A 56,133-nucleotide genomic window follows, 5' to 3' on the forward strand; every position below is an offset into this window, starting at 1 on the left:
ACGTCATCACCGCCCTCGCCGACGGCAGCTTGCACATCAGCCCCGTCATCACCCACGAATACCCCCTCAGCCAAGGCCTCGAGGCCTTCAAAACCGCCAAAAACTCCGCCGAATCAGGCAAAGTCCTACTCAACTTCCAACCCGAATAAACGGCGTTCGGCCCGCCGTCCCCGTCGGGCCGCCGGACCGGGAATGAAGTCAGGTCCGGCGGACCGGAATAAACACGCGGGGCTGGTCAGTCCAGGTTCCGGAAAGCCTGGACGTGGTGCGGCGCATGATCTGTTCGGAGGCACTGCGGGCCGCCGCAGCATCACCCGCTGCCACGGCCTCGGCCAGGTCAACATGCCACTGCAGCGCGCCCTCATGGGGGTGCTCCGGCATCAGGCCGTGGACCGTGCGGCCGGTGAGGGTCTCGGCCACCTGGCCCATCAGGTTGGCGAACATTTCGTTGCCCGAGCCGGAAAGCAGTACCGAATGAAAGGCGATGTCCAGCTCCAGGAACTTCTGCGCCTCCCCGTTGTGGCCGGCGTCGCGCATAGCGCGGGCAATGTCCACAAGTTCAGTCCGCAGCTCCGGCGGCGCGTTGTTCGCGGCAAGCTCTGCGGCTGCGGGCTCGACGGCGGACCGCAGCTCGATCAGTGACCGCAGCTGGGCACCCCGGCCCTCACTGGATAGCCGCCAACGGATCACCTGCGGATCAAAGGGATTCCAGCGGCTGGGCGGCAGGACGCGGATGCCCACGCGCTTGATGGTCTCCACGAGGCCCAGCGACTGAAGAACACGCACAGCTTCACGGACCACGGAACGGGAAACTTTCAGCTCTTCCTCCAACTGCTCGGCCAGCATAACGTGGCCAGTGGGGAGGTCTCCCGTGATGATGCGGGTGCCAACATTCTCAATGGCACGGTGGTGGAGGCTGGTCGACATGGTGTCAAGCCTAGACGCGGATTGCCCGGCCGGGTTCCACTAAGCGGTCGCCACTTCCCCTCAGCGCCTCGAATATATATGCTTTAATCGGATCCATCGGTTCGTGAGCGTGTGCTTCGCAGCTAACGCGGAGCCGTCTGCACGCCCCTTGCACACAATGAATTGGAGTTTTAGATGTCTGCACACATCGGTGTCACCGGCCTTGCCGTGATGGGAGCCAACCTGGCCCGCAACCTGGCCCGCAACGGTTTCACGGTTGCCCTGCACAACAGGTCCGTCGAAAAGACCGACGCACTGCTCGAAAAGCACGGCACGGAAGGCGACTTCATCCGTACCGAAACGCTGCAGGAGCTGGTCGACTCCCTGGAGAAGCCCCGCCGCGTCCTGATCATGGTCAAGGCCGGCAAGCCGGTGGACTCCGTCATCGAGCAGCTTGAACCGCTGCTGGAAGCCGGCGACATCATTATCGACGCCGGCAACTCGCACTTCGAGGACACCCGCCGCCGCGAAGCCGCACTGGCCAAAAAGGACCTCCACTTTGTGGGCGTCGGCGTTTCCGGTGGCGAAGAAGGCGCGCTGAACGGCCCTTCCATCATGCCCGGTGGTTCGAAGGAGTCCTACAAGGCCCTCGGCCCGCTGCTCGAGAAGATCTCCGCCAAGGTGGACGGCCAGCCCTGCTGCGCCTGGATTGGAACCGACGGCGCGGGCCACTTCGTGAAGATGGTCCACAACGGCATCGAATACGCCGACATGCAGGTCATCGGCGAGGCCTTCGATCTCCTCCGTTCCGGTGCCGGCATCGAGCCTGCCGAACAGGCCAAGATTTTCACCGAGTGGAACAAGGGCGATCTTTCCTCGTTCCTGATCGAAATCTCCGCCGAAGTCCTGGCTCATGTTGACGCCAAGACGGGCAAGCCGTTCGTTGACATYGTGGTTGACGCCGCAGGCCAGAAGGGSACSGGCCGCTGGACGGTCATCTCCGCCCTTGAACTCGGTTCCCCGGTCTCTGGCATCGCCGAGTCCGTYTTCGCCCGCGGGCTTTCTTCCCAGGCAGAGCAGCGCAAGCTCGGCCAGGAGCTGCTGGCCGGCGGGGAAGCCGCCGTGGAAATCCCGGAAACCTTCGTTGAGGACGTCCGCCAGGCGCTGTACGCCTCCAAGCTGGTTTCCTACGCGCAGGGCCTGGACATGCTGACGTCCTCCGCCAAGGAATACGGCTGGGACCTCAAGCTGGACGAGATCGCTTCCCTGTGGCGTGCAGGCTGCATCATCCGTGCCGAGCTGCTCAAGGACATCACCAAGGCCTACGCCGCGGAAGAGAAGCCCGCAAACCTGCTCTTCGCGCCGGCCTTCACCCAGGCCATTGCCGAGGCACTGCCGGCTTGGCGCCGCGTGGTTGCCACCGCCGTCCAGCTGGGCATCCCGGTACCGGTGTTCTCCTCCTCCCTCGCGTACTACGATGGCCTGCGCCGCAAGCGCGTGGCTGCCGCCCTGATCCAGGGCCAGCGCGACCTCTTCGGCGCCCACACCTACGGCCGCGTCGACTCAGAGGGCACGTTCCACACCCTCTGGGGCGAGGACAAGTCTGAAATCGAAGCAGTGGACACGCACTAACACTGCACTTGCTGCATCACCCTGCGGCCGGCACTTCCGGGGATACTCTGGGAGCTGCCGGCCGTTGGTGTTTCCGGCAAGCGCGGTGTCCGTCCAGTCAAGGAGTCCAAGGTGCCCAAGCCAGTCGCATTCATCACGGGAGCGTCCACCGGAATTGGGTTCGAGGCGGCCAAAGCACTCAGCGCGCACGGCTTCCTGGTGTATGCGGGAGCCCGCCGGGTGGACAGGATGGAGCCGCTGACGGCGCTCGGCGTCCAGGTCCTGGCACTGGACGTGACGGACGACGATTCGATGCGCGCCGCCGTCGGACGCGTCCTCGAGGAGCGCGGACGGATTGACGTGCTGGTCAATAACGCCGGCTATGGGTCGTTCGGGGCGCTGGAAGAGGTGGATTTGGCCGAAGGCCGGCGCCAGTTCGACGTCAATGTTTTCGGGCTGGCCAGGATGACGCAGCTGGTCCTGCCCGTCATGCGGCAGGCCGGCAGGGGGCGGATCATCAATATCTCATCCATCGGCGGAAAATTCTATGAGCCGCTTGGGGCCTGGTACCACGCCTCGAAGTTCGCCGTGGAGGGCCTCAGTGATTCATTGCGGCTCGAGCTGAAGCCGCACGGGATCAGTGTGTCGATCATCGAGCCCGCCGGCACCATCTCCGAATGGGGTCGTGTCGCCGCTCAGGGGCTGCGTGAAGCCAGCGGCACGGGACCGTACGCGTCCCAGGCGGAGCTAATGGCGGGCGCGCTGGGGTCTACGGACCGGGCCGAAACGTCGACGCAGCCCGGGGTTATCGCCGCTGCGGTGCTGCACGCGGCCTCCTCTGCACGGCCCCGGACCCGTTACCCTGTGGGCAACGGGGCGCGGGCCATACTGGCCCTGAGGCGGACACTTCCCGACCGGCTTTTCGACCCCCTGGTGATGCTGGTGCTCAAGCGGGTGGCCGGCAGGCAGGTGGCCGAAGGCCGGAAGTAAGCTTTAGATCCGGTATTCGATGTCGTACTCGGCGGGGTCCACCGCGGGTTTGGTTTCGCGCTGCGCGTCCCGGTGACGCCACTTGGCGGGCACCCCGGTGACGATCGATTCGGGCGGCGCGTCCTTGACCACCACGGCGTTGGCCCCCACGGCGCTGTCCCGGCCGATGGTGATGGGCCCCAGGATTTTGGCGCCGGCGCCGATGGTCACCCGATCTTCAATAGTGGGGTGACGCTTGACCTTGGCCAGTGACCTTCCACCGAGTGTCACACCGTGGTAGATCATGACGTCCTCGCCGATCTCGGCAGTCTCGCCGATGACCACGCCCATGCCGTGGTCGATGAAGAAACGGCGGCCGATTGTGGCGCCCGGGTGGATTTCGATGCCCGTCGCGAAACGTCCCAGCTGGGACAGCAGGCGTGCGGGAAAGCGCAGGGCAGGATTTTGCCACAGGCGGTGCGTCAGCCGGTGGATCCAGATGGCATGCAGCCCTGAATAAGCGAAAAAGTTCTCAAAAGAACCTCGAGCCGCCGGGTCGTGGGACCGGGCGGCGTCGAGGTCTTCCTTCAGTCTTGCGAAAAAGCCCACAAAGTTCTTTCTACAGGAAACGGGGCGACAATGGCTGGATCAGCCGCGGATGTCGTCATAGAGCACGGTGGAGATGTAACGCTCGCCGAAGTCGCACACAACAGCGACAATCAGCTTGCCGGCGTTCTCCGGGCGCTTGGCAAGTTCCAGTGCACCCCAGACGATGGCGCCCGAGGAGATGCCGCCGAGGATGCCCTCCTTGACGCCGAGCTCACGTGCCACCCGCACGGAATCCTCAAGGGTGGCGTCCAGGACCTCATCGTAGACGCTGGTGTCCAGCAGTTCCGGGATGAAGTTGGCGCCCAGGCCCTGGATTTTGTGCGGGCCCGGGGCGCCGCCGTTCAGGATGGCTGAATCCTTCGGTTCCACCGCCACGATCTGGACCCCGGGCTTGCGCTCCTTCAGGACCTGCCCGACGCCGGTGATGGTTCCGCCGGTGCCGATGCCAGAGACAAAGATGTCCACCTTGCCGTCGGTGTCGGACCAGATTTCCTCAGCCGTGGTTTCGCGGTGGATCTGGGGGTTTGCCTCATTGGCGAACTGCTGGGCCCAGATGGCGTTCTCGGTGTTGGCCACGATTTCCTGGGCCTTCTCCACGGCGCCGCGCATGCCCTCGGAACCGGGGGTCAGCACAATCTCSGCACCRAASGCRCGSAGCATCACGCGGCGCTCGGTGGACATGGTTTCGGGCATGGTCAGGATGACCTTGTAGCCGCGGGCTGCGCCCACCATGGCGAGGGCAATACCTGTGTTGCCTGACGTGCCTTCAACAATGGTGCCGCCGGGCTTGAGTGCGCCTGACTTCTCAGCGGCGTCCACGATAGCTACACCGATGCGGTCCTTGACGCTGTTGGCCGGGTTGTAGAACTCGAGCTTGACCGCCACAGTGGCGTCCAGTCCTTCGCTCAACCGGTTCAGTCGAACCAGCGGGGTGCCGCCGACCAGCTGCGTTACATCGTCATAGATCCGTGCCATGTACATACGCCTATCTCAAGATGGATGAATACTGAGGTCAGCCTAACGACGGCCTGCGGCCGCTGCTAAGCATTAAGCCATGCAGAGTAATATTTGCGGGCCTTCGCAAGCTTAGGGTTGATGATCACCTGGCAGTAGCCCTGCTCGGGGTACTTTGCGTAGTAATCCTGGTGGAAGTCCTCAGCCACATGGAACCGCGGGAGCCGGCTGACTTCGGTGACGATCTGGTGGGACCACAGCGCCTGGTTACGGTCAATGGCTTCCTCGAAGAGAATCTTTTCCTCGGTGGTTTCATAGAACATCGACGACCGGTATTGGGTACCTACGTCATAGCCCTGGCGGTTGAGCGTGGTGGGATCGTGCAGCGCGAAGAACATGTCCAGGATGATTTCCGCCGGAATGACGGCCTCGTCAAATGTCACTGCCACAACCTCGGCATGCCCTGTCGTTCCACTGCAGACCGAGTAGTAGTCAGGCTGCGGATCGTGGCCGCCCGTATAGCCGGAGATCACTGAAGTGACGCCCTTGGTTTTTTGGTAGACAGCGTCCAGGCACCAGAAGCAGCCTCCGCCGAGAACAAAAGTTTTCATGACCTCTTCAATGGTTGAGAGCCCCGGATGATTCCCTGACCACCCTACGAGACTGTGGCACGTGCAGGCCAAACGGCGTGATGGGGTAAAACTGAGTCTATGGAATCTGCAGACACTGGCGTTACAGATGCGGACACGGCCGGCACCGGCTCCGGGCCCGGCACGGAGGCGGAAGCCTCGGCTGCCCCCACCTTGGGGCAGGTCCTGCTCGCCGTTGAGGAGCTCTGGCCCGAGTCCCTGGCCGAAAACTGGGATGAAGTGGGTCTGGTGGCCGGCCACCCCTCCGCATCCGTAACCCGGGTGATGCTCGCGGTGGACCCCACACTGGCGGTAATAGACGAGGCCGTGGAATGGGGTGCAGAGCTGTTGATTACGCACCATCCCTTGCTGCTCAAGGGGGTCACGTCAGTGGCTGCCACCACTGCCAAGGGTCAGGCCATCCACCGGCTCATCGAGTCTGGTACTGCGTTACTGACTGTCCACACCAACGGCGATTCCGCCGTCGGTGGCGTTTCTGACGTCCTGGCGGATGCTCTGGGACTGGAGGACGTTGCGCCGCTGACCGTGGCGGCGAACGGGCTCCCTGAAGAGGGCATTGGCCGTGTGGGTGATCTCGCCGAGGTCATGAGCCTGGGCGATTTCGCCGCGCGCGTCTTCGGCATCCTGCCGTCCGTAGCCGGGGGAGTCCGCGTTGCCGGCGACAAGGACGGCCTGGTGCGGCGCATTGCGGTTTGCGGCGGCGCTGGGGACTCGCTGTTCGACGAGGTGCGGGCCAGCAATGCCGACGTTTACGTCACCGCAGACCTCCGGCACCATCCCGCGTCCGAAGCGCGGGAGTCCGCGGCAAACGGCAGGCCATACCTTATTGACGTGTCACACTTCGCCAGCGAATGGCTCTGGTTGCCGGCCGCCGCCTCGGCTCTGGGCAACGTGCTCGCTGACCAGGGCCACAACGTGGAGATCCGCGTCAGCAACACCAACAGCGACCCGTGGGACTTCATTCTGACTCCCGGCGGGGGCTAGAGTCTAGGGAGCGCCGATCGGGTGCCCGGTTCTTGCCGGCAGGAATTAAGCGGAGGTAGCAGTTGGCTAAGGCAGCACCGGCGGAACAGTTGAAGTTGCTCGAACTGCAGGGGCTGGACGCAAAGCTCAAGTCCCTGTCGAACCGCCGCCGCACCCTCAACGCAGATCCGCGCATCACCGATCTCCAGGCAGCACTCTCTGTCGCCAACGGTGAACTGGGCGGCGCCAAGGTGGCTGTCCATGACGCCGAGGCTGAGCTGAAGCGGGCGGAGGCCGACGTCGAGCAGGTCGCCAACCGGATAGAACGGGACGAGGCCCGGCTCAACAGCGGAACGGGACTGTCGAAGGACCTCGTGGCGCTGCAGAAGGACATCGCGTCGCTCAATAAGCGCCGCTCAGACCTTGAGGACGTGGAGCTCGAAGTGTTGGAACGCCTCGACTCCCTTCGGGCCCGGCAGGCCGCCCAGCAGCAGATTGTTGACGACATCCAGGGCTCTTTCAGCGGCATCCGCTCGGAACTCGATGCAGCCCTGGCTGAGGTGGACGCTGAAGAGAGAGTTGTTCGGGGCCAGCGGGACGAATTCGCTGCCGGCCTCGATGGCGGGATGCTGGCAGTTTATGAAAAGACCCTCGCAAAGCGCGGCGTGGGCGCAGCGCGGCTTTTCCATGGCACGTCCGAGGCGTCAGGGATGAAGCTGAGCCCAGGCGACCTCGCCGAGATCAAAGCCGCAGCCGAGGACGACATCGTGTTCTGCCCGGACTCCGGCGCCATTCTGGTGCGTTCTGCCGAGTGGAACACGGCCGCCCCGACTGCCTAGCAACCCAAGTAGGTCGCAGCACATGTCGGTATGGGCGCTTATTACGACATCTGCTGTTACTTAGTTGGGGAGGATGATGTTCAGGGCGTGTGGCTTCCGCTCTGAACCGTCCACCAGTTCCGCATCCCACTTTTCGCGCGTGGCTTTGAGTAACTGAGCCGGGGTCTGCGGCGCCTTGCCCCGGCGGGACAACAGGTGCCGGGCCAGTTCCCCGCGGGTGTGTTTCGCGAAGTGACTGACCACTTTGCGCACACCGTTCACCTCCGTGAAAACACTGACGGACACGGTTTGCGCCGGCGCGGGCGCCCACGCGGCGGCGTAGGTGCTGGAGCGGCAGTCCACCAGCAGGTGCCCGGCCGCCGCCTCAGCGAGGGCCTCCGAAAGCTGCGGCTTCCAGAAAGAGGCGAGGCGGCCGACGTCGGGCAGTGCAGTTCCCATCGACAGCCGGTACGCGGGCACCCGGTCGGCGAAGCGGATGGCGCCCCACAGCGCGGAAACCACCAGCACCGATTCATCCGCTTTGCGGCGCTGCGTCGACGTGAGCGTTTTGTAACCGAGGGCGTCGTATAGAACGCCGGAATATATCTGGTGGGCAGGCGCCGCCGGTTCCATGTGGAGCCGGGTGTTGCGTTCGACGTCGTCCTTGAGTGAGGCGCCGACGCCCAGGAGGGCGAGGGCGTCCTCGTGCGCGCTGACCGTTCCCAGGGCGTCGAGGACTTTCGCCCGGTACGTGTTGAGTGCCGGAAAGCTCAGGGCGGGCCAGTCCACGGCGGATCCGCGCACTGCGGGGGTCTTGCCTTCGGAGGGGGGAAGCAGAATCAGCACCGTACGATCCTACCGGCGACGGCGACGGCGACGGCGACTGCGATACGGCCGCCTGCCTGGTCGCGCCGGTCTCGAAGGGTCCGGTCCCTACGCGGCCTTGATGGAGGTGGCGGACGCTGGCCCGGCATTGTGGGCCTGGGCCGCCTGGTTCTCGCGTGCAAGGAATGCCGAAAGCTCTCCGATGGTGCTCATTAAGGGGGCGGGGAACACCACCGTGGTGTTTTTGTCCACGCCGATCTCCACGAGCGACTGCAGGTTCCGCAGCTGTAGGGCCAACGGGTGGGCCATCATGGTGTCCGAGGCGTCCCCTAGCGCGGTGGCAGCGATGGACTCGCCTTCAGCGGCGATGATCTTGGCCCGCTTCTCACGCTCGGCCTCGGCCTGGCGCGCCATCGCCCGTTTCATCCCTTCGGGGAGCTGGATATCCTTCAGTTCGACGAGGGTCACCTCCACACCCCAGGCGAGCGTGAGCGCATCCAGGATCTCCCGGATGTCGCTGTTGATGCGCTCGGTTTCGGACAGCGTCTGGTCCAGGCTGTGCCTGCCCACCACCTTCCGGAGCGTGGTCTGGGCGATTTGGTTGATCGCCGCCGCGACGTTTTCGATGGCGATTACTGACTTCACGGCGTCCACAACGCGGTAGTAGGCCACCGCAGAGATGTCCACGCTGACGTTGTCCTGGGTGATGATTCCCTGTGACTGGATCGGCATGGTCACGATCCGCAGGCTGACCAGCGGAAGCCTGTCAACCACAGGAATGATGAAGCGCAGGCCCGGCATCCGGACCCCGGCCACCCGGCCCAGCCGGAACAGGACACCCTGCTCGTACTGGCGCACAATCCTGACGGACATCCTGGCGAGGATGACCAGCACTAGGAGGACGAGGAGGAGTACAACAGCTGCGGTGACGTCCATAGGATCACTTCCCGGTCTCGACGGTTCCCGGCCGTCACCAGCGGCCGGTTCCTACGTCTATTGTCCCATCCAGGCCCCCGAAAGGATCCGGCGACGGCGGCGCCTACTTCCCCGGTAGACTGGGTTCCGGATGGGTTGACCAGGCGGCCGCGCGTCACGCAAGTGGCTCGAGGAACGTCCGGGCTCCGCAGGGCAGGGTGGTGGGTAACGCCCACTCGGGGTAACCCGCAGGCCAGTGCCACAGAGAACAGACCGCCTGCGTTTTTCCGTTTTCGGAAAGGCTGCAGGTAAGGGTGAAACGGTGGTGTAAGAGACCACCAGCTTCCCGGGTGACCGGGAAGGCTAGGTAAACCCCACCCGGAGCAAGGCCAGACAGGGCACGTTTGAGGGCAGCCCGCCCGAGTGTCCGGGTAGGCCGCTGGAGGGCGTCGGCAACGGCGTTCGTAGATGGATGGCCGCTACTCCCGCGCTGGTAACGGCACGGGAGCACAGAACCCGGCGTATCGGTCAACCCATCCCACTGCATCTGCAAAGCGTCGCATGTGAGTGACTTCACGTCACGCGCGGCTGCCGGGGCCGCGCCCCCAGCCTAGAATAGAGAGCGAACGTAGAAGTTCTGCCACCGGGTCTGCGTTCGCAGCCGGTGGTTTTTCTTTGCGCTTCTCCACGGCACCCGGGGTGTACAGAATCCCGCCGGTGCCAGAGCCCCTGGACAACGTCAGGTGGCCGACAACCGTATACGAGGACGTATGCGGCTGAACCGAGGAAGGTAGTTCTGTGAGCCAGACGTCAGATTCTTGTCTTGATACGTGGATGGGCCGGGAGGCTCTCGCTGAGGCCATGATTCCGGTGATTGGCCGGCTGTACCGCGAAAACAACGTGGTGACCAGCATCCACGGCCGCAGCCTGATCAACAAGTCCACCATGAACATCCTCAAGGCGCACCGGTTTGCCCGCCGCATGAGTAACACCGAGCTCCTGCTCGAAGAGACCGCTCCTCTCCTGAACGCACTTTCGCAGCTGGAGCTCGGCGCAGCAGCCATCGACGTGGCCCGCCTGACCGAGAAGTTCAAGCTTGAAGGCAACGGCGCGACGCTCGAAGAGTTCCTCCGCGCCGAGCTCGCCGAGGTGGTGGGCAAGCGCGGTGCGGATGACCGCACCAGCACCGACGTCGTGCTCTACGGCTTTGGCCGGATTGGCCGCCTGCTGGCGCGCCTGCTCATCGAAAAGGCCGGTGGCGGCCACGGCCTGCGCCTCCGCGCCATCGTGGTTCGCCGCGGCTCGGACAAGGACCTCACCAAGCGTGCCAGCCTGTTGCGCCGCGACTCGGTCCATGGCTCGTTCGAGGGCACCATCCGCGTTGACGAGGACGCCAACACCATCACCGCCAACGGCGTGCAGGTCCAGGTCATCTACTCGGACAACCCCGCCACCATCGACTACACCGCCTACGGCATCAACAACGCCCTCGTGGTGGACAACACCGGGCGCTGGCGTGACGCCGAGGGCCTGTCCCAGCACCTGCAGAGCAAGGGCGTGGCCCGCGTGCTCCTGACCGCCCCGGGCAAGGGCGCGCTGAAGAACATCGTGCACGGCATTAATCACGGCAGCATCGAGGATACTGACCGGATCGTCTCGGCGGCCTCCTGCACCACCAACGCCATCACCCCGGTCCTGAAGGCCATCAACGACAAGTTCGGTGTGATCCACGGCCACGTGGAAACCGTCCACTCTTTCACTAACGACCAAAACCTGATCGACAACTTCCACAAGGGTGACCGGCGCGGCCGTTCCGCCGCGCTGAACATGGTCATCACCGAAACCGGTGCCGCCACCGCCGTCGCGAAGGCGTTGCCCGAACTTGAGGGCAAGCTCTCGGGCAGCTCCATCCGGGTCCCCACGCCGGACGTTTCCCTGGCCATCCTGAACCTGAGCCTGGAAAACGGCACCACCAAGGATGAGGTGAACGACTACCTGCGCCAGATGTCGCTGCATTCGGATCTGCGCAAGCAAATCGACTACATCGATTCGCCCGAGGTTGTCTCCACCGACTTCGTTGGTTCCCGCCGTGCGGGCATCGTGGATGGCCTCGCCACCATCTCCAATGACAAGAACGTCATCCTCTACGTCTGGTACGACAACGAGTTCGGCTACAGCTGCCAGGTAGTCCGCGTCATGGAAGAGATGGCCGGAGTCAACCCGCCGTCCTTCCCGGCGAAGGAACCTGCCGCTGCGTTGGCCGCAATCGCTGTCTAACTGAGGGCCGCAGAAGGGCAACATTCCGACTTCCCGGCTGATTCGCTGGAATCAGCCGGGAATCGGTACCACACTGGTGCCATGGATAACGAGACTTTCCACGAGACCACCCTTGAACACGCCCTTGACGTCGCCAAAGCCAACCACAAAGAGGCCGTTAGGCTTTTTGAACAGGCCCGTGCTGCCCACACTACGGGCGACGTCGGAGAAGACCGCGTTCGACAGTTGCAAAGCCTCCTCCACTTGGCCGACGAAGATCTTCGGCGTGTAGCCCGGGAGCAGTAGCTCCGGCCACTCTTCCTCCCCGCTGTGGATAACCGTCCACGTGTCAGTGGGGTGGCCTAGGCTCTTCTGGTGCATGACATTTGCGGAAGAGTTCCTTGCCCATGACGGTCAGTTGGGGTGCCTACCGCCGTGCCCGGCGGCGCTCGAAGCAGGCCTGGGCCTTGCTGACAGCGCTAGCGTTCTCTGTGCTGGCTTCCGTGGTGTGGTTTTTCACGGCTGGCCAGTTCGTAGCCGCAGAACCCGCTGTTGTGGGACCAAGCCAGGCGCCCGTGTTCGACGGGACCTGGATGAAGCCGGTTGTACCCGTTTATCCGGTACCGCAGGGAAGTGCCCGCGCTGCCTTGGAGGGGCTGGCAGTCAAGGGGCGTGCGCCGAAGGACACGTACCAGCGCGAGGCGTTCGGCCAGGCGTGGCAGGACGTTGACCGGAACGGCTGCGACACCCGCAACGACATCCTCCGCCGGGACCTCACGGCTGTGGACTTTACAGAGGGGTCCAAGTGCACTGTGGCTTCGGGTGGCATCGTGGAGCCGTACACAGGGAAAGCCGTGGAATTCCGGCGCGGACCGGAGAGCAGCAAGGAAATCCAGATTGACCATGTTGTGGCGCTCGGTGACGCGTGGCAGAAAGGCGCCCAGGTGCTCACTCCGCAGCAGCGTCAAAGCCTTGCCAACGATCCGCTGAACCTGATCGCCGCGGACGGCCCCGCCAATCAGCAAAAGAGCGCCGGCGACGCCGCTACCTGGCTGCCAAAGAATAAGAACATCCGCTGCCACTACGTGGCCCGCCAGATTTCAGTCAAGGCCTCCTACGGTCTGTGGGTCACCCAGCCGGAAAAGGATGCGATGAAGCGTGTCCTGGACTCCTGCCCGGACCAGTCCACCATTGCCGCGAAATGACACGGCCCCGGCGGGTGCCTTAGTGGCCGAAGGGGTCCGGGTCCACGCCCGGCATCCAGGTCAGCCCGGGAACTCCCCACCCGCTCTTTTTGGCCAGCTTCATGGCCTTCCGTGAATAACGGTCCAGCAGCCGGTTGACATACAACTTGCCGTCAAGGTGGTCATATTCGTGCTGGATCACGCGGGCAAACCAGCCAGTCGCTTCGAAATCGACCGGCCGTCCGTGGCCGTCGAAGCCCTGGACCCGGGCCCACTCCGCACGCTTGAGCGGGAACTGGCCCCCTGGGAACGAGAGGCAGCCTTCTTCCTCTTCATCGGGGTCGGGCAGTGCGCCGGAAATCTTGGACAGCGTCAGCACTGGGTTCACCACAACGCCGACGGGGGGAGCGTCGTCGTCGTTGTCGAACTTATAGATGAAGATCCTTTTGCCCACACCAACCTGAGGGGCTGCCAGGCCCACGCCGTTGGCCGCATCATTGGTTTCGAACATGTCGGCAATCAGCGTGCGCAGTTCGTCGTCGAACACGTCCACCTCGGCGGCGCGGCGGTGGAGCACCGGTTCTCCCCAGATCGTGATCGGCAGAACTGTCATGGCAGGTGACCCTTCGTGCGTGCGGCGTGGCGCCGGCATTTGTGCAAAAAAGAAGGCCGTACCGGATATCCGGTACGGCCTCCAAACTGACGGCTCGTGCTGCCGTCCGGTGAGGGTGAGCTACGGGGGTTGAACCCGCGACCTCCTGGACCACAACCAGGCGCTCTGCCAACTGAGCTAAGCCCACCATGTGCCCTGCAGCTGATCGGGTGACCCGGTCCTCTGGAAAGGCAACTCAAATAGCTTACCTGCTGTTCGGCGATGGTTGTGCCACTTTTGCCGTTTTCGCGGAAAATTCCGCGAAACGTGGCGCAGATTACTCTTCCGGGGCGCCTGTAACCCGCTGGGCGATTCCGCGGGCTGTGGCACTGTCAGGTCCGGGAGCCGGCACAAAGACCGCCTCGCGGTAGTAACGCAGCTCGTCGATGGAATCCTTGATGTCGCCGAGGGCCCGGTGGCCACCCTTCTTGGCGGGGGACTGGAAGTACGCCCGGGCGAACCAGCGGCGGGACAGCTCCTTGATGGTACTGACGTCGATCACCCGGTAGTGCAGGTGTTCAACCACGGCCGGCATGTCCCGCGAGAGGAAGACGCGGTCTGTTCCCACTGAGTTGCCGCCCAGCGGGGCCTTGCGGGGATCCGGAACCCACTTTTCGATGTACTCCATGACCGCGGCCTCGGCCTCGGCCATGGTCTTGCCGTGCGGCAGTTCCTCGAGCAGCCCGGACCGGGTGTGCATGTCCCGGACGAAATCGTTCATCTGGGCGAGGGCGGCGTCCTCGGGCTTGATCACTACGTCCACTCCGTCGCCCAATATGTTCAGCTCGGAGTCCGTCACCAGCGCCGCCACCTCGATCAGGGCGTCGTTCTTGATGTCCAGGCCAGTCATTTCGCAGTCGATCCAGACGATGCGTTCGTTAGTTATAGGCACCGGACCAGCCTACCGTTTAGCTCCGCTACAACCGTCCGATGCTAGGATTTCGAGTACAGAGAGGCCGGGATTGCGGCCGCTGTGCTGTGCCTGCGCGGCCCGGGCGGCTACCGCGGCCCGCTGGGCCGGAGCGCTGAAAGCAAAGAGATTGGACGATCCTGAGATGACGGCGCCTGTGCCTGCAATGGGGGAGATGGCCGCCACTGTGATCCCGAGGACCGGTGCGGACGAAGTGGACAACCCACGGTCCCCGATCCTGGCCGGGTTTATCGGCTCCGTCTTTATGGCCATCGGGTCCATAGGCGTCGGTTGGCTGGCACCGGTGTCCGAACTTCGCCGGGTGCCGATCTTTATCTGGATGCGCACCGAGGCCATCGGGGTGGCGCTGGCCATCGTGCTGGTCGCGATCGGCGGGATGCTTCTGGTGCGCTCCTGGCTGCGGCTGGGCCAGCGCGTCCGGGTCTGGGGGCCTGAAGCGCGCAAGGCCACCCTGCAGGCCGTCGCGGCGTGGGGCCTGCCGATGGTGATCAGTGTTCCTCTGTTCAGCCGTGACGTGTACGCCTACATCGGCCAGGGCCGCCTCATGGTGGAGGGGTTCAACCCCTACGAGAACGGGATCTCGGCGCTGTCCAACTACTTCCAGCTCGGTGCCGACAGGCTGTGGACCGAAGCTCCCGTGCCTTACGGCCAACTGTTCCTGTGGATCGAGCAGTTTGTGGTTTGGTCCACCAACGTCCATCCAGAAGCCAGCGTGATGCTCTTTAGGCTGGTGGCACTGTTCGGCGTAGTGCTTTGCATTATTTACGTGCCTAAACTGGCAGAACTTCATGGCGTCAACCCTCACCGCGCCCTCTGGCTCACCGCGGCCAACCCCTTGTTCCTGACGAACTTCATCGCCAGCGTCCATAACGATGCCCTCATGATCGGGCTGGCGCTGGCCGGGCTCTATTACGCGGCCAGCAGGCGGGTGGTCCTCGGAATCGTTCTGGTGACCCTGTCCATCGCGGTTAAGCCCATCACGGTGGTCTTCCTGCCGTTTATCGGCCTGATGTGGGCCGGCAAAAACGCCGGCTGGCCCCGGAAGTTCCTTTTCTGGGCCCTCACCGGCGGGCTGAGCCTGGCCATGCTGTACGCCTTGAGCTTGGTCAATGGATTCGGCTTCGGCTGGATCAACGGCCTCTCCGCTCCCGGCAGCATCTTCATTTGGTACGCCCCGGTGGGGCTCGTGGGCCTGGTGGTTGCCTCTATTTCCAACGCTTTCGGGCTGGACGGGTGGACCTTGGCAGGTTGGGTGTTCGACGCCGGGAAGGTACTTGCCGTGGGCATCGTCGCCTTCCAGATCTTCAAGGGTGAGCACGAGCGCCTGGTCCGGCGCCTCACCCTGGCGTTCGCGGCAGTGGTGGTGCTGGCGCCGATGATCCAGTCCTGGTACGTAGTGTGGCTCATCCCGCTGTTTGCGGTGACTGGCATCCGCAACGACTGGCAGGTCAAGGCACTTTATTTCATCGTGCCGTTCTTTATGATCTACGCGATTTCGGACCAGCTTGAAGTGTTCCCGTATCTCCAGACCGGAGATCTGGGGCTGGCACTGGTCCTGGCCCGGTTCGCCGCTGCGATTACCGGCCTGCTTTTTGGCCTGTACCTGATTTTCATGGATCCCCGGACCAAACGGCTCTTCCGCAAAACAGGGGAACCGGTTACCCACCGCCCGGTCATTTAGGGGTTCAGGTGCCGCAGTGCTTCCTTGCGCGACAGAGGACTCAGCTGCGCGGCATGTTCTGCCACGAAGTCCCGGACCCATGCGGGGTTGGTCTTGGCGAACTCGCGGAGGGCCCAGCCGATGGCCTTCCGGATGAAGAACTCCGGGTCCGCCAGGTTGGCCTCTACCACCGTGCGCAGCAACCCGGTATCGGTCTCGGACTTCGCCTTCAGCTGGGACGTGATGGCGGCGCGCCGGATCCAAAAGTCGTCATCAGTACTCCACTGAAGCAGCACCGGTGTCATCACCGCCCGGTGTGCCAGCAGCAGACCGCAGATCCGTTGACTTAGTCCGTCCACGAAGTCCCACCAGGCACCGGTTCGAATGATTTCCTCATACACCGGCAACATCAGGGGGTCCTGGGCAACCAGCCGAAGCCCGGTGAGGTCGATCGCCGCGTACTGTTCTTCCCGCCATTGTGCCTCCCGCCACAGCAGTAGGACGGTCGCGCGCAGCTGTTCCGGCGACGTGAACGGAAAGGCGGCAGCCACGGCCAGCACGCAACGGCGAACCTCCGGAACCCTGACGCCGAGGGAAAGGGTGGATGATTTCATATAAGCCTGCGCCGCGGCAGCACGCACCGGGTCGGCCCGCTCCATCAGCATCGTTCGGATCGCTGCCACAAGTTCGTGGTTCACCATTCAGCAACAATAGCCACACGCGCACCATCCTGCGGCGGACATGGCCTGGCCGTCACGCCAGGCGAGGGACGCCGCGTACTGATGAACCGCCGTCGAACTCTTGCGGAGGCGGCTGATCCTCCATAGTTTTATGGAAGATCGTTGGACATGACGGTGTTCGCTGCGGGAGAAGCTGAGAATGGCCGAAAGGGATGTCGAGAACAGCGCCGGTTCTGCGGGGCCGGGGGCACTCACCTTGGTCCAAGGAACGTCGTTCTGCATATCGGCCCCCAACGGGGATATGACCGCATGCCTCCCGCACGGATTGTTCTTCCAGGACACACGGTTCATCAGTGAATGGACGCTAAAGGTTCAAGGCCTGCCGGTTGAGACGCTCTCGGCCACCACCCCCGAAGCGTTTCATGGCGTTTTCATTGGGAGACCCCAGAGGGACGATCACGCTGACACGTCATTGCTCATTGACCGGGAACGCAAGCTCGGGGAAGGCCTCACCGAGACGGTCACGGTACATAACTACTCCCAACGGCCGCTGCGATGCCGGGTGGAGCTCTTCCCCGACGCCGACTTTGCCAGCTTGTTTGAAGTAAAGGAAGGCAGGCAGGCCCCACGCGGGCGTTGTTCCCGCCGGTTGACCCCGGAAGGGCTGACGCTGGAGTCAGAGCGGGAAGGCCACACCCAGAGCATTACAGTCGCATTCGACGGATCGCGGCTTGAGGGGGAGAAGCTGGTCCTGGACACAACCATCCCCGCCCACGGAGACTGGTCAGGCACCATCTCGGCAACACCGCTGTTGGCGGGCACAGCCGGCCACGCCAGTGCCGGAGCAGGGGGCATATCGGGGACAGATGCCTTGCGTCGTGTCATGGAGTGGCGCAAGTCCATGCCCACGGCAAATCTCCGGAATGAGGCCGTGGAGAGGGTCATCAGACGCAGTCAGGAGGATCTGGGATCCCTTCGAATTTTCAACCCCGATCACCCTGACCGCGCCGTGGTTGCAGCGGGCGCACCCTGGTTCATGGCTTTATTTGGCCGGGACAGCCTGCTCGCCTCATTCATGTCCTTGCTCCTGGACCCTTCGCTGGCGAAAGGGACGCTTTTGACGTTGGCTGAATATCAGGGAACCAAGGTGGACGCTGCTTCGGAGGAGGAGCCGGGCAGGATCCTTCATGAAGTCCGCCTCGGAGCCTCCGCCGGACTCGCGCTGGGTGGCAGCGGCGTCTATTACGGCACCGTCGATGCGACTCCGCTCTTTGTCGTCGTCCTGGCCGAGCTGGGCAGGTGGGGACTCGATGACGCAGCGATGCGTCAGCTTCTGCCTGCAGCGGACAGGGCGCTTCGTTGGATGGAGGATTTCGGCGACCGGGACGGTGACGGCTTTATTGAATACCAGCGGAAAACGGAAAAGGGCCTGCGCAATCAGGGATGGAAGGACTCGGGCGACGGGATCAATTTTGCCGACGGAACTCTCGCCGAACCACCCATCGCACTGTGCGAAGTCCAAGGTTACGCCTACGCCGCATACATCGGCCGCGCGCTGCTGGCCACGGCCGCCGGTGACGCGAAGACAGCAGATACCTGCGTGGCCCAGGCGTCCAGATTGAAGCAGGCGTTCAACGAACAGTTCTGGCTGCCGGATCGCGGCTATTTCGCGGTTGCCCTCGACAAGGACAAGAAACCCGTCGACGCCCTAGCCTCCAACATGGCCCATTGCCTTTGGACCGGAATCATAGACAACGACAAGGCCGCGCAGGTGGCCGAACACTTGGTGTCCCCTGAATTGTTTACCGGTTGGGGGATCAGGACGCTGGCATCAACCATGGGCGCCTATAACCCTGCCAGCTACCACAACGGATCGGTCTGGCCCCACGACAATGCCATCGCCGCCGCCGGGCTGATGCGGCACGGCTTCGTTAAAGAGGCCCACAAAGTGGCCTACTCGCTGCTCGAGGCCGCGGATCGCTTCAATGGCCGGCTGCCGGAACTCTTTTGTGGACTGGACCGGTCCAGATACCCCGAACCCGTCCCGTACCCCGCTTCATGTTCCCCGCAGGCCTGGGCATCGGCCGCCCCCGTACAGCTCATCAGGACGCTGCTGCGCTTCGACCCAGGGCTTCCTTGGGACGAGGTGTGGCTGGCCCCCACGCTGCCGCTGCAAAACACGCACTTCCATTTCGATAATGTGCCGTTCTCAGGGGATGGACGGCTGTCGATTCACATCGACGGTGATTCGGTCAGCGTCAGGGGGCTGCCGCAAAATATCAGGCTGCGCCGTGAACCACGCCCTCCGCTCAGTGAACTGTTTCACCTGGGCGGCCAATGAATAGGCCTTGGGAAGTTCTGTTGGGAAACTGCGGCCCTGGCTAGACTTAACTTGCGCTGCAGAAAACGCAGAGCACCTTTCGGGAAAGGCACGGTCATGGCCCACAACATTGGATCCGAAGACACCCCGAATGAGGCAGCCACGGAAAAGCAGCCAGTAGAACCAGACCTGCGCGGCCGGTACGTCGAAGGAAACTTCGGCAAGGCCGGAGTGCAGAGCGGCCGCCATGCGGACGATGAGGAAGGCCAATACGGCGAAGGGAACTACGGTACCGCCGGCAAGGAAGGCGGGCTGCCCGAACCCCTCGGAGACAAGGCCGGGGAGTCCGGACGCTACGTCAAGGCAGACTACGGTACCGCCGGATCGCTAGCGGGCCGCACTGCTGAATCCGAAGTTGGGCGGTATGCAGAGGGCAGCTACGGACCGAGCGGTTCCGTGGCCCCCGCCCGGAAACCGAGTACCGATTCCGGTTCCGGGAAGGACAAAAAGGCATAGTCCGGCGCCTGCACCCCGCAGGAGAGGGGCGGGAGCGCCTCGACCACCGGCAGGCGGTTCTTGAGCCGCGCTGCAACGCCTGACTCAGGTCGACACCAATGAGCCGCAAACCGTCCGGAACTTGCCGGGCCGAGAGCGGAAGATCATGGGCGGCAACAGAGACGCCGATGCCAGCCGCTCCTTACCGGTGCGCATGCGTAGCGCGGGCCAGCCGCTCCGGGCCATGGCGAGGCTACATTCACGAGCCGGGCCGTTGGGCCCTGTTCCGCGAAACGACGCGAACGTAGGGTCCTTGGAGGAGGGCTGAACATGATGGGTGGCTGGTACGGGAATGGCTGGGGCCTCGGGGCGTGGGGGGCCATGGCCGTATTGATGCTGATCTTCTGGGGCGGGGTGGTAACTGTTGTGGTGCTCCTGCTCCGGCGTAACCATCCGGGCGAGGGGCCGGCAGCACCCCGGCCGCCGCACCACGACGCCGAGCTTATTCTCAACGAACGCTTCGCCCGCGGGGAAATCGACGAGCAGGAGTTCACGGCCAGGCGCACGGCGCTCAGGCGTCAGGAATGAAGACCCCTTCCCACCCTCGGACAGGTCATCCTCGGGATTGCAGCCGTACTCCTTCTGATTACCCTGTCTCTCGTAGCGGTCGGTGCCGTAGGTAGCGGGGCGGAAGTCCCGGACCTCCGCCGGTCCTGGCCCTGTTCCCTAACGCCTACGACGCTTCTTTGGCTGCTGTCCTTAGTCGGGAACTATGCCTTCGGTACTCCGCCGGAGGGTGACATAGCCGGTGATGGTCGATGGCGCGGCTTTCTCGTCCAGCGTTCCTGCTGCCCTGCGCGTGGCTTGCCGGCCGATTTCCTCGAGCGGCAGATGCACGGTTGAGAGGGCCGGGCGGAAGTCCCGGAGCGTCTCAATATCGTCGAAGCCGGCGATGATGGCATCCCTGGGTATGCGCAGGCCCTCGGACCGCAGCGCCGCGGCCGCCCCGATGGCCATGACATCGTTTACGGCAAAGATGCAGATCCGCTTCGCGTCCCCGGCCGTGTTCCCTGCCTCCTGGAAAGCTCTGATCCGGGCAGCCAGGGCAACGCCGACCTCGAATCCGCCGGCGCGGTTGAACCCGGCGCGGATGATCTCGGCGGCCGGCAATCCGGCATCCGCCAGGCCGCGCTGGAAACCACGGATCCGGTCGTCGGAGGTGAACACGCCGGCCGGCCCGCCGATGATGACGAAATCAACGCCCCGTGAAACGGCCAGCTCGGCGGCGAGTTTTGCGGCAAGTTCCTCATTCGGTACAGCCACCACGTGGTAACCGTCGGTAGATGAGGCGCCGACGACGGCGTGGCCCACAACTGCCACCTGGCCGCCGTTGCGGCAGTAGCGGTCAAGCTCCGCCGCCAGTTCGGTATTCCCTTCGCCGTCCTCGGGGCGGGCCGAGCGGGATCCGGCGATCACGATCGAATCTGCCCGCCGGGCGGCAAAGGCGGCCACCGCTTCCCTCTCGTCCGCGGGGGCTCCGGCAGTTGTTGCAAGCAGAACCATCCTGCCTTGTTCCCGGGCGGCTTCCTGGACCCCGCGCGCGATCGCGGCAAAGTACGGGTCCGCGATGTCGTGCACGATCAGCCCGATCAGCCCTGAGCTCGATTTGGCAAGCCCTTGGGCCTGGGCATTGGGGATGTAGCCCAGGGATTCGGCCGCCGTGCGCACGCGCTCAGCGATGTCCGGCCCTGGTGTCCTGGCGGAGCCGTTGAGGACCCGTGACGCGGTGGCCGGCGAAACGCCGGCCAGGCGGGCTACCTCTGAAAGGGTACTTGCAACCACGGCGTCTCCTGTTCGGGCAAATATCAGCGTAAATAGCGCTCGGTTCAGTATTGCAGTTACAGGATATTTGGGAAAGCGCTTGCCAAGGGTGAGTCGGCTAGGGCATCATGAAGTCACTGGGAATGCGCTTTCCCAACTTACTTCACTATCACAACGCTCACTCACCGTGGAGGACACATGGGCTTCGAAACAAGGACGATCCGTATAGCCATGAACGGCATCACCGGCCGGATGGGCTACCGCCAGCACCTGCTGCGCTCCATCCTGCCCATTCGCGACGCCGGGGGATTCACGCTGGAGGACGGGACGAAAGTCCAGGTCGAGCCGATCCTGGTGGGCCGGAATGAAGCCAAAATCCGCGAGCTGGCGGAACTTCACAAGGTGTCGGAATGGACCACTGACCTGGACTCCGTCATCAACGACCCCTCGGTGGACATCATTTTTGATGCCTCCATGACCAGCCTCCGCGCCGCCACCCTGAAGAAGGCCATGCTGGCCGGCAAGCACATCTTCACCGAGAAGCCCACGGCGGAAACCCTTGAAGAAGCCATTGAACTGGCCCGGATCGGCAAGGAAGCAGGCGTCACCGCCGGCGTTGTGCATGACAAGCTCTACCTCCCCGGCTTGGTCAAGCTGCGCCGACTGGTTGACGAGGGCTTCTTCGGCCGCATCCTGTCCATTCGGTGTGAATTCGGCTACTGGGTCTTCGAAGGCGACGTCCAGGCGGCACAGCGGCCCTCATGGAACTACCGCAAGGAACTCGGCGGTGGCATGACCACGGACATGTTCTGCCACTGGAACTACGTCCTGGAAGGCATCATCGGCAAGGTCAAGAGCGTCAACGCCAAAACCGCCACCCACATCCCGGCCCGCTGGGATGAAGCTGGCAGGGAATACAAGGCCACGGCGGACGACGCGTCCTACGGCATCTTCGAACTCGAAACACCGGCCGGCGAGCCGGTGATCGGCCAGATCAACTCTTCCTGGGCTGTACGGGTCTACCGCGACGAACTGGTGGAATTCCAGATCGACGGCACGCATGGTTCCGCCGTCGCAGGCCTGAACAAGTGCGTCGCCCAGCAGCGGGCCCACACGCCCAAGCCGGTCTGGAACCCCGATCTGCCCGTCACGGAATCCTTCCGCGGCCAGTGGCAGGAAGTCCCGGCGAACGCGGAGTTGGACAACGGCTTCAGGCTGCAGTGGGAAGAATTCCTCCGTGACGTTGTTGCTGGCCGCGAACACCGCTTTGGCCTGTTGTCCGCAGCCCGCGGCGTGCAGCTGGCCGAACTTGGCCTGCAGTCCAGCGACGAACGCCGCACCATCGATATCCCGGAGATCGCGCTCTGATGACGTCCCTGATCCTTCCCTCGCACGACGGCGGCACCCGCGAGTACCGCCTCCAGGGCGGCGCTTCCTGGGCCCGCCCCGCCGCCCCGCTCACCTCCCGCCGTGCCTACGCGGCTGCCCATGTGATCCCCGAGGTCCTGGTGGACAATACTCCCGGAGCACCAGCCTCCCTCGACTGGGAAGCCACGATGGCGTACCGCCATGAACTGTGGTCCTACGGACTGGGCGTGGCGGATGCCATGGATACCGCCCAGCGGGGCATGGGACTGGACTGGGCAGCCACCCAGCAGCTCATCAAACGCACCGGTGTGGAGGCCGCCTCGGTGGTCGCCTCCGGTGGCGCCGCCACCACCGGCAAAACCGTTCGCGACCTGGTTGCCTGCGGGGCCGGAACGGACCAGCTGGAGCTGGAGCAGCTGCCTGAAGGAGCCGCAGGCATCGAGGCGGTCATCAACGCTTACCGCGAGCAGATCGCCGTCGTCAGTGAAGCGGGACCCAAGGTCATTCTGATGGCCTCCCGCGCGCTTGCCCGCGTGTCCAAGGGTCCGGACGACTACCGGCACGTCTATTCGACGCTGCTGCAGGAAGCTGACCAGCCCGTCATCCTGCACTGGCTCGGGACCATGTTCGATCCCGCCCTTGCCGGTTACTGGGGTTCGAATGACGTCGCCACGGCTACCGGAACGTTCCTGTCCCTGATCCGTGAGCACGCTGACAAAGTGGATGGCGTGAAGGTTTCTTTGCTGGATGCTTCGCATGAAGTTGCGCTGCGGGCTGCACTACCGGCGGACGTGCGACTGTACACGGGGGACGACTTCAACTATCCGGAACTGATCGACGGCGACGCCGCACACCACTCAGACGCGCTGCTGGGCATCTTCGCCGCGATTTATCCCGCTGCTTCGGTGGCCCTGCAGCATTACGACGCCGGGGACCCCGCCAAGGCCCGGGCCATCCTTGATTCCACCCGGGAATTGGGCAAGCACATCTTCAGTGCCCCCACCTTTTACTACAAGACCGGGATCGCCTTTATGTCGTGGCTCAACGGCAAGCAGCCCGGCTTCCAGATGGTGGGYGGCCTGCATTCAGGGCGGTCCGTGTGCCATCTGTCCAGGACGTTCGAACTCGCTGACCAGGCGGGACTCCTGAAGGACCCTGCCCTGGCTGCGTTCCGGATGTCCGATTACCTTCGTATCAATGGAGTGGGAGTATGACATTCACTTCAGGACCGTCCCCTTTTTCGCGACTGTCCCTCAACAGCGCCACGACGAAGAAATGGACCCTTGCCGAAGTGGTTGACGGGTGTGTCCGCGCCGGCGTGCCCGCCATCGGCCCGTGGCGGGACCGCATTGAGGAAGCCGGGCTGGACAAGGCCGCGAAGCTGATTCGGGACGCGGGCCTCCGGGTATCGTCGCTCTGCCGGGGCGGTTTCCTCACGGCAGCAGACGCTGAGGGACAAGCCGCCGCGCTCGCAGACAACCGCGCCGCCATCCTCGAAGCGGCTGCGCTGGACACCAGGGAACTCTTCCTGGTGGTCGGCGGACTGGCGCCGGGGGAGAAGGACGTGGTGGCGGCCCGCCGACGGGTGGCCGACCGGCTTGCGGATCTGGTCCCGTTCGCCGCCGAGAACGGGATCCGGCTGGTGCTGGAGCCGCTGCACCCGATGTACGCTGCCGACCGTGCCCTCATCTCCACCCTGGGGCAATCGCTGGACCTCGCTGCGCCGTTCGACGCGCAGACGGTTGGCGTCGCCGTCGACACTTTCCACGTCTGGTGGGACCCGGACCTGAAAGCACAGATTGAACGTGCCGGCCGTGAAGGGCGCCTCGCTTCCTACCAGGTCTGCGACTTCAACATGCCCATCGCCGCTGATCCGTTGCTGTCCCGAGGCTATATGGGCGACGGCGTCATTGACTTCGCCACCATCACCGCCTGGGTCCGGGAGGCTGGCTACACGGGCGATATCGAGGTCGAAATTTTCAACCAAGAGATCTGGAACGACGACGGCGACACTGTGATTGAGACGGTCAAGGCCCGTTACGCCGAACTCGTGCTGCCGTACGCCTGACCTGATTCTGTGGCCGGCGTGAGTGAAACGCACCCTGCAGACAAGAACACCCCGGTCCAAAGACCGGGGTGTTCTTGTCTGATTCGACTCATCCGTGAAGGATGTTCCGACTCACCACATGGTGCCCCAGGAGGGAATCGAACCCCCGACCGGCGGATTAGAAGGCCGCTGCTCTATCCCCTGAGCTACTGGGGCACGTGGCGCCACGACCAGGAATCCGGCGCATGAAGAAGTTTACATTGCCCCGCGTGTCGCTGCGTCAAAGCCGCGCCCCTGTTGGCACTTGTCCTCAACACGGCAGTTCAGGGTGGGTTGTCCACATACGGAACTATGTCCCTCGCGGTCTGGTGCTGTCCGCGCGAAGCTGGTTCTGCCGCTAAGGCACCACCTTCCGAGACAGGACAAGACAATGAGCGATTACATGACGTTCCGGGGCTTCGTCGCCACCGACATCAAGACCTCCACTACCACCACCGGAGTGGGAACTGCCTCGTTCCGCCTCGGGTCAACGGCCCGGCGTTTCGACCGCAATACGAGCACCTGGGTGGACACACACACCAACTGGTTCACCGTCCAGGGCTACCGCCAGCTGGCCGGGAACATGGGCTGCAGCATCAAGAAGGGTCAGCGCGTGATTGTGGTGGGCCGGCTCAAGCTGCGCACGTGGGAGAAAGACGGCCGCATCCACTTCGCGCACGAAATCGATGCAGAGTCTGTGGGGCACGATCTCATGTGGGGCTCGGCCAACTACATCCGCACGGTGAACAATGGACCGCAGCATGCAGCTGAGGGAGGCCCTGCCGATCCTGACGAGGACCGGGAGCCGGACGAAGGGGAGTCCGTTGACGGCGATGCGGCGGCGGTGTTCCTCGAGGACGCCGACGGCACCTACGTCCCGGTTGACGCTGAAACCGGCGAACTCGTCGATTCCGCCGTCTGAGATGGAGACGGAAGTCACCGAGCGGGACGCGCACCAGCGGGGTGCCGGCGATCCGCCGGCACCCCGGCGGTTCCATTGCAGGCTTGGCCCCGTGGCAGAATGGCGGCATGAAGCGCGCGACCGAAAACCGGCAGGCAACCCCCGTCACCAGCCGGCCGGCGCCGACCCGGCAGCGCACAACAGTTCTGGGCAGGGCCTTGGCGTTGCTGACAGTCGGCGGGCTGACCGCCCTTGTGCTGACTGGATGCACGGTCGGGTCACCCGCCGTCACACCGCCGGCTGCCGGCCCGTCGGACGCGGCACCCACAGTCTCTGGCACTGCTGCGGCAACTGAGCCAGGCACCCCGAAATCCGGCACGGCTGGGTTGTCCGGGGCCGCCACGGCGGAGAACCCCGCCACCGGCGCGATGAAACAGACGGTGACGGCGGCGCTGAGCCGGCTTGCGGCGGGAACCCCCAGACCGGCAACGGCTCAGGTGACGGAGGCCCTCACCGGTGCCGGTGTTGCCCCGGCGGTCCTTGAAGTATCGGCGAGCCGCACGCCCACCGGGCTGGAAGCCGATGCCATCGAGGCCGCTGTGCTGCAGGGCACGGACTGCGTGCTCGGCCACATCCGCGACGGCAGCGTAACGGTCAGTGTCCTGCCGGTCCTGGCCAGCGGGAAGTGCTTCGTCGGGGCAGCTGCCTAAGGCGCCGAATGTGAGTTATGCCCGCCAACCCACTAGATTTGGAACCATGGCGGAATTTATCTACACAATGACCCAAGCCCGCAAGGCCGTTGGCGAAAAACTCATTCTTGACGACGTAAGCATGTCCTTCTTCCCCGGCGCCAAAATTGGTGTTGTTGGCCCGAATGGTGCCGGTAAGTCCACCATCCTGAAGATCATGGCCGGCCTGGACACTCCCTCCAACGGTGAGGCTCGGCTGAGCCCCGGATACACGGTGGGCATCCTGTTGCAGGAGCCGCCGCTGAACGAGGAAAAGACTGTCCTGGGCAACGTCCAGGAGGGTGTTGGCGAGATCTACGGCAAGATCCAGCGTTTCAACGAGATCTCCGAGGAAATGGCCAGCCCCGACGCTGACTATGACGTGCTGCTCGAAGAAATGGGCCAGCTGCAGGAAGCCATTGACGCGGCGGACGCCTGGGACCTCGACTCCCAGCTTGAGCAGGCCATGGACGCGCTCCGCTGCCCGCCCGCGGACGCTGATGTAACCCTGCTCTCCGGCGGCGAGCGTCGCCGCGTGGCGCTCTGCAAGCTCCTGCTGCAGAAGCCGGACCTCCTGCTTCTGGACGAGCCCACTAACCACCTGGACGCCGAGAGCGTGCTGTGGCTGGAACAGCATCTCTCCAACTACGCCGGCGCAGTCCTGGCCGTCACCCACGACCGGTACTTCCTTGACCACGTAGCAGAATGGATCGCCGAGGTTGACCGCGGCCACCTGTACCCCTACGAGGGCAACTACTCCACGTACCTGGAGAAGAAGCGTGCGCGCCTGGAAGTCCAGGGCAAGAAGGACGCCAAGCAGGCCAAGCGCCTGACCGAGGAACTCGAATGGGTGCGCTCCAACGCCAAGGGCCGCCAGACCAAGTCCAAGGCCCGCCTAGCCCGCTACGAGGAGATGGCTGCCGAAGCGGACCGCACCCGCAAGCTCGACTTCGAAGAGATCCAGATTCCACCGGGCCCGCGCCTTGGCGGGCTGGTCCTGGAGGCCAAGAACCTCCAGAAGGGCTTCGACGACCGCACCCTGATCGACGGACTGTCCTTCACCCTGCCGCGCAACGGCATCGTCGGGGTCATCGGTCCCAACGGCGTCGGTAAATCAACGCTGTTCAAGACCATCGTGGGCCTGGAGCCGCTCGACGGCGGCGAACTGAAGATCGGTGATTCGGTCAAGATCTCCTACGCTGACCAGAGCCGCGGCGGTATCGACCCGAACAAGACGCTCTGGGAAGTCGTTTCCGATGGCCTGGACTACATCCAGGTTGGCCAGGTTGAAATGCCGTCCCGTGCTTACGTTGCCGCTTTCGGCTTCAAGGGACCTGACCAGCAGAAGAAGGCCGGCGTGCTGTCCGGTGGTGAGCGAAACCGCCTCAACCTGGCGCTGACCCTCAAGCAGGGCGGAAACCTGCTGCTCCTTGACGAACCCACCAACGACCTCGACGTCGAAACGCTGAGCAGCCTCGAGAACGCGCTGCTGGAATTCCCCGGCTGTGCCGTGGTGGTTTCGCACGACCGTTGGTTCCTGGACCGGGTGGCCACGCACATCCTGGCCTACGAAGGCGACGAGGAAAACCCCTCCAAGTGGTACTGGTTCGAGGGCAACTTCGAGTCCTACGAGGAGAACAAGGTCGAGCGACTCGGTCCTGATGCGGCCAAGCCGCACCGTGTCACGCACCGCCGCCTCACGCGCGACTGATCCACCCGCTGCTGATCCGGTCTACACGTATCAGCAGCGACACGGAAGCAGGCCCGGAAAAGGCCGGCGCCCTGGCTGACCAGTTCAGTCGGGTGCCGGCCTTTCTGCTGCCAGAGGGAGGTCAGTCCCGAACGGCCTTGCGGATCTGGTGCTGCAGGAGTTTGGACTGCACTGCACCCACCACCTTGTCCTTCAGGTCGGTGGGCACGCGGATCATGCCCTCCTGTGCCACGGAGGCGACGTGCTGTCCGGCCTGGTTGAAGATCTTTCCCGTGGCGAGACCCCGCGCGCCCTGGGCGCTGGGGGATTCCTGGACGTAAAGCAGCCACTCGTCCACGCGGGCGGGCCGGTGCCACCACATCGCGTGGTCCAGGCTGGCGACGCTCATGCCGGGGGTGATCCAGCTGAGGCCGTGACGGCGCAGGATGGATTCGAGCAGAGTGTAGTCGCTCGCGTACGCCAGCGCAGCCCGGTGCAGGTTCGCATCGTCGGGCATGGGGCCGAAGGTCTTCATCCAGACGGCGTTCCGGGCTTCCTGCTTCCCCTTGGCGGAAACGTAGATGGGCGGGTCCACGTGCCGGATATCGAAGGGCCGCTCGTAGGCCCAGTGCTGCGCGACGGGATGGTCGAATTTGCCCAGCAGCTCGGCTGTGCTGGGGAGCGACTCCGGATCAGGGATGCCGGCAGGCATTTGCGACTCGTGGTCCAGGCCTTCATCCAGATCCTGGAACGAGGCGATCATCGACAGAATGGGGACGCCCTCCTGGTACGCGTGGACACGACGGGCCGAAAAGGACCGGCCGTCCCGCAACCGCTGGACCCCGAACGTGATGGGCTTGTTGGCGTCGCCGGGCCGCAGGAAGTAGCCATGCATGGAGTGGACAAAGCGGTCCGGATCCACCGTACGCATGGAGGCAATCAGTGACTGCGCCAGCACCTGGCCGCCGAACACCCGCTGACGGGGCTGCGGTTGCGACGACGGGCCCAGGAAGATGTCTTCATCCGTCCTGGCCCCTTCCAGCTCACCCAGGTCAAGGAGCTGGATGAGCATGGACGTGGGATCGCCGCTGGGCGGCGCCAGCAGTCCGGTTTCGGCTTCAGTCATGGTTCGACTCTAGACGCAGCCCCGGCACCGCTCAACCAGGACGCAGCCGGTAATGTTCATGGTGTGTCTGACCTACTCACCCAGTCCTTGCGGTTCGCCGATCCGCGTGATCTCGCCGATCTCCGCACCTTCGCCACCCGCGCCAAAACAATCGACGACGGCGCCATCCGCCTCCAGGCCTCCGGTTCCGTTTTAGCGGCGTACGTGTGTGTCCTGCGGCCGCGGCTGCTGGGCGAAGGCACGCCAACCATCCTGGGCCTGCGGACGATCGGGCTGGCGGAGCCTTCCACGGTTGACTCCACCGTTGCGTTGTCAGCTGTCCTTGACCGTCTGGCCCGGGCAGGGGAGGGCGACGTCGAGCTGCCGGTTCCGCCGTCGACCGTCACCGAATCGTGGACGGGAGTCGGCGCGCCGCGGTCGGGTTGGGAGCGCGTCGGCCCGCTGCAGGATGCCGAACTCCGCCGCGCCGCTGAAGCGGGCATCACCGAGGTCGCGGGAATTGTTCCGGCTCAGCCCGGGGCCCTGATCGTTAACAACGCGCGTGCCGCGGTATGGGGCCGTGCCCTGGACGACTCCGGCCTCCCGGCAGGAGCAGCCTTCGCGGCCCTCACACTGGGGTTCCTCGCCGACGGGGAACAGGTGCTTTACCGGGCAGGCCGGTGGTTCCGCCTGAGCGGTCCACGCGGGCACGTCCTGGTACGGACAGGCAGTGGCCTCTAGGCTTCCGAAGGACTGTTCACCATGGACAGGGCGGCACGTTCCATGTAGTCCCAGAGCGTTCCCTCGTACAGGGGTGCCAACTGCAGTGAGTCCACCGCAGTCCGCATGTGGAACAGCCAACGTTCCTTAGCCTCCGGGGTGACCCGGAACGGCATATGCCGCATACGCAGGCGAGGGTGGCCGCGTTCGTCGCCGTATGTGGTGGGCCCTCCCCAGTACTGTTCCAGGAACATCCGGAAGCGTCGTTTGGCCGGCCCAAGGTCCTCTTCCGGGTACATCGGGCGCAGCAGCGGGTCCGTGGCCACGCCGTCGTAGAACACATCTATCAGCCGGACAAAGGTCTCATGGCCGCCCACGGCGTCATAGAAATTGTCGGTGTAGCCGGGCTGGCTGAAGGGATCGTTCTGCATGAGCTGTGGCCGCTGCGGTTCGACGGGTATGGTCATGGCACTATTCTCCAGCCTTCTGGTCGGTCTTCTTAGTCTCTGTGTTCGTGGGCGGTTCGTGCAAAGCGACCTCGGTCCCGGCAGCCGGAACCTCAACAGGTACGTAGGTTCCCTGCGAACGGTTGCCAACGCGCAGGATTTCCCCATTCCGCAGGTACCAAATAGCGCCGTCCTCGGAACGCACCCGGGTGATGCGCAGCCCCATGGACTCGACCACACCAACCACCTCGCTGGTTTCGATGACGTCGCCGATCCCGTACTGGTCCTCGATGGTGATAAAAATACCTGCCAGGAAGTCGCGGATCAGCTGCTGGGCGCCGAAACCGATAGCGACGCCCAGGATGCCCACGCTGGTCAGCAGCGGGGCGATGTTGATGTCCAGGTTCTGCAGCACATACATGCTGGTGATGACCGCCACGAGCACACCCACGATGCTGTTGAGCAGCGACCCGATGGTCTCTGCCCGCTGCACGCGCCGCTCATGGTCCAAAGCCCTGATAGCCGGTGCGACCCACTTGAAGTGTGCTTTCTTAAAAAAGTTGCTTCCTGAGGCCACCCGCTTGCTGATCCGGGAAATGATGAACGTCGCCACTAGCCAGACAGCAACGCCCACTCCGAGGCTGATCACGATTCCTGTGATGCTGATGCCGTTGGGCGCGCTGGCGGCGGACGGAAGGATCGACAGCATGCTGAACATAAGGGGTGTAACTCCTTGGGGTCTCCGGCGGCGGCCGGGGATGACGTAGGCCTGCGCGGGTTCGCCCGGCGCGTATGGCTCTGTTCGCCTTCAACATTAGCGCCGTACCGTGGACCCATGCGCATCCTCGTCCTCGGCGGAACAGACTTTCTCTCCTCAGAAGTCGCCCGGCAGGCAGTGGCTGCAGGGCATCAGGTCACGTGCGTGGCCCGTGGTTCCGCGGCGGATCCGCCGGCGGGCGTCCAGTGGGTGCAGGCAGACCGTTCACGCAGCGCGGACTGCTACACGGAGCTACGTGGGCACTGGGATGCCGTCATCGAGGTGGCCCGTGATCCTGTGCCGGCCACGGAAGCGCTGGCAGCCCTGGCTAACGGGACAGGCCATTGGACGTTTGTGTCCAGCTGCTCGGTCTACGCCGACCATTCGACCCCTGACGCCGCCGAGGACGCCGCGCTCCTGCCGCCCCTGCCACCCGGAACCGAATCCACGCTTGAAACCTACGGGGAGTCCAAAGCAGCCATTGAACGGGAAACCCTCAGGGCCACCGGAGGCAAGGCCCATCTCTGCCGGGCCGGCCTGATCGGTGGTCCCGGGGACAGGTCTGACCGCTATGGTTACTGGCCGGCGAGGTTTGCGCGGGACAACCGGCCCGCCGTCGTCCCTGACATCGCCGGCCATGCCACCCAGGTCATCGACGTGCGCGACCTGGCGCGTTGGATTCTCACCGCGGCGGAGCAGGGCGTGACCGGCCCGTTGAACGCGGTGGGGGACCGGGTGCCGTTCGGCGACTACCTTGAGGAGTCGCGGACCGCCGCCGGGTTCGCGGGCGAGGTCCTCAGCGCTTCGGAGGACTGGCTCGTGGAGCACGGCATCGACTACTGGTCCGGGCCGGATTCCCTCCCGCTGTGGCTGCCGCCCGGCCACGACGGGTTCTGCACACGCAGCAGCCGGGCTGCCAGGACCGCCGGCCTGATCACGCGGCCTTGGCAGGAAACGCTAGCGGACACGCTCGCGGACGAACGCCGCCAAGGCCTGGAGCGTCCCCGCAAGGCGGGGCTCGCGCCGGCCACGGAAGCCCGGCTCGCTGAGGAACTCCTCCGAAGCTTTTGAGCCCCGCCCCCGCCATGTAGGTAGCAGCACATGTCCTTATGGGCACGCATAACGACATCTGCTGCTACCTAGTTGGGCTGCCTACCCGGCCACCGTCACGGGGGAATGCAGTACCGGGAAGTTCACGCTCCGGGCGATGAAGCAGACCTGGTTCGCTTCCCGGTGCATTTGCTCTGCGAGAGCCACATGGGCGGGATCAGCCACCGTGACCTGTGGGTTCAGCGTCACGGACTCGAACTGTCCGCTGCCGTCCCGGTTCAGGCGCATCACGCCGGTGGCGCCGTCCTGGTAATCGGTGACCACCACTCCGTGCCGGACCGCCACGTGCAGGAAGGTCAGCATGTGGCACTGTGCCAGCGCCGCCAGCAGCAGCTGCTCCGGGTTGTACCGCTCACGGTCGCCGTGGAACGTGGGGTCCGCTGACCCCTTGAGGACCGGCAACCCGGGGATCACGATGTCGTGGTCCCGTGAGTAGCCGCGGTAGGAAGATGTCCCGTCACCCACATTGCCGGTCCACCGCACCGTCAGCGAATAGTGGTGCTCACCGAGTCCCATCCCGGGCCTAGGACCCGTCAGCAAGGACGTCAGCGGCGCGTGCCAGCAGCGCGCGGGCCACGCCGTCGCGGTTTTCCAGCATCATCCGGCGCAGCGCGGAACTGTCCGAGGGGAGCCCGGCCAGGAACGCGTCCGTGCGGTCCACAGTGGCCTGTGTTGTCAGCAGCGCCGGGTAAAGCCCGACGACGATCTGCTGGGCCAGCGCGTGGGTGCGGTTCGCCACGATCCCGGGAACGGCGTCGAAGTACTTTTCCGCGTAAGGCTCAAGGAGCGTCCGGTCCAGGACGCGCATAAAGCCGGTGACTGCCGAACCCTGCAGCGCATTGGAGAGCTCGCCCTTGACCACGATCGACTCCCAGGCAGCAGCCTTGGCCGCCGGGGTGGGGATCGCAGCCGTGGCCAGTGCGGCAGCGTTCTGCCCGCTGGCCGTGTTGTCGCGCTCCAGTTCGGCGTCGATCTCCTCCTGGCCCAGGCGGCCACCCGCCACCAGAGACGCAAGCAGTTCCCAGCGCAGGTCCTGGTCCACGGCCAGCCCGTCCAGGACTACGGAGCCGTCCAAAAGGCCTGCCACCGTGTCCAGTTGCGCACCGCTGGAAGCCAGCAGGGCAAACGACTTCACAAACTGCAATTGGGCGTCCGAGCGGCCGGCTGCTGCGCTGGCGAGGTCCCATAGAGTGTCTGCGGCCGCAACGGTGGTGGCCGCGCGGTGCTCCTCGGCAACATAGAAGTTCAACGTTGTGGCCAACTGGCGCAGCTGGACCATGATCACGGAAGAATCTGACTCCGCAGCCACGTTGGCCAGGACCAGTTCCACGTACCGGCGTGCAGGGGTCTCACCGTCGCGCGCAGCATCCCACGCGGAGTTCCAGACCAGGGTGCGGGGAAGGCTGCCGCTGAAATCCTTCAGGTGGGCCGTGGCCGTGGCCAACGACTTCTCGTCGAGCCTGACCTTGGCGTAGGCGAGGTCGTCGTCGTTGACCAGGATCAGGTCCGGCTGCGCGAGCCCAATCAGCGCGGGCACCTCGGTGCGCTCTCCGTCGACGTCGAGCTCCTCCCGGTGCACGCGTTCCAGCTTGCCGGCGCTGTCCAGGTTGTAGAACCCGACGGCCAGGCGGTGCGGACGGATGGTGGGCCAATCCGCGACCGCGGACTGGACGATGGTGAAGGCGGTGAGGTTGCCGTCGGCGTCCGTTTCGAGCTCCGGCTTGAGCGTGTTGACGCCGGCCGTCTCCAGCCAGAGCCGGCCCCACTGGTCAAGGTCGCGGCCGCTGGCCTTTTCCAGTTCCGCCATGAGATCGCTGAGCTCGGTGTTCTGCCAGGCGTGCTTGGCGAAGTATTCGCGGACGCCGGCCATGAACTGCTCCGGCCCCACCCAGGCCACGAGCTGGCGGAGCACGGAGGCGCCCTTGGCGTACGTGATGCCGTCGAAGTTGACCTCCACGTCCTGCAAATCGTTGATTTCGGCGAAGATCGGGTGCGTGGTGGGGAGCTGGTCCTGGCGGTAGGCCCACGATTTCTCCACCGAGGCGAACGTGGTCCAGGCACTGGTGAAGGACGTGTTTTCCACCGCGGCGAGGTGCGACATGTATTCGGCGAAGGACTCGTTGAGCCAGAGGTCGTTCCACCAGCGCATGGTGACGAGGTCGCCGAACCACATATGGGCGAGCTCGTGCAGCACCGTGATGGCCCGGCGTTCGATCTGCGCGCCGGTGACCTTGCTGCGGAACACGTAGCCTTCGAGGATGGTCACGGCGCCGGCGTTCTCCATTGCGCCGGCGTTGAACTCGGGCACAAACAGCTGGTCGTACTTTTCGAACGGATACGCGACGCCGAACTGGGCCTCAAAGAATTCGAAGCCCTGCCGCGTCAGTTCAAAGATGTTGTCCGCGTCCAGGTACTGCATCAGCGACTTCCGGGCGAAGACGCCCAGAGGGACCACCCGGCCGTCGGAGCTGGCCACTTCGCTGCGGACCGACTGGTACGGGCCGGCGATGAGTGCAGTGACATACGAGGACAGCCGCGGCGTGGGGGCGAACGTCCAGACGGAGCGTGCCCCGCCGTCGCCGCCCGGAGTCGTTTGCACCGGCACGGGGGTGGGGGAATTGGAGATGACGTCCCAGTGTGACGGCGCCGTGACCGTGAAGGCGAAGGTGCCCTTGAGGTCCGGCTGYTCGAASACMGCGAACATGCGKCGCGAATCCGGCACYTCGAAYTGSGTGTACAGGTASRCCTCGTTGTCCACCGGGTCMACRAAWCGGTGCAGGCCYTCACCGGTGTTCATGTAGGGCGCGTCCGCCACCACGGTGAGCTCGTTGGTGTCGGCGAGGTCCGGCAGTTGGATGCGGATGCCGTCGGAGGCTGTGGCCGGGTCCAGCGCCCGCCCGTTGAGCGTGATGCTGTGCACAGCGTGGGTGACGGCGTCGATGAAGCTGGAGGAGCCGGGCACGGCCGTGAACTTCACCGTGGTGGTGGTCCCGAAGACCTGCCCGCCCTTGGTGAGGTCCAGGGTGACGCCGTAAGAGTCAACGTTGATGAGTGCGGCACGCTCGCGGGCTTCGGCGCGAGTCAGGTTCATACCTGGCAAGTTTGGCCTCCAGATGGATTCGGTTGCCGGCGGGCGGTGGCCTGCTCCGGCACAAGTGAAGTCATTCTGTCACGGCCGCCGGCGGTAGTAGCGTTAGAGCATGGGAAAGTTCCGGGATTCGGTGGATGCCAGGGCGCTTCGCTTCGCGGTGGGCTTTCCGGTGGTCCTTGCCGGTGCTTTTGTGTTGAGCGCCTTTTTGCTGCGTGCCGATCTTCCGAACCCGGTTGCCATCGGCTGGACGTCCGACGGCGGCGCGTACTTTGCGCCGTTCGGCGCCTACGCGGGGGGCGGCGCGGGGCTGATCCTGGCCGCCGGCTGGCTGGTGCTGTCCCAGGCGGTGCCACTGTCCCGGCCCACCGTGATGCGGCGGATCATGATGGGCGCCGGACTGTTCCTGAGCCTGTTCGTCACCGCTGTGTTGGCGGCGGGCCTGGTGGGCCAGACCGGGCTCGCCGATGCCCGCGAGTCCCATGTGGACGTGATGGTACTCGCGGTGGGAAGCGGCGCGGCGCTGTCCCTTGGAGTCATCATGGGGTTTGTTTTCAAAGCTGACAGCCAGTGGTCGCCCGAGGATGACCGGGCGTTGAATCTTGCCCTCACCCGTGAGTTGGATCCCGACTTGGCGGGGGACACCTACCGGCTCTGGGTGCACGCCAGGAGTTCCGTGTTTGTCATGATCGCTGTTGCCAGCCTCTTTCCTGCCGCCCTGATCGCCGTGGCGCTGCCCTGGCTTGGTGCCCTCGTGGCGGCCGTTGCCGCGGTGGCCGCTGCGTTCCTCTTCGCCCGGGTCAAGGCTGACCGGCGGGGCCTGCGCGTGCTGGTGGCCGGTGTACTGCCGGTCATGGACGTCCCCGCGGCCGCGATTTCCGCCGCCAGCGCCGCGGACGTACGCGCAGCCGACTATGGCGGGTGGGGCTACCGGAACCACGGCGGCACCGCCGCGATGCTGGTCAGCAGCGGCCCCGCCGTCGTCGTGCGCAAAACTGACGGACACAACGTGGCGGTCAGCGGCGGCAGCCCGGCTAAGGCCGCCCGGCTTGCTGAGGTTCTGACGCGCGTTGCGGCGAGGGCACAGCGTGGTGGCCCCGGTCCAGGGCCCGGCGAGATCGGATCCTAGTATCCTTGTCGATGTTGATCTGACCCTCGCCCGAAACGAACGGACACTGCTGTGACTTCTTCCCCTGCCTTCCCGCGGGTACACATCGCCACCGACCACGCAGGCATGGAACTCAGCGCCCACCTGGTCCACCACCTCACTGCAAAGGGCTACGACGTGGTGGACCACGGCCCCAAGGAGTACGACGCGCTGGATGACTACCCGTCCTTCTGCATCAACGCAGCGCTCGCCGTTGTGGCGGACCAGCAGGCAGGCGTACATGCACTGGGCATCGTCCTGGGCGGCTCGGGCAACGGCGAACAGATCGCAGCCAACAAAGTGAAGGGCGTCCGCGCAGCACTCGCCTGGAACCACTCCACCGCGACGCTGGCGCGGGAACACAACGATGCCAACGTGGTGGCTGTCGGCGGCCGCCAGCACACGGTTGAGGAAGCCACTGAGCTGATCGAAGCGTTCCTCGCCGAGCCCTTCAGCAACGACGAGCGGCACGTACGCCGGATCGGCAAGATCGCGGCCTATGAGGCCACCGGCGAGGTCATCGAGTAGTGCCGGAGGGGCACTCAGTCCGCCGCCTGGCGCAACAGTTCGGGGACGTTTTTGCCGGTGAGACGCTCTGCGTCAGCAGTCCGCAGGGACGGTTTACGGCCGGCGCGGCGCTGCTGGACGGGCAGGTCCTGACGGATTCGCGGGCCCACGGCAAGCACCTCTTCCTGCATTTTGACCACGCCGTGGTGCTGCACGTCCACCTGGGGCTTTACGGCGCCTGGGACTTTGGCGGCGATGCCACGTTCCGTGGCGCGTCCAGCATCGGCGCGCCGCGGAAGATCGGTGAGAACGAGCTTTTTGAGGACCCTGAGGCGGCTTCGTACGCCGGCCCGCCCGAACCCAAAGGCGCCGTCCGCGTCAGGCTGGTGAGCCGGCACGGCTGGGCAGACCTCCGCGGCGCCACGACCTGCGCCGCCATCACCGAGGCCGAGGCGCGCGCCGTCCTGGCCCGGCTCGGCCCCGACCCGCTGCGGAACCAGCCGGACGACACGGCACGCTTCGTGACGGGCCTGTTGTCCCGTAAGACGCCCATCGCCGCCCTGCTGATGGACCAGAAGGTGATCGCCGGCGTCGGGAACGTCTACCGGGCCGAAGTGCTGTTCCGCCAGCGGCTGGACCCTTGGCTGCCCGGCAACGCCATATCCGCCGGCGCTGCCGGACTTTTGTGGGATGACATCGCTGCGGTGATGGCCGACGGCGTCCGCGACGGGCGGATCATCACCACGCCGGCGGCGTATTGGGAGCAAGGCGCCGCGCTGCCCTCGGCGGATGACGCGCACTACGTCTACAAGCGGGAAGGCCAGCCGTGCAGGGTCTGCGCCGCACCGCTGGCCATGACCGAATTGGTTGGCCGCAAGCTGTATTGGTGCCCGGCCTGCCAGCAGTAACATCGGCTTCCAGTTGGAGTCACAACAGGCTATGCAACGGCCAGGCAACAAAAAGGCAGGGCCCCGTCGTGGGGCCCTGCCAGTATGGAGGGGACGACGGGAATCGAACCCGCGTAATCAGTTTGGAAGACTGAGGCTTTACCATTAAGCTACGTCCCCGGAAAAGCAGATTCGCCGGGCTGGTCGGTCTACTGCGTTCTTCGGGCTGGCTGTTGAAGCCGGATACAACTAAACCTAATTCATGCCCCACGTGTCAAATGTGCAAACAGGGCCGGAATGACCGTAGACTTGCCTGTGCACTTACGGGGTGTAGCTCAGCTTGGCTAGAGCACCTGCTTTGGGAGCAGGAAGTCGCAGGTTCAAATCCTGTCACCCCGACTCTGCGGCCTCGACCGTCTACGCGGCCCGGGGAAGAAATGCGTTGCAGATACCCATCCCACAAAACCCCAGGAGTACTTAGACCGTGAAGAGCGCTGTCGAGAACCTCACCCCCACGCGGGTCAAGCTCAATGTTGAGGTCCCCTTTGAGGAATTGAAGCCCAGCATCGACGAGGCCTACAAGACTGTTGCTTCGCAGATCCAGGTACCTGGCTTCCGTAAGGGCAAGGTCCCCTCCAAACTGATCGACCAGCGCGTCGGCCGCGGCTACGTTCTGGAGACTGCCATCAACGAAGGCCTCAACGGGTGGTACCAGGCTGCAGTTCAGGAATCCGGCATCCGCCCCCTGAGCCGTCCCGAGGTTGAGATCACCGAAGTTCCGGACCCTACCTCCACTGACGGGGAACTGAAATTCCACGCCGAGGTTGATGTCCGCCCCGAGATCGAACTCCCTGACTACGCCGGCATCAAGATCGAGGTAGCCGCCGCGGAATCCTCCGACGAAGATGTGGACAAGGCCATGGACGACCTGCGTGGCCGCTTCGGCACGCTCAAGTCCGTGGACCGTCCGGCTGCCGATGGCGACTTCCTGACCATCGACATCACCGCCACCATTGACGGCGCCGACGTTGACTCCGCTGCGGGCCTGTCCTACCAGGTAGGCGCAGGCACCATGCTCGAAGGCCTCGACGAAGCCGTGACCGGCCTCAGCGTCGACGAAGATGCCATCTTCGACACCACCCTGGTGGGTGGCGACCACGCCGGCGAGTCCGCTCAGGTCAAGGTTGTCCTGAAGGCCGTCAAGGAGCGCGAACTCCCCGAGGCCGACGACGACTTCGCCCAGCTGGCTTCCGAGTTCGACACCCTTGCTGAACTCCGTGAAGACCTGGCCAAGCAGGCTGCGGACTCCAAGGTTGTTGAGCAGGGCGTAGAGGCCCGCGACAAGGTACTGGACAAGCTCGTTGAGCTCGTTGAGGTCCCCGTTCCTGACTCTGTGGTTGAAGAGCAGCTCGAAGCCCACTTCAAGGAGGGCAACGGCCACGGTGAAGGCGAGCATGACACCGAGGAACACCGCGAAGAGGTCAAGGCCAACACTGCCCGTGCCTTCCAGAACGAAATCATCCTCGACGCGATCGCTGAGAAGGAAGAAGTCAACGTCAGCCAGAACGAGCTGATCGACTACATCGTCTCCACCGCCAGCCAGTACGGCATGGACCCGAACCAGTTCGCCCAGATCATCGATCAGAGCGGCCAGGTCCCCATGATGGTTTCCGAGGTCCGCCGCCGGAAGGCCCTGGCTGTTGTCCTGGGCCAGGCCACCGTCACCGACACCGACGGCAAGTCCGTTGACCTCAGCGACTTCGTCCGCCCCGGCGGCGAAGAAGAAGCTCCCGCCGTTGAGGAGTCCACTGAGGACACCAAGGCAGAGACGGAAGCCGCTCCCAGCGACGACCCGGCAGCTGTGAAGTTCTAGCACGCCCCGGCAGTGCGCCTGAGGGCAGCCCCTGGACCAGCCGGTCCGGGGGCTGCTTTCGTTAACGGCGCCGCCTGGGACGGCATTGCTTCAGCGGCTGCCGGGGGATCGTGCGCCGTCAGCGAACAGCGCGATTCCGGCGAACAAATCGGTCATCAAACCGGTTAGTGTCCAAGTAGTGAAGTTCAGTGATGTCACCGTCACCAGCGAGAGGTAAGTACACATGTCACAGCACGCAGAGACCCCCCGGATGGCGACTGTCGATCCGGCAGCCCAGGACAACTACATCTACAACCGGCTCCTGAAAGAGCGGATCATCTGGCTGGGCTCCGAGGTGCGCGATGACAACGCCAACGCCATCTGCTCGCAGTTGTTGCTCCTTTCCGCGGAGAACCCGGAAAAGGACATCTACCTCTACATCAACTCTCCCGGCGGTTCGGTCACAGCAGGCATGGCCATCTACGACACCATGCAGTTCATCCCCAACGACGTCGTCACCGTCGCCACCGGCCTCGCAGCCTCCATGGGCCAGTTCCTGCTGTCCTCGGGCACCAAGGGCAAGCGCTACGCCACGCCCAACGCCCGCGTCCTGATGCACCAGCCCTCCGGCGGCATCGGCGGCACCGCCTCGGACATCAAGATCCAGGCCGAACTGATCCTGCACATGAAGAAGGTCATGGCTGAACTGACGGCGGACCAGACCGGCCAGTCCGTGGAAACAATCCTCAAGGACAACGACCGCGACAAGTGGTTCACTGCCACCGAAGCACTCGAGTACGGCTTCTTCGACAAGATCGCGGCCCACGCCGGTTCCGTGTCCGGCGGCGGCGGCACCGCTAACGGCACCTCCGGCGAGACGGCATCCGAGTAGTAACCGGCACTTTCGAACATTCAGATCAGGAGCAACAAAAATGACCTACAACTTCGGATCGACTGCCGGTAACCTTCCGACCAGCCGCTACGTACTTCCCCAGTTCGAAGAGCGCACGCCTTACGGCTTCAAGCGCCAGGACCCGTACACCAAGCTGTTCGAGGACCGCATCATCTTCCTCGGTGTCCAGATCGACGACGCCTCGGCCGACGACGTCATGGCGCAGCTGCTGGTGCTCGAGTCCACCGACCCGGACCGGGACATCACGCTCTACATCAACTCACCGGGCGGCTCCTTCACCGCGATGACCGCGATCTACGACACCATGACGTACATACGGCCGGAGATCCAGACTGTCTGCCTCGGCCAGGCCGCCAGCGCCGCCGCCGTGATCCTCGCCGCAGGCACGCCCGGCAAGCGCCTGGCGCTGCCCAACGCCCGTGTCCTGATTCACCAGCCTGCACTCTCCGGCGGCCAGGGTGGACAGGCCTCGGACCTTGAGATCCAGGCCGCGGAAGTTATGCGGATGCGGTCCTGGCTTGAGGACACGCTGGCCCACCACTCGGGCCGCACGCCGGAACAGGTCAACAACGACATTGAGCGTGACAAGATCCTGACCGCCGCCGAGGCCCTGGATTACGGCCTCATCGACCAGGTGCTTGATTCCCGCAAGATGAAGCCGCAGGCAATCAGCAGGTAAGCAGGCTCTTCAGCGGCCGGTGCGGTCCACTATTTTGGGCCGCACCGGCCTTCGCTTTCCACCCTTGCGGGCAATTGTGACCTAGAGTGGAAGGTGTCACGGCCGGTCCTCCCAGGCCCGCCACGATTCCAGCAACGGTGCACAGCTGCCTGGCAGCAAGATTCTAAAGGGGTTCACATATGGCTCGGATTGGCGAGAGCACGGATCTGCTGAAGTGTTCTTTCTGCGGAAAGAGCCAGAAGCAGGTGCGCAAGCTCATTGCCGGGCCCGGTGTTTACATCTGCGACGAATGCATTGAACTCTGCAACGAGATCATTGAGGAAGAGCTCGCGGAAGTCGCCGATCTGGGCAGCTTCGAGCTACCCAAGCCCCGCGAAATCTTCGACTTCCTGCAGGAATACGTCATAGGCCAGGAACCCGCCAAGCGTTCCCTCGCCGTCGCCGTCTACAACCACTACAAGCGGATCCAGGCCGGCCACGCCCCGAAGAGCGGCAGCCTCGCCGACGGCGGCCACCATGACGACGTCGAAATCGCCAAGTCCAACATCCTGCTGATCGGCCCCACAGGCTGCGGCAAAACCTACCTCGCCCAGACCCTCGCCCGGCGGCTGAATGTTCCGTTCGCCGTTGCCGATGCCACGGCCCTGACCGAGGCCGGCTACGTGGGCGAGGACGTGGAAAACATCCTCCTCAAGCTCATCCAGGCAGCCGACTACGACGTCAAAAAGGCCGAACAGGGCATCATCTACATTGACGAAATCGACAAGATTTCGCGCAAGAGCGAAAACCCCTCCATCACCCGGGATGTCTCCGGCGAAGGCGTCCAGCAGGCCCTGCTGAAGATCCTGGAGGGAACCGTTGCCTCGGTACCGCCGCAGGGCGGGCGCAAGCACCCCCACCAGGAATTTATCCAGATCGACACCACCAACGTGCTATTCATCGTGGCAGGTGCCTTCGCGGGGCTCGAAGAGATCATCGGCTCACGCTCCGGGCGCAAGGGCATCGGCTTCGGCGCGCCGCTCAACGATGCCAGCAACAAGGTGGACTCCTACGGCGAGGTCATGCCTGAAGACCTGCTGAAGTTTGGCCTGATCCCGGAATTTATTGGCCGCCTGCCGGTGATCACCACGGTCTCGAGCCTGGACCGGGACGCCCTCATCCAGATTCTCTCCACACCAAAGAACGCGCTGGTCAAGCAGTACCAGAAGATGTTCCAGATCGACGGCGTGGAGCTGGTCTTCGATGAGGACGCCCTTAATGCCATCGCCGAGCAGGCCCTGGAACGTGGCACCGGCGCCCGTGGCCTTCGTGCCATCATGGAGGAAGTGTTGCTGCCGGTCATGTTTGACCTGCCCAGCCGCGAGGACGTGGCCAGCGTTGTCATCACCGCTGACGTTGTCCTGAAGAAGGCGGAGCCCACACTCATCCCGCACGTCACCAAGCGTCGCAAGTCCGCGTGACCCTTCCCGGACTCACGATTCACAGCACTGACGATTTACAGCAATGACCAACCCAGAGGACTCACCCATGACTGAAACCACCACCAACGACGCCGATTTCTGGTTCGATCCGCTGTGCCCTTTCGCCTGGATCACGTCGCGCTGGATCGGTGAGGTTGAGGCGGTCCGGGACATCAAGACCGTCTGGCACGTGATGAGCCTGGCCGTCCTGAACGAGGGGCGCGATCTTGACGCCGGCTACCGGGAGCTCATGGATAGGGCCTGGGGACCGGTGCGCGTCATTATCGCCGCCAAGGACCAGCACGGTGACCAGGTGGTCAAGCCCCTGTATGACGCCATGGGAACGCTGATCCATGGTGGCGGCGAGAAGGACTTTGACATCGTGATCAGCAAGGCCCTTGCCGAGTGCGGGCTGCCGGCCAGCCTGGCGGACGCTGCCACGACGGACGCCTTCGACACCCAGCTGCGGGCAAGCCACGAAAAAGGTATCTCGTTGGTGGGCCAGGACGTTGGCACGCCGGTTGTTTCCTTCAACGGCACCGCGTTCTTCGGTCCCGTGCTGACCCGTATCCCGCGGGGCGAGCAGGCCGGGCAGTTGTGGGACGCGTCGGTGACGCTGGCGTCCTTCCCGCACTTCTTCGAGATTAAGCGCAGCCGCAGCGAAAACCCCGAGTTCAACTGACGGGTTCCCCTCACCGGGCAGCAAAGAGCCCCTGAAGAATTACTCTCATGTAGTTCTTCAGGGGCTCTTGCGCTTACCCAACCGCGGGACCAAAATGGAACTTACCCACTTCGAAAGAAGTGAGACGCAGGAACCAAAGATCCAGTGATATATATCCGACGCAGCCTTCGGCAAAGTCAGATATAAGCTACCAGTGACGAGGTAGGAAGACCTGGAAATCCAAGGATCCCGCCAGACCATTAAGACGTCACCAGATGGCCGCAAAGTCGAAGCCCCACCAACGGCAAAACGCTGATGGGGCTTCCCCTTTGCCCGAAAACAGGCTGAGACGACTCAGCGGGAAACCTTGGAAAGTCCCCGCCTGGGTCAGGCGGTCGGCTGCTCTTCCGGGGCCGCGAGGACCACGTCACTGACCGTGAGTTCGCCGTCGCCTGCCACCAGGGTCAGTTCGCGGGCGTTTGAGGCTGCCTTCAGGTCGCCCAACCCGGCCTTCAGCTGCGTGGTCAGTGACTCCGACGCCGTGATGGTGGCCGAGAGGACTTCGGTGCGCTGCTTGACCTTGGCCTCGGACTTGGCCTTGCGGACACCGCTGAGGGCAGTGCCCACGGTAGCCAGCAGGGTGGTGTCTCCATCCACGTCAACGGCGGCGGGCCATTCAGCACGGTGCACCGAACCGGTGCGCCACCAGCCCCAGACCTCTTCGGTAGCGAAGGGCAGGAACGGGGCGAACAGGCGCAGCAGCGTGTCCAGGCTGGTGGCCAGGGCGGCCAGGACGGATGCCTGTTCGGCGTCGCCGGCAGCACCGTAGGCACGGTCCTTGATGAGTTCCATGTAGTCATCAGTGAACTGCCAGAAGAAGCTTTCGGTGACCTGCAGGGCACGGGCGTAGTCGTAGTTATCGAACGCCTTGGTGGACTGCTGCACCACTTCGGCCAGCTGTGCCAGCACAGCGCGGTCCAAGGGGTTGGTGAGAACCGAAAGGTCCTGGGATACCACGGAATTCTCGGTGGCCCCCAGGTTCAGCACAAACTTGGACGCGTTCAGCAGCTTGATGGCCAACCGGCGGCCAATCTTCATCTGCGCGACCTCGTAGGCCGTGTCCGCACCGAGCTTGGCCGAGGCCGCCCAATAGCGGACCGCATCCGAGCCGTACTCCTCAAGCACGTCCGTGGGAACGATCACGTTGCCCTTGGACTTGGACATCTTCTTGCGGTCCGGGTCGAGGATCCAGCCGGAGATGGCGGCGTGCTTCCACGGCGCAACGTCCTGCAGGGCGTCAGCGCGGACGGCCGTGGAGAACAGCCAGGTCCTGATGATGTCGTGGGCCTGCGGGCGCACGTCAAACGGGTAAACCTTGGCGAAGAGTGCCTCGTCGGTGCTCCAGCCGCCCACGATCTGCGGGGTCAGCGAGGAAGTGGCCCAGGTGTCCAGGACGTCCGCGTCGCCGGTAAAGCCGCCAGCCACGTCGCGCTGGGCTTCCTCGTAGCCGGGAGCCACATCCGCGGCGGGATCCACCGGGAGCTGCCCGTCTGCCGGCAGGACCGGGTGGTCGTAGTCAGGGTTGCCGGCGGCGTCGAGCGGGTACCAGACCGGCACCGGCACACCGAAGAAGCGCTGGCGTGATACCAGCCAGTCGCCGTTCAGGCCGGAGATCCAGTTCTCGTAGCGGGAGCGCATGAACGCCGGGTGGAACTCGATCTCCTTGCCACGGCCGATCAGCCGTTCGCGCCGTTCCTCGTCACGGCCGCCGTTGCGGATGTACCACTGGCGCGAGGTGACGACCTCAAGGGGCTTGTCGCCTTTCTCGAAGAAGTTGACCGGGTGCATGATCTTCTTTGGTTCGCCGTCAAGGAGTTCGGCCGCGGTCAGCTGTTCGACCACTGCTTCCTTGGCGCTGAAAACCGTCTTGCCGGCAATCGATTCGAAGGCTGTCCGGCCGTCCTCGGTGATGATCCAGTCCGGCGTCTCGCCGATGATGCGGCCGTCGCGGCCTACGATCGCACGGGTGGGCAGCTGCAGTTCGCGCCACCAGGTCACATCGGTGAGGTCACCGAAGGTGCAGACCATGGCGATGCCGGAGCCCTTGTCCGCCTTGGCGAGGTGGTGAGCCTTCACCTCCACCTCGACGCCGAACAGGGGAGAGGTGACCTTCTTGCCGAACAGCGGCTGGTACCGTTCGTCGTCGGGGTTTGCCACGAGGGCGGCGCAGGCGGCCAGCAGCTCGGGGCGGGTGGTCTCGACGTAGATCTTTTCACCGTCTTCGGTGAAGAACGGGTAGCGGTAATAGGCGCCGGCAACTTCGCGGTCCTCGAGCTCGGCCTGGGCCACTGCAGTGCGGAAGGTGACGTCCCACAGGGTCGGAGCTTCAGCCATGTAGGCGTCGCCCGCGGCCAGGTTCGCCAGGAACGCGCGCTGGGAGATGGCCCGGGACTTGTCGTCGATGGTGCGGTAGGTCAGGTCCCAGTCAACGGAGAGGCCGAGGGTCTGGAAAAGGTTCTCGAACACCTTTTCGTCCTCGACGGCGAGCTCCTCGCACAGCTCAATAAAATTACGACGCGAGATGACGTCGAAGTCGCGCTGGTTCTTGGCGGGCTCGGCGGGCGGCCGGTAGCCGGCGTCGTAGTGGATGGCCGGATCGCAGCGGACACCGTAGTAGTTCTGGACGCGGCGCTCGGTGGGCAGGCCGTTGTCGTCCCAGCCCATCGGGTAAAACACGTTCTTGCCGGTCATGCGCTGGTAGCGCGCCAGGACGTCCGTCTGCGTGTAGGAGAACATGTGCCCTACGTGCAGGGACCCCGATGCGGTGGGCGGGGGAGTGTCGATCGAGTAGACCTGCTCCCGGGTGGTGTCCGGGTTGAACTTGTAGGTCCCGTCGGCAAGCCAGCGCTGCGTCAGGGCAGCCTCGAGCCCCTCAAGGGCGGGCTTATCCGGAACGTTGATAGGGGCGGTGGAGGGCGTGTCTGTACCCTGAGTGTCATCAGCCATCTGGCAATTGTTTCATGTTCTTGACTTCATCCGGCGACATCACGCGGGGCACGGCTGCGGCCCGGGCCGTTAGGGTGGTGCCATGACTGACGATTCACGCACCAGGACAGCACAGAACCAGGCATCACCAAACGATTCACGCCGGAACAGGGCGGCAGTGGTTACCGGCGCCAGCACCGGCATCGGCGAGGCCACGGTCCGCGCCTTGACGGCGGAAGGCTGGACGGTATTCGCGGTGGCGCGCCGCGCTGAACGGCTGGCTGCGCTGGAGGCTGAGACCGGCGCCGTCGGGATTCCCGCCGACATTGCCGAGGACGACGACGTCGCGCGGCTGCTTGCCCGTGTCACCGAGGCAGGGGGCGTGGGAACGCTGATCAACATCGCCGGCGGAGCGAAGGGCGCTGATCCGGTGGGCGCCGCCAACACGGAGGACTGGGAATGGATGTACCGGGTCAACGTCCTTGGCACGATGAAGCTCACGCGGGCGTTCCTGCCCATGCTCCGGGCCAACGGTGTGGGAACGGTCCTGAACCTCACATCCACGGCTGGCCTGGTGGCCTATGAGGGCGGGGCAGGCTACAACGCCGCCAAGTTTGCCCAGCATGCGCTGACCGGTGCGCTCCGGCTGGAGGAAGCAGAGAACAACCTTCGCGTCATCGAAGTGGCGCCGGGCCTGGTCCAGACCGAAGAGTTCGCCCTGAACCGGCTCGGCGACGCGCAGGCGGCGTCGAAGGTCTACCAGGGGGTGGAGAAGCCGCTCACGGCAGACGACGTGGCCGACGTCGTCCGTTACGCCGTCAGCGCACCGCACCACGTGAATTTGGACCAGATTGTCATCCGGCCTGTTGCCCAGGCAGCCAACCACAAGCTCATCCGCAAGGGCTGACCGGGCGGGCTGACCAGGCACTAGCCCGGGAGCAGTAGTTCCGCAACAACGCCGGCATGGTCGGTGCCGGGAACTGCGACGGTTGCGAAGCTTCGGATCCCGATGTTGCCCGTAACCAGGACATGGTCCAGGGCAACGAAAGGCGGGATCTGTGAGCCCGCCGGCCACGTGGGCGTTATGCCCTTGCCCGAGGCCTGCGCGGCATCCGTGAACCCGTTGGCCAGCAGCTCACGGAACTCGCGGTGGTCGTAGCTGGCATTGAAATCACCCAGTAGGATGGCCGAAGCCGAGCCGGGCAAGTCCTGCCGGGCCTCGCCCAGCTGGCGCAGCTCCTTGCGCCAGTTGCTTGTGTGGCCCGGACGGGGCGAATCGACGTGGATGGCCGTCAGGTGGATGGAGCCGGCCGCGCCAGGAACCGTCACAACGCCCCTGCTCTGGTAGAAGGCGGTATCCGGCACACGCCCGGAATCCTGCAACGGAAGCCGGGAGAAGATCGCATTGCCCACCCCGGCCCAATCGACGTCCAGGGCACGGTACGGAAAGACTGCTGTGATTCCGGCGGCCTCCAGGGCCGCCAGGCCTGGAGGGCGCAGTTCGGGGAGCGTCAGAATGTCGACATTCAGGGCCCGGGCCTGGGTCAAGAGGACCGAGGAATCAACTCCTGTGGAACCGACATTGAGGGCCATAACGGTTACCGTGCGGCCCGGGCCCGGGGCGGGGACGGAGCCGCCAACTGTTCCTGCGGCCTGGGGCGCCGGGCCCGTGCCCCTGGGCAGCAGGCCGGGTGCCACCATGTGCAACTGAACCAGCACAAGGGCCGTCACCACACCGGCGAGGATCGCTTGGCTGGCCGGGAACTGAGGCAAACTGCCAGCACGGCGGCCGCGAGCGCCGCCGTCGTGAGCACAAGGCTGGCCGGAAAAAGGGACAGCAGTTGGATCCACGGCGTACCCATGTCCCACTGGATCAGGCGCAGGACGGTCAGTGCGGCGCCGGGCAGGCAGAGGATTGCCGCCGCGGCCCAGCAGAACCAGGCGCTGACACGCCGGAACTGTCTGCTCTGCCCGCGCGTACCGGCCGTCCGCATACCGTCCATTATTGGGCGCCGGTGGGCGTCTTCCAACGAGTCGGGCTCCCTAACCGTCCCCCCAATCTCCGCGCGCGCCAGGGAATGGCGGTGGACTGCCCGGCGATAGTAGACTCTATGGTGGCTACGACCCGGCTATCACCGGTGAGCTTCCGGAAGAACGCACTGCCCGCCAGGTATCTGGCATGGTGTCAGTAGAACCGGACGGGTATGCCCGTCACAGCAGTAATGAGCGGCCGGTACCACAATTGCCCCTTCGTGGAGCAGGCGGAGTGCCGGTAAGTGAGGTGGTACCGCGGTTAGTGTGCAGTCCAAGGACAGCGCAGGAGCCGTCCTCGCATCCTGAAGAGAATCGGCCAGCCGCGGCTGGACGGTTCACCAGTTCAACCCAGGATGTCGAGAATGACGTATTACCCCAAAGCCACATCTTCCCCTTCCGCCACTGCTTCGCGCGGTGCTGCCGCTGGCGTCTCTGCCTCCGTGAAGTTCCCGGAGATCGAAGAGCGCATCCTGAAGTACTGGGACCAGGACGGCACGTTCCAGGCCAGCATCGACCAGCGCAGCGCCGACGCCCCCGGCGGGGAACCTGGCAGCAACGAATTCGTCTTCTACGACGGCCCTCCCTTCGCTAACGGCCTCCCGCACTACGGCCACTTGCTGACCGGCTACGCCAAGGACCTGGTGGGGCGCTACCAGACCCAGCGCGGCCGCAGGGTTGAGCGCCGCTTCGGCTGGGATACCCACGGGCTTCCCGCCGAACTGGAAGCCATGAAGCAGCTGGGAATGACGGATAAGACCCAGATCGAGGCCATGGGCATCGACAAGTTCAACGACGCCTGCCGGGCCTCTGTCATGAAGTACGCCGATGAGTGGAAGAGCTACGTCACCCGCCAGGCCCGTTGGGTGGACTTCGACAACGACTACAAGACGCTCAACGTCGAATACATGGAATCGGTCCTCTGGGCCTTCAAGCAGCTGCACGAAAAGGGCCTGACGTACAACGGCTACCGCGTGCTGCCCTACTGCTGGAAGGACGAGACTCCGCTGTCCAACCATGAACTGCGCATGGACGACGACGTCTACAAGAACCGCCAGGACCAGACGGTCACGGTGACATTCCCCATCACGGCAGGGGACTCGGAGCTCTCCCGGCAGCTGGCCGGCGTGCAGGCGCTCGCCTGGACCACCACTCCCTGGACGCTGCCTACCAACCTGGCGCTCGCCGTCGGGCCCTCCATCACGTATGCCGTGCTGCCCGCCGGCCCTCACGGCGTGAAGGCCGCCGCGCCGGACGCGCCGGTGACCGGCAGCTTCCTGCTGGCGGCTGACCTGCTGGCTGCGTACGCCAAGGACTTGGGCTATGAGGATGCGGACTCCGCCGAGGCCGCGGTGACGTCCACCCACACCGGCGCGGAACTTGAAGGTTTGCAGTACCAGCCGCTCTGGCATGACTTCAGCGACACCGAAAAGTACGGCACCCAGAACGCCTGGCGCTTCCTCGTGGCAGACTACGTCACCACCACCGACGGCACGGGCATCGTCCACCAGGCCCCGGCCTACGGCGAGGACGACCAGAAGGTCTGTGAAGACGCCGGCATCCCGGTGGTGCTGTCCGTGGATGAAGGTGCCAAGTTCCTGCCGCTGTTCAGCCACGGTGACCTCCACGACATTGTGGGCCTCCAGGTCTTCGAGGCCAACAAGCCCATCACCCAGGTGCTGCGCGCCCAGGGCCGCCTGGTCCGGCAGGCCAGCTACGAGCACAGCTACCCGCACTGCTGGCGCTGCCGCAACCCGCTGATCTACCGCGCCGTGTCCTCCTGGTACGTGGAGGTCACGAAGTTCAAGGACCGGATGTCCGAACTGAACCAGGAGATCAACTGGATCCCCGGCAACGTCAAGGACGGCCAGTTCGGCAAATGGCTGGCCAACGCCCGCGACTGGTCCATCAGCCGCAACCGTTACTGGGGCAGTCCCATCCCGGTGTGGCAGTCCAGCGACCCCGAATTCCCCCGCATCGACGTCTACGGCTCCCTTGCCGAGATCAAGGCCGACTTCGGCCGGCTGCCGCTGAACAACGCCGGCCAGGTTGACCTGCACCGGCCGTTCATCGACGAACTGACACGACCCAACCCCGACGATCCCCGCACCCCGGAAGAGGGCCAGTCCGTGATGCGCCGGGTTGAGGACGTGCTGGATGTCTGGTTCGACTCCGGCTCCATGCCGTACGGCCAGGTTCATTACCCGTTCGAAAACGAGGCCTGGTTCGACACGCACAACCCAGCGGACTTCATCGTGGAGTACATCGGGCAGACCCGCGGCTGGTTCTACATGCTGCACATCCTCTCCACGGCGCTCTTTGACCGGCCGGCGTTCCGGAACGTCATCAGCCATGGCATTGTGCTGGGCTCGGACGGTCAGAAGATGTCCAAGAGCCTGCGGAACTACCCGGACGTCTCCGAGGTCCTGGACCGTGACGGCTCCGACGCCATGCGCTGGTTCCTGATGTCCAGCCCCATCCTGCGCGGCGGCAACCTAGTGGTCACCGAACAGGGAATCCGCGACGGCGTCCGCCAGGTCATCCTGCCGCTGTGGAACGTTTACAGCTTCTTCACGCTGTACACGAACGCCGCTGATGGCGGCAAGGGCTACGACGCGAAGCTCCGGTACGACGGTTACGCCGACACCCTGGACCAGTACCTGCTGGCCAACACCGGCGACCTGGTCCGCAACATGACCGCACAACTGGACAGCTACGACATCTCCGGCGCCTGCGACGAACTTCGCAGCTACCTGGACATGCTCACCAACTGGTACGTCCGCCGCAGCCGCCAGCGCTTCTTCGACGAAAGTGCTGACGCGTTCGATGCGCTGTACACGGCGCTGGAGACCGTTTCCCGCGTTGCCGCCTCGCTGCTGCCGCTGGTCTCCGAGGAGATCTGGCGCGGCCTCACCGGCGGGCGTTCCGTGCACTTGGCCGACTGGCCCGAACCGGACTTCTTCCCGTCCGACCCCTCGCTGGTCGAGGCGATGGACCGGGTACAGCAGATCTGCTCCACCGGGTCCTCGCTCCGCAAGGCCGCGAACCTCCGCGTCCGCCTGCCGCTGCAGGAGCTGACGGTGGTGGCACCCGGCGCGGATGCGCTGGAAGGGTTCGCCGCCGTCGTCGCCGATGAACTGAACATCCGCTCCGTCCGCCTGCTCGACGCCGAGAGCGCCTCCCCGGAGGAGTTCGGCATCGAACAGAAGCTCGTGGTCAACGCACGGGCTGCCGGGCCGCGCCTGGGCAAGAATGTCCAGCAGGCCATCAAGGGCTCCAAGTCCGGTGACTGGTCTGTTTCCGACGCCGGTGTGGTTGTTGCGGGCGGGCTGGAGCTGGAAGCCCAGGAGTACACGCTGGAGACCGTGGTGGCGGAGTCCGACAGCGGATCGGCTTCGGTCGCAGTACTGCCGGGCGGCGGCTTTGTGGTGCTCAACACCGAGGTCACCCCGGAACTTGAGGCCGAAGGCCTGGCACGTGACATGGTCCGCGCCATTCAACAGGCACGGAAGGACGCCGGGCTCAACGTCAGCGACCGGATCCGGACAAGCGTGACTGCCACGCAGAACGTGCTTGACGCCCTGCTGTCCAACGCAGAATTGGTCAAGACCGAGACCCTGACCCTTGAGCTGGACACCGTTCCGGCCGAGTCCGGAGACCCCCGCATCACCGTCGAAAAGACAGAGGCCTAGGATATGACCGACGAATTTTCCGTAGAGAGTGTCTACGCCGAACTGCTGGGCCGTGCGCCCGAAAATATGATGGAGCCGCGGCTGGCACCGCTGTTCCGTGCCATGGACGTGTTGGGCGAGCCCAACAAGGCGTACCCGATCATCCATGTAACGGGAACCAACGGCAAGACGTCCACAGCCCGGATGATCGAGGCCGGGCTGCGCGCCCACGGCCTGAGCACCGGCCGCTACACCAGCCCGCACCTGTCCAAGGTCACCGAACGGATCAGCATCGACGGCCACCCCGTTTCCGACGAGACCTTCGTCCGGATCTGGGATGAGATCCGCCCGTACCTGCAGATCGTCGACGACGAACTCACCGCGGCAGGCGAACCTCGGCTCACCTACTTCGAATGCCTGACCATCCTGGGCTTCGCCGTTTTCGCCGACCAGCCCGTCAACGTAGCAGTCATCGAAGTGGGCCTCGGCGGTATCACGGACGCCACCAACGTGGGCGACGGACAGGTCTCCGTGATCACGCCCATTTCCCTGGATCACACGGACCTGCTGGGCGACACCACCGAGGACATCGCTTACGAAAAGGCCGGCATCATCAAGCCCGGCGGCTACCTCATCAGCGCGGCACAGCCCGTGGATGCTGCCCAGGTACTGCTTGAGAAAGCCAAGGAGGTGGCGGTGCCGTTCCGGTTCGAAGGCGTGGAATTCGGCGTCGAATCCCGGACCGTCGCCGTGGGCGGCCAGGTAGTCAGCATCCAGGGCATCGCCGGCCGGTACCCGGACCTGTTGTTGCCGCTGCACGGCGCGCACCAGGCGCAGAACGCAGCCGTGGCCGTGGCAGCGCTGGAGGCCTTCTTCGGCGGCGAAAAGGAACTGGACGCCGAGGTGCTGCAGGAGGCCTTCGCGTCCGTCACCTCGCCGGGCCGGCTGGAGGTTGTCCGGACTGCGCCCACCATCATCGTGGACGCAGCGCACAACCCCGACGGCATCAGGGTCTCCGCCGAGGCCATCCAGGAGGCTTTTACGTTCACCCGCCTGGTTCCCGTGGTGGGAGTCCTCAAAGAGAAGGACGCCGAAGAGATCCTGCGCCAGCTCAAGGAATCCCTGGGGGACCTCGCCGAGGAATACTGCTTTACCCAGTCCAACTCCCCGCGCGCTGTACCAGCCGCCGAACTGGCCGAACTGGCTGTGGAGATGGGGTTCGGCGAGGACAACGTCCACATCGCTGAGAAGCTTGACGACGCCCTGGAGTGGGCCGTGGAACGTGCCGAAGCCAACGATGACCTGTCCGGCGGGGTGCTGGTGACCGGTTCCATCACGCTGGTGGCAGAAGCACGGATCCTGCTCGGAAAGACGGAGGCCTAGCCGTGGCCAAGCTGACCAAAGCCCAGCGTGAGTGGCGTCCGGGGATGCCCAAGAAGCGCCGTTCCACCAAGGTAATGTTCGCTTCCACTGTCCTGCTGCTCGAGGCGTTTGTGGTCTTTTTTGCCACCCTGGCCGTTTTTGGGCTGAGGCGCGGTGAATTCCCGCCGGTGCTGATCCTCGGGATCGGCATCGCCCTCAGCCTGGTCATGGTCTTCGCCTGTGCCGTGCTGTCCAAACCATGGGGTGTGGGCCTGGGCTGGATCCTGCAGATTGTGCTGATCCTTACCGGCATCGTTGAACCCATGATGTTCCTGGTGGGGGCCCTGTTCGGCCTCGCTTGGTGGTACGGGATCCGTACCGGCATCAGGATCGACTCGGAGTCCGCGAAGCGTGAACGCGAACAGGCCGAATGGGACGCGGCGCAGGGGCACGCCCCGCCGGCCTCGTAGACTTGTCTCGAAACCCCCACCAACGCATTGGAGCAACTGTGAGCATTGAGCGCACCCTCGTTTTGATCAAGCCCGACGGCGTGGCCCGCAACCTCAGCGGCGCCATCCTGAGCCGCATTGAGGCCAAGGGCTACACCCTGGCGGAGCTGAAGAAGGTGGAGGCCAGCCGCGAACTTCTGGAGCAGCACTACGAGGAGCACGTGGGCAAGCCGTTCTACGAACCGCTCGTGGAATTCATGCTCAGCGGCCCAGTAGTGGCCGCGATCTTCGAAGGCCACCGCGTCATTGAAGGCTTCCGGTCCCTGGCCGGAACCACCGACCCCACCACGGCCGCCCCAGGCACCATCCGTGGGGACTTCGGCCGCGACTGGGGCCTGAAGGTCCAGCAGAACCTGGTTCACGGCTCCGACTCCGTGGACTCGGCCGAACGCGAAATCAAGATCTGGTTCCAGGGTTAGGCAACGCGGGGTCTCGTGAAGCCCGCTCCGTGCTGTCTATCGGGCACCAAGTGACCCCGCCCCTCCCACACAGAAAAGCCCCCGCTTCTTCGGAAACGGGGGCTTTTCTCTGCGTGTGCTAGAAGCCGGACGTGCCCACGAACACCTGAATAAAGGCGAAGAAGATGGTGGCGATGACGGCGACATAGAGTAGCGCCGTGATGATCCAGCCCGAATCGCCCAGGACCTTGGCCGCGCCTGAGGGCATGGGGATCACGCCGTGGCTGATGTTCCTGATGGTGACCCAGACGAACAGCGGGATCATGGCGGCCCAGACGATCATGCAGAACGGGCACAGGATGTGGATCGAGTACAACGCCTGGGACCACAGCCACACCACAAATGCGAAACCCAGGGTGACGCCGGCCTGGAGCCCGGCCCAGTACCAGCGGGCGAACGTGGCGCCGGACAGCAGGGCCATGCCCACGGTGATGATGATGGCGAAAGCCACAATGCCAATGAACATGTTGGGGAACCCGAACACTGAGCTTTGCCAGGTCTGCATGACCTGGCCGCAGGAGATCCAGGGATTCACATCGCAGACGGTGGTGTGGTTGGGATCCTTGAGGACTTCCAACTTTTCCAGGACCAGAGTGCCCGAAGCCAGCCAGCCGATGATTCCCGTAATGACCATGAGCCAACCGAGGGGCCGGTTCAGCGCCATGCGCGGCAGGGCTGAGGTTGTGGTGGCCGTCGACGCGGCAGCCGGTGTTGCAGTGGGGGAGGCCCCTGCCGCGGGGGAGACGTGCGTTGTGTCGGTACCGTGCGGGGAAATGCTGGGCATGGCGTGTGGCGTCCTTTGTTTCGGGTGCTCCTAGCCCGATTGTAACGCTGGTGCGTGAACACGCCCTTCAGCCAGCGCCACAAAGCAGAGTCTTCGGCCGCGGATCCTTTGACGCCGCTTCCGCGGCCTTGAGGCCCGGGTGTGAGAGAATGAACATGGCTGGAGGCCGACCCACATTCGGACTCCGGTCCGGTGGCTTGTTTCAAGACCGCCAATGATGAGCAGGGCAGGCTTTGGATTCTCTGATCCGGCCTCCCGCAATTCCATTGGTCGGCACCTGGTTGTGGCTTATAGAACAACGGGTTTCAGGACACAGCCGACGGCTCCCACGGGCTGCCGCACCCCAATGCCGGTGCGAACCTGGGAGTATCCACTTGACTTCTGTCAACGCCTGCGGGTTTTGACAATATTTGCCCCAACGGGTGCCGAATGTGGCGGTACGTCAGGGGCAGGAGTGTAGCTACACATGGAAAATGAACACGTACCAGCCGTTAATGCTGAAACAGTGACAGCTGAAACCCCCGAGGCGCCCGCGAAGGCCACAAGGACCCGCCGTAAGGCAGCCCCGAGGGCAGCCAGCGCCGCAGCATCCACCGGCACGGAGTCCCTGACCGAAGCCGCGGCCCAGCCCGACGCCGGGACTGAAGCCGTCCTTGAGGCAGTTGCCGCAGTTGAGACCGCGCCGGAAGCCAAGGCCCCTGTGCGGCGGACCCGGGCGCGCAAGAAGCCCGAAGTTGGAGAACCGCTACCCGCTTTCGCCGTCGAAGCCACGGAACCGCCTGCCACCGAAGCAGCTGCGTCCGGTGCCAGCCTTGCGCCGGTTGCCGCGGAACCCGCCGCAGGGTCGCCGCTCGCCGAGGCAGACGCCGACGCCAAACCGGTCCGCCGCCGCCGCGTTGCCACTCGCAAGGCCTCGGCCCCTGAAATTGCAGCCCCCGACGCGGCAGCCCCAGTTGCAGCAGCACCGGCCGCCGTCGTGTTGGAGCAGCACGCAGCCCCCGACGCAGTG

Annotated in this window: 52 protein-coding genes, 4 tRNA genes, 1 other RNA gene and 1 pseudogene (1 of these 58 only partly in view); 36 read left to right on the forward strand and 22 right to left on the reverse strand. The window is 64.5% G+C overall.

All coding sequences use genetic code 11. The annotated features are described in order from the left end of the window. A pseudogene (locus tag AC1DIM_RS01600) lies at positions 1-149 on the forward strand (L-idonate 5-dehydrogenase); the annotation flags it as partial. Between the two features lie 49 nt (positions 150-198). On the opposite strand, the gene AC1DIM_RS01605 reads toward AC1DIM_RS01600, so the two are convergent. After that, on the reverse strand, positions 199-927 hold the full coding sequence (locus AC1DIM_RS01605; protein ID WP_477708752.1) for a FadR/GntR family transcriptional regulator: 729 nt from the start codon (positions 925-927) through the stop codon (positions 199-201). A gap of 174 nt (positions 928-1,101) precedes the next feature. On the opposite strand from AC1DIM_RS01605, the gene gndA reads away from it, so the two are divergent. Continuing rightward, positions 1,102-2,538: an NADP-dependent phosphogluconate dehydrogenase gene (gene gndA, locus AC1DIM_RS01610; RefSeq protein WP_477708753.1), complete on the forward strand. Its 1,437-nt coding sequence runs from the start codon at positions 1,102-1,104 to the stop codon at positions 2,536-2,538. A 111-nt stretch (positions 2,539-2,649) separates the two neighbouring features. Beyond that, the gene (locus AC1DIM_RS01615) at positions 2,650-3,507 is read left to right on the forward strand and encodes an oxidoreductase (RefSeq protein WP_477708754.1); all 858 of its coding nucleotides are present in this window, start codon (positions 2,650-2,652) and stop codon (positions 3,505-3,507) included. A 3-nt stretch (positions 3,508-3,510) separates the two neighbouring features. Here the strand turns inward: AC1DIM_RS01615 and epsC are convergent, their stop codons facing one another. The 3 genes from epsC to msrA form a co-directional block, all read right to left on the reverse strand. Then, entirely contained in the window at positions 3,511-4,095 is a 585-nt protein-coding gene (gene epsC, locus AC1DIM_RS01620) for a serine O-acetyltransferase EpsC (RefSeq protein ID WP_477708755.1), read from the reverse strand. Positions 4,096-4,134: 39 nt separating this feature from the next. Next, entirely contained in the window at positions 4,135-5,070 is a 936-nt protein-coding gene (cysK, locus tag AC1DIM_RS01625; RefSeq protein ID WP_477708756.1) for a cysteine synthase A, read from the reverse strand. 65 nt (positions 5,071-5,135) lie between these two features. After that, entirely contained in the window at positions 5,136-5,660 is a 525-nt protein-coding gene (msrA, locus tag AC1DIM_RS01630; protein WP_477708757.1) for a peptide-methionine (S)-S-oxide reductase MsrA, read from the reverse strand. Between the two features lie 99 nt (positions 5,661-5,759). Between msrA and AC1DIM_RS01635 the strand changes: the two genes are divergently transcribed. After that, complete coding sequence (locus tag AC1DIM_RS01635) at positions 5,760-6,683, forward strand: Nif3-like dinuclear metal center hexameric protein (protein WP_477708758.1); 924 nt, start codon at positions 5,760-5,762, stop codon at positions 6,681-6,683. Positions 6,684-6,745: 62 nt separating this feature from the next. Beyond that, entirely contained in the window at positions 6,746-7,501 is a 756-nt protein-coding gene (locus AC1DIM_RS01640) for a zinc ribbon domain-containing protein (RefSeq protein ID WP_477708759.1), read from the forward strand. A 60-nt stretch (positions 7,502-7,561) separates the two neighbouring features. Here the strand turns inward: AC1DIM_RS01640 and AC1DIM_RS01645 are convergent, their stop codons facing one another. Continuing rightward, positions 7,562-8,326 (reverse strand): YaaA family protein, encoded by a 765-nt coding sequence (locus AC1DIM_RS01645; RefSeq protein WP_477708760.1) that lies wholly within the window; start codon positions 8,324-8,326, stop codon positions 7,562-7,564. 87 nt (positions 8,327-8,413) lie between these two features. Next, positions 8,414-9,241: a slipin family protein gene (locus AC1DIM_RS01650; RefSeq protein WP_477708761.1), complete on the reverse strand. Its 828-nt coding sequence runs from the start codon at positions 9,239-9,241 to the stop codon at positions 8,414-8,416. A gap of 131 nt (positions 9,242-9,372) precedes the next feature. On the opposite strand from AC1DIM_RS01650, the gene rnpB reads away from it, so the two are divergent. The 4 genes from rnpB to AC1DIM_RS01670 all read left to right on the forward strand — a co-directional run bounded on the left by rnpB (position 9,373) and on the right by AC1DIM_RS01670 (position 12,681). Further along, an RNA gene (gene rnpB, locus AC1DIM_RS01655) (RNase P RNA component class A) lies at positions 9,373-9,760 on the forward strand. Positions 9,761-10,018: 258 nt separating this feature from the next. Next, positions 10,019-11,497 (forward strand): glyceraldehyde-3-phosphate dehydrogenase, encoded by a 1,479-nt coding sequence (locus AC1DIM_RS01660; RefSeq protein ID WP_477708762.1) that lies wholly within the window; start codon positions 10,019-10,021, stop codon positions 11,495-11,497. A gap of 81 nt (positions 11,498-11,578) precedes the next feature. Beyond that, positions 11,579-11,782, forward strand: a complete 204-nt coding sequence (locus AC1DIM_RS01665) for a hypothetical protein (RefSeq protein ID WP_477708763.1) — start codon at positions 11,579-11,581, stop codon at positions 11,780-11,782. 101 nt (positions 11,783-11,883) lie between these two features. Further along, positions 11,884-12,681 (forward strand): HNH endonuclease family protein, encoded by a 798-nt coding sequence (locus AC1DIM_RS01670; RefSeq protein WP_477708764.1) that lies wholly within the window; start codon positions 11,884-11,886, stop codon positions 12,679-12,681. A 19-nt stretch (positions 12,682-12,700) separates the two neighbouring features. Here the strand turns inward: AC1DIM_RS01670 and def are convergent, their stop codons facing one another. The 3 genes from def to orn all read right to left on the reverse strand — a co-directional run bounded on the left by def (position 12,701) and on the right by orn (position 14,204). Then, positions 12,701-13,273, reverse strand: a complete 573-nt coding sequence (def, locus tag AC1DIM_RS01675; protein WP_477708765.1) for a peptide deformylase — start codon at positions 13,271-13,273, stop codon at positions 12,701-12,703. A 114-nt stretch (positions 13,274-13,387) separates the two neighbouring features. Further along, a tRNA-His gene (locus tag AC1DIM_RS01680) sits at positions 13,388-13,460 on the reverse strand. A 129-nt stretch (positions 13,461-13,589) separates the two neighbouring features. Next, complete coding sequence (gene orn, locus AC1DIM_RS01685) at positions 13,590-14,204, reverse strand: oligoribonuclease (RefSeq protein WP_477708766.1); 615 nt, start codon at positions 14,202-14,204, stop codon at positions 13,590-13,592. 163 nt (positions 14,205-14,367) lie between these two features. Between orn and mptB the strand changes: the two genes are divergently transcribed. Next, complete coding sequence (gene mptB / locus AC1DIM_RS01690) at positions 14,368-15,924, forward strand: polyprenol phosphomannose-dependent alpha 1,6 mannosyltransferase MptB (RefSeq protein WP_477708767.1); 1,557 nt, start codon at positions 14,368-14,370, stop codon at positions 15,922-15,924. Here mptB and AC1DIM_RS01695 read toward each other — a convergent pair. Next, on the reverse strand, positions 15,921-16,604 hold the full coding sequence (locus AC1DIM_RS01695) for a DNA alkylation repair protein (protein WP_477708768.1): 684 nt from the start codon (positions 16,602-16,604) through the stop codon (positions 15,921-15,923). The genes mptB and AC1DIM_RS01695 overlap by 4 nt on opposite strands. A 178-nt stretch (positions 16,605-16,782) precedes the next feature. On the opposite strand from AC1DIM_RS01695, the gene AC1DIM_RS01700 reads away from it, so the two are divergent. The 3 genes from AC1DIM_RS01700 (at position 16,783) to AC1DIM_RS01710 (ending at position 19,986) form a co-directional block, all read left to right on the forward strand. Next, positions 16,783-18,924: an amylo-alpha-1,6-glucosidase gene (locus tag AC1DIM_RS01700; protein WP_477708769.1), complete on the forward strand. Its 2,142-nt coding sequence runs from the start codon at positions 16,783-16,785 to the stop codon at positions 18,922-18,924. 96 nt (positions 18,925-19,020) lie between these two features. Continuing rightward, the gene (locus AC1DIM_RS01705; RefSeq protein ID WP_477708770.1) at positions 19,021-19,419 is read left to right on the forward strand and encodes a hypothetical protein; all 399 of its coding nucleotides are present in this window, start codon (positions 19,021-19,023) and stop codon (positions 19,417-19,419) included. Between the two features lie 309 nt (positions 19,420-19,728). Continuing rightward, a complete protein-coding gene (locus AC1DIM_RS01710; protein WP_477708771.1) occupies positions 19,729-19,986 on the forward strand; it encodes an SHOCT domain-containing protein in 258 nt (85 codons plus the stop codon). Positions 19,987-20,157: 171 nt separating this feature from the next. On the opposite strand, the gene AC1DIM_RS01715 is transcribed toward AC1DIM_RS01710, so the two are convergent. Then, on the reverse strand, positions 20,158-21,240 hold the full coding sequence (locus AC1DIM_RS01715; protein ID WP_477708772.1) for a LacI family DNA-binding transcriptional regulator: 1,083 nt from the start codon (positions 21,238-21,240) through the stop codon (positions 20,158-20,160). Between the two features lie 177 nt (positions 21,241-21,417). Here AC1DIM_RS01715 and AC1DIM_RS01720 point away from each other — a divergent pair, with 177 nt between their 5' ends. Genes AC1DIM_RS01720 through AC1DIM_RS01730 form a run of 3 tightly spaced genes read left to right on the forward strand, consistent with a single transcriptional unit; the run spans position 21,418 to position 24,655 of the window. Continuing rightward, a complete protein-coding gene (locus tag AC1DIM_RS01720) occupies positions 21,418-22,587 on the forward strand; it encodes a Gfo/Idh/MocA family protein (RefSeq protein WP_477708773.1) in 1,170 nt (389 codons plus the stop codon). Further along, positions 22,587-23,801, forward strand: a complete 1,215-nt coding sequence (locus AC1DIM_RS01725) for a dihydrodipicolinate synthase family protein (RefSeq protein ID WP_477708774.1) — start codon at positions 22,587-22,589, stop codon at positions 23,799-23,801. Before AC1DIM_RS01720 ends, AC1DIM_RS01725 begins: the two co-directional genes overlap by 1 nt. Then, positions 23,798-24,655 carry a sugar phosphate isomerase/epimerase family protein gene (locus AC1DIM_RS01730; protein ID WP_477708775.1) on the forward strand — a complete coding sequence of 286 codons (858 nt, stop codon included), beginning with the start codon at positions 23,798-23,800 and terminating at the stop codon, positions 24,653-24,655. The genes AC1DIM_RS01725 and AC1DIM_RS01730 overlap by 4 nt, the downstream gene beginning before the upstream one ends. Before the next feature lie 119 nt (positions 24,656-24,774). Here the strand turns inward: AC1DIM_RS01730 and AC1DIM_RS01735 are convergent. After that, positions 24,775-24,850 (reverse strand) — tRNA-Arg (locus tag AC1DIM_RS01735). Positions 24,851-25,064: 214 nt separating this feature from the next. Here AC1DIM_RS01735 and AC1DIM_RS01740 point away from each other — a divergent pair. From AC1DIM_RS01740 to ettA, 3 genes are all read left to right on the forward strand, one after another. Next, positions 25,065-25,595, forward strand: coding sequence for a single-stranded DNA-binding protein (locus AC1DIM_RS01740; RefSeq protein ID WP_477708776.1), 531 nt, complete (start codon positions 25,065-25,067; stop codon positions 25,593-25,595). A 107-nt stretch (positions 25,596-25,702) separates the two neighbouring features. Next, entirely contained in the window at positions 25,703-26,284 is a 582-nt protein-coding gene (locus AC1DIM_RS01745; RefSeq protein ID WP_477708777.1) for a DUF6993 domain-containing protein, read from the forward strand. A 46-nt stretch (positions 26,285-26,330) separates the two neighbouring features. Continuing rightward, positions 26,331-28,013, forward strand: coding sequence for an energy-dependent translational throttle protein EttA (gene ettA / locus AC1DIM_RS01750; protein ID WP_477708778.1), 1,683 nt, complete (start codon positions 26,331-26,333; stop codon positions 28,011-28,013). A gap of 121 nt (positions 28,014-28,134) precedes the next feature. Here the strand turns inward: ettA and AC1DIM_RS01755 are convergent, their stop codons facing one another. Continuing rightward, a complete protein-coding gene (locus tag AC1DIM_RS01755; RefSeq protein WP_477708779.1) occupies positions 28,135-29,118 on the reverse strand; it encodes an acyl-CoA thioesterase in 984 nt (327 codons plus the stop codon). Positions 29,119-29,181: 63 nt separating this feature from the next. On the opposite strand from AC1DIM_RS01755, the gene AC1DIM_RS01760 reads away from it, so the two are divergent. Continuing rightward, positions 29,182-29,838 carry a DUF8185 domain-containing protein gene (locus AC1DIM_RS01760; RefSeq protein ID WP_477708780.1) on the forward strand — a complete coding sequence of 219 codons (657 nt, stop codon included), beginning with the start codon at positions 29,182-29,184 and terminating at the stop codon, positions 29,836-29,838. Here the strand turns inward: AC1DIM_RS01760 and AC1DIM_RS01765 are convergent. Both AC1DIM_RS01765 and AC1DIM_RS01770 read right to left on the reverse strand, forming a co-directional pair. Continuing rightward, the gene (locus AC1DIM_RS01765; protein ID WP_477708781.1) at positions 29,835-30,284 is read right to left on the reverse strand and encodes a globin; all 450 of its coding nucleotides are present in this window, start codon (positions 30,282-30,284) and stop codon (positions 29,835-29,837) included. The genes AC1DIM_RS01760 and AC1DIM_RS01765 overlap by 4 nt on opposite strands. 4 nt (positions 30,285-30,288) lie before the next feature. Then, positions 30,289-30,981: a mechanosensitive ion channel family protein gene (locus tag AC1DIM_RS01770; RefSeq protein WP_477708782.1), complete on the reverse strand. Its 693-nt coding sequence runs from the start codon at positions 30,979-30,981 to the stop codon at positions 30,289-30,291. Positions 30,982-31,098: 117 nt separating this feature from the next. Here AC1DIM_RS01770 and AC1DIM_RS01775 point away from each other — a divergent pair, with 117 nt between their 5' ends. Further along, complete coding sequence (locus AC1DIM_RS01775; RefSeq protein ID WP_477708783.1) at positions 31,099-32,091, forward strand: NAD-dependent epimerase/dehydratase family protein; 993 nt, start codon at positions 31,099-31,101, stop codon at positions 32,089-32,091. 81 nt (positions 32,092-32,172) lie between these two features. On the opposite strand, the gene AC1DIM_RS01780 is transcribed toward AC1DIM_RS01775, so the two are convergent. Beyond that, on the reverse strand, positions 32,173-32,646 hold the full coding sequence (locus tag AC1DIM_RS01780; RefSeq protein WP_477708784.1) for an OsmC family protein: 474 nt from the start codon (positions 32,644-32,646) through the stop codon (positions 32,173-32,175). 7 nt (positions 32,647-32,653) lie between these two features. Next, complete coding sequence (gene pepN, locus AC1DIM_RS01785) at positions 32,654-35,221, reverse strand: aminopeptidase N (RefSeq protein ID WP_477708785.1); 2,568 nt, start codon at positions 35,219-35,221, stop codon at positions 32,654-32,656. Positions 35,222-35,330: 109 nt separating this feature from the next. Here pepN and AC1DIM_RS01790 point away from each other — a divergent pair, with 109 nt between their 5' ends. Genes AC1DIM_RS01790 through AC1DIM_RS01800 form a run of 3 tightly spaced genes read left to right on the forward strand, consistent with a single transcriptional unit; the run spans position 35,331 to position 37,780 of the window. Beyond that, positions 35,331-36,347, forward strand: coding sequence for a hypothetical protein (locus tag AC1DIM_RS01790; protein WP_477708786.1), 1,017 nt, complete (start codon positions 35,331-35,333; stop codon positions 36,345-36,347). A 51-nt stretch (positions 36,348-36,398) separates the two neighbouring features. Next, a complete protein-coding gene (locus AC1DIM_RS01795; RefSeq protein ID WP_477708787.1) occupies positions 36,399-36,893 on the forward strand; it encodes a ribose-5-phosphate isomerase in 495 nt (164 codons plus the stop codon). Further along, positions 36,893-37,780: an Fpg/Nei family DNA glycosylase gene (locus AC1DIM_RS01800; RefSeq protein ID WP_477708788.1), complete on the forward strand. Its 888-nt coding sequence runs from the start codon at positions 36,893-36,895 to the stop codon at positions 37,778-37,780. The genes AC1DIM_RS01795 and AC1DIM_RS01800 overlap by 1 nt, the downstream gene beginning before the upstream one ends. An 85-nt stretch (positions 37,781-37,865) precedes the next feature. Here AC1DIM_RS01800 and AC1DIM_RS01805 read toward each other — a convergent pair. Further along, positions 37,866-37,939 (reverse strand) — tRNA-Gly (locus AC1DIM_RS01805). A gap of 144 nt (positions 37,940-38,083) precedes the next feature. On the opposite strand from AC1DIM_RS01805, the gene AC1DIM_RS01810 reads away from it, so the two are divergent. The 6 genes from AC1DIM_RS01810 (at position 38,084) to AC1DIM_RS01835 (ending at position 43,345) form a co-directional block, all read left to right on the forward strand. Beyond that, positions 38,084-38,158: transfer RNA gene (locus AC1DIM_RS01810), tRNA-Pro, on the forward strand. An 85-nt stretch (positions 38,159-38,243) separates the two neighbouring features. Further along, positions 38,244-39,632, forward strand: a complete 1,389-nt coding sequence (gene tig, locus AC1DIM_RS01815) for a trigger factor (RefSeq protein WP_477708789.1) — start codon at positions 38,244-38,246, stop codon at positions 39,630-39,632. Positions 39,633-39,882: 250 nt separating this feature from the next. Continuing rightward, entirely contained in the window at positions 39,883-40,503 is a 621-nt protein-coding gene (locus AC1DIM_RS01820; RefSeq protein WP_477709102.1) for an ATP-dependent Clp protease proteolytic subunit, read from the forward strand. A gap of 40 nt (positions 40,504-40,543) precedes the next feature. After that, on the forward strand, positions 40,544-41,203 hold the full coding sequence (locus AC1DIM_RS01825; RefSeq protein WP_477708790.1) for an ATP-dependent Clp protease proteolytic subunit: 660 nt from the start codon (positions 40,544-40,546) through the stop codon (positions 41,201-41,203). A 179-nt stretch (positions 41,204-41,382) separates the two neighbouring features. Next, positions 41,383-42,663, forward strand: coding sequence for an ATP-dependent Clp protease ATP-binding subunit ClpX (gene clpX / locus AC1DIM_RS01830; RefSeq protein ID WP_477708791.1), 1,281 nt, complete (start codon positions 41,383-41,385; stop codon positions 42,661-42,663). Positions 42,664-42,730: 67 nt separating this feature from the next. Beyond that, positions 42,731-43,345: a mycothiol-dependent nitroreductase Rv2466c family protein gene (locus AC1DIM_RS01835; protein ID WP_477708792.1), complete on the forward strand. Its 615-nt coding sequence runs from the start codon at positions 42,731-42,733 to the stop codon at positions 43,343-43,345. Positions 43,346-43,711: 366 nt separating this feature from the next. Here AC1DIM_RS01835 and valS read toward each other — a convergent pair whose 3' ends face one another. After that, positions 43,712-46,330: a valine--tRNA ligase gene (valS, locus tag AC1DIM_RS01840; RefSeq protein WP_477708793.1), complete on the reverse strand. Its 2,619-nt coding sequence runs from the start codon at positions 46,328-46,330 to the stop codon at positions 43,712-43,714. Between the two features lie 82 nt (positions 46,331-46,412). Here valS and AC1DIM_RS01845 point away from each other — a divergent pair, with 82 nt between their 5' ends. Beyond that, positions 46,413-47,216 (forward strand): SDR family oxidoreductase, encoded by an 804-nt coding sequence (locus AC1DIM_RS01845; protein WP_477708794.1) that lies wholly within the window; start codon positions 46,413-46,415, stop codon positions 47,214-47,216. A 20-nt stretch (positions 47,217-47,236) separates the two neighbouring features. Here the strand turns inward: AC1DIM_RS01845 and AC1DIM_RS01850 are convergent, their stop codons facing one another. Both AC1DIM_RS01850 and AC1DIM_RS01855 read right to left on the reverse strand, forming a co-directional pair. Next, positions 47,237-48,043: an endonuclease/exonuclease/phosphatase family protein gene (locus AC1DIM_RS01850; protein ID WP_477708795.1), complete on the reverse strand. Its 807-nt coding sequence runs from the start codon at positions 48,041-48,043 to the stop codon at positions 47,237-47,239. Beyond that, a complete protein-coding gene (locus tag AC1DIM_RS01855) occupies positions 48,037-48,303 on the reverse strand; it encodes a hypothetical protein (RefSeq protein ID WP_477708796.1) in 267 nt (88 codons plus the stop codon). Before AC1DIM_RS01855 ends, AC1DIM_RS01850 begins: the two co-directional genes overlap by 7 nt. A gap of 402 nt (positions 48,304-48,705) precedes the next feature. Here AC1DIM_RS01855 and ileS point away from each other — a divergent pair, with 402 nt between their 5' ends. From ileS to ndk, 4 genes are read left to right on the forward strand one after another with little or no spacing between them, the layout of a single operon-like run. After that, positions 48,706-52,032, forward strand: coding sequence for an isoleucine--tRNA ligase (gene ileS / locus AC1DIM_RS01860; RefSeq protein ID WP_477708797.1), 3,327 nt, complete (start codon positions 48,706-48,708; stop codon positions 52,030-52,032). Positions 52,033-52,035: 3 nt separating this feature from the next. Beyond that, complete coding sequence (locus AC1DIM_RS01865) at positions 52,036-53,394, forward strand: bifunctional folylpolyglutamate synthase/dihydrofolate synthase (protein ID WP_477708798.1); 1,359 nt, start codon at positions 52,036-52,038, stop codon at positions 53,392-53,394. Between the two features lie 2 nt (positions 53,395-53,396). Further along, positions 53,397-53,843 (forward strand): DUF4233 domain-containing protein, encoded by a 447-nt coding sequence (locus AC1DIM_RS01870; RefSeq protein ID WP_477708799.1) that lies wholly within the window; start codon positions 53,397-53,399, stop codon positions 53,841-53,843. Between the two features lie 38 nt (positions 53,844-53,881). Beyond that, positions 53,882-54,301: a nucleoside-diphosphate kinase gene (gene ndk / locus AC1DIM_RS01875; protein WP_108599035.1), complete on the forward strand. Its 420-nt coding sequence runs from the start codon at positions 53,882-53,884 to the stop codon at positions 54,299-54,301. Positions 54,302-54,419: 118 nt separating this feature from the next. Here ndk and AC1DIM_RS01880 read toward each other — a convergent pair whose 3' ends face one another. Beyond that, on the reverse strand, positions 54,420-55,124 hold the full coding sequence (locus AC1DIM_RS01880) for a vitamin K epoxide reductase family protein (RefSeq protein ID WP_477708800.1): 705 nt from the start codon (positions 55,122-55,124) through the stop codon (positions 54,420-54,422). Positions 55,125-55,590: 466 nt separating this feature from the next. Here AC1DIM_RS01880 and AC1DIM_RS01885 point away from each other — a divergent pair, with 466 nt between their 5' ends. Further along, positions 55,591-56,133, forward strand: partial view of an Rne/Rng family ribonuclease gene (locus tag AC1DIM_RS01885; protein ID WP_477708801.1) — the beginning only. 2,883 nt of this gene lie beyond the right edge of the window; the window shows 543 of its 3,426 coding nt (coding positions 1-543); it begins with the start codon at positions 55,591-55,593; its stop codon lies off the right edge, out of view.

The sequence above is a fragment of the Pseudarthrobacter sp. 01T43 genome, from assembly GCF_056398665.1.

What these genes read in the sequence shown, in the direction of transcription:
- AC1DIM_RS01865 (WP_477708798.1), top strand. Translation starts at nt 52,036, where the DNA reads ATGACCGACGAATTTTCCGTAGAGAGTGTCTACGCCGAACTGCTGGGC.
- mptB (WP_477708767.1), top strand. Translation starts at nt 14,368, where the DNA reads ATGACGGCGCCTGTGCCTGCAATGGGGGAGATGGCCGCCACTGTGATC.
- def (WP_477708765.1), bottom strand. Translation starts at nt 13,273, where the DNA reads ATGACAGTTCTGCCGATCACGATCTGGGGAGAACCGGTGCTCCACCGC.
- AC1DIM_RS01765 (WP_477708781.1), bottom strand. Translation starts at nt 30,284, where the DNA reads ATGACCATACCCGTCGAACCGCAGCGGCCACAGCTCATGCAGAACGAT.
- AC1DIM_RS01770 (WP_477708782.1), bottom strand. Translation starts at nt 30,981, where the DNA reads ATGTTCAGCATGCTGTCGATCCTTCCGTCCGCCGCCAGCGCGCCCAAC.
- AC1DIM_RS01705 (WP_477708770.1), top strand. Translation starts at nt 19,021, where the DNA reads ATGGCCCACAACATTGGATCCGAAGACACCCCGAATGAGGCAGCCACG.
- AC1DIM_RS01670 (WP_477708764.1), top strand. Translation starts at nt 11,884, where the DNA reads ATGACGGTCAGTTGGGGTGCCTACCGCCGTGCCCGGCGGCGCTCGAAG.
- AC1DIM_RS01835 (WP_477708792.1), top strand. Translation starts at nt 42,731, where the DNA reads ATGACTGAAACCACCACCAACGACGCCGATTTCTGGTTCGATCCGCTG.
- AC1DIM_RS01880 (WP_477708800.1), bottom strand. Translation starts at nt 55,124, where the DNA reads ATGCCCAGCATTTCCCCGCACGGTACCGACACAACGCACGTCTCCCCC.
- AC1DIM_RS01790 (WP_477708786.1), top strand. Translation starts at nt 35,331, where the DNA reads ATGGGAAAGTTCCGGGATTCGGTGGATGCCAGGGCGCTTCGCTTCGCG.
- AC1DIM_RS01700 (WP_477708769.1), top strand. Translation starts at nt 16,783, where the DNA reads ATGGCCGAAAGGGATGTCGAGAACAGCGCCGGTTCTGCGGGGCCGGGG.
- ettA (WP_477708778.1), top strand. Translation starts at nt 26,331, where the DNA reads ATGGCGGAATTTATCTACACAATGACCCAAGCCCGCAAGGCCGTTGGC.
- AC1DIM_RS01665 (WP_477708763.1), top strand. Translation starts at nt 11,579, where the DNA reads ATGGATAACGAGACTTTCCACGAGACCACCCTTGAACACGCCCTTGAC.
- AC1DIM_RS01605 (WP_477708752.1), bottom strand. Translation starts at nt 927, where the DNA reads ATGTCGACCAGCCTCCACCACCGTGCCATTGAGAATGTTGGCACCCGC.
- AC1DIM_RS01775 (WP_477708783.1), top strand. Translation starts at nt 31,099, where the DNA reads ATGCGCATCCTCGTCCTCGGCGGAACAGACTTTCTCTCCTCAGAAGTC.
- AC1DIM_RS01635 (WP_477708758.1), top strand. Translation starts at nt 5,760, where the DNA reads ATGGAATCTGCAGACACTGGCGTTACAGATGCGGACACGGCCGGCACC.
- AC1DIM_RS01825 (WP_477708790.1), top strand. Translation starts at nt 40,544, where the DNA reads ATGACCTACAACTTCGGATCGACTGCCGGTAACCTTCCGACCAGCCGC.
- AC1DIM_RS01820 (WP_477709102.1), top strand. Translation starts at nt 39,883, where the DNA reads ATGGCGACTGTCGATCCGGCAGCCCAGGACAACTACATCTACAACCGG.
- clpX (WP_477708791.1), top strand. Translation starts at nt 41,383, where the DNA reads ATGGCTCGGATTGGCGAGAGCACGGATCTGCTGAAGTGTTCTTTCTGC.
- valS (WP_477708793.1), bottom strand. Translation starts at nt 46,330, where the DNA reads ATGGCTGATGACACTCAGGGTACAGACACGCCCTCCACCGCCCCTATC.
- AC1DIM_RS01695 (WP_477708768.1), bottom strand. Translation starts at nt 16,604, where the DNA reads ATGGTGAACCACGAACTTGTGGCAGCGATCCGAACGATGCTGATGGAG.
- AC1DIM_RS01755 (WP_477708779.1), bottom strand. Translation starts at nt 29,118, where the DNA reads ATGACTGAAGCCGAAACCGGACTGCTGGCGCCGCCCAGCGGCGATCCC.
- AC1DIM_RS01740 (WP_477708776.1), top strand. Translation starts at nt 25,065, where the DNA reads ATGAGCGATTACATGACGTTCCGGGGCTTCGTCGCCACCGACATCAAG.
- AC1DIM_RS01855 (WP_477708796.1), bottom strand. Translation starts at nt 48,303, where the DNA reads ATGCGGACGGCCGGTACGCGCGGGCAGAGCAGACAGTTCCGGCGTGTC.
- AC1DIM_RS01720 (WP_477708773.1), top strand. Translation starts at nt 21,418, where the DNA reads ATGGGCTTCGAAACAAGGACGATCCGTATAGCCATGAACGGCATCACC.
- AC1DIM_RS01845 (WP_477708794.1), top strand. Translation starts at nt 46,413, where the DNA reads ATGACTGACGATTCACGCACCAGGACAGCACAGAACCAGGCATCACCA.
- AC1DIM_RS01730 (WP_477708775.1), top strand. Translation starts at nt 23,798, where the DNA reads ATGACATTCACTTCAGGACCGTCCCCTTTTTCGCGACTGTCCCTCAAC.
- AC1DIM_RS01710 (WP_477708771.1), top strand. Translation starts at nt 19,729, where the DNA reads ATGATGGGTGGCTGGTACGGGAATGGCTGGGGCCTCGGGGCGTGGGGG.
- AC1DIM_RS01780 (WP_477708784.1), bottom strand. Translation starts at nt 32,646, where the DNA reads ATGGGACTCGGTGAGCACCACTATTCGCTGACGGTGCGGTGGACCGGC.
- AC1DIM_RS01745 (WP_477708777.1), top strand. Translation starts at nt 25,703, where the DNA reads ATGAAGCGCGCGACCGAAAACCGGCAGGCAACCCCCGTCACCAGCCGG.
- msrA (WP_477708757.1), bottom strand. Translation starts at nt 5,660, where the DNA reads ATGAAAACTTTTGTTCTCGGCGGAGGCTGCTTCTGGTGCCTGGACGCT.
- AC1DIM_RS01650 (WP_477708761.1), bottom strand. Translation starts at nt 9,241, where the DNA reads ATGGACGTCACCGCAGCTGTTGTACTCCTCCTCGTCCTCCTAGTGCTG.
- ileS (WP_477708797.1), top strand. Translation starts at nt 48,706, where the DNA reads ATGACGTATTACCCCAAAGCCACATCTTCCCCTTCCGCCACTGCTTCG.